This window comes from Waltera sp. (assembly GCF_046969025.1).
Lineage (GTDB): Bacteria > Bacillota > Clostridia > Lachnospirales > Lachnospiraceae > Acetatifactor > Acetatifactor acetigignens.
Genome location: NZ_JBKVQF010000002.1, coordinates 115,343 through 173,013, shown reverse-complemented (window position 1 = coordinate 173,013; position 57,671 = coordinate 115,343). Strand labels below are relative to the sequence as shown.

The 57,671-nt window shown below is 47.2% G+C and carries 44 protein-coding genes (2 of these 44 running past the window's edge); 40 read left to right on the top strand and 4 right to left on the bottom strand.

Annotation, left to right across the window (positions count from 1 at the left end):
- The 9 genes from mgtE to ACLTOH_RS01725 all read left to right on the top strand — a co-directional run.
- Positions 1–318, top strand: partial view of a magnesium transporter gene (mgtE, locus tag ACLTOH_RS01765; protein WP_227063287.1) — the 3' portion only. 1,032 nt of this gene lie to the left of the window's left edge; only the last 318 of its 1,350 coding nucleotides appear in the window; its start codon lies off the left edge, out of view; the stop codon is at positions 316–318.
- A gap of 214 nt (positions 319–532) precedes the next feature.
- Positions 533–1,201 (top strand): hypothetical protein, encoded by a 669-nt coding sequence (locus ACLTOH_RS01760; protein ID WP_227063289.1) that lies wholly within the window; start codon positions 533–535, stop codon positions 1,199–1,201.
- Between the two features lie 236 nt (positions 1,202–1,437).
- Positions 1,438–2,403 carry a hypothetical protein gene (locus tag ACLTOH_RS01755; RefSeq protein ID WP_227063291.1) on the top strand — a complete coding sequence of 322 codons (966 nt, stop codon included), beginning with the start codon at positions 1,438–1,440 and terminating at the stop codon, positions 2,401–2,403.
- Positions 2,404–2,598: 195 nt separating this feature from the next.
- Positions 2,599–4,212 carry an ABC transporter substrate binding protein gene (locus tag ACLTOH_RS01750; protein ID WP_412223204.1) on the top strand — a complete coding sequence of 538 codons (1,614 nt, stop codon included), beginning with the start codon at positions 2,599–2,601 and terminating at the stop codon, positions 4,210–4,212.
- 243 nt (positions 4,213–4,455) lie between these two features.
- The gene (gene yidC / locus ACLTOH_RS01745; RefSeq protein WP_412223203.1) at positions 4,456–6,552 is read left to right on the top strand and encodes a membrane protein insertase YidC; all 2,097 of its coding nucleotides are present in this window, start codon (positions 4,456–4,458) and stop codon (positions 6,550–6,552) included.
- Positions 6,553–6,592: 40 nt separating this feature from the next.
- Positions 6,593–6,874 (top strand): hypothetical protein, encoded by a 282-nt coding sequence (locus tag ACLTOH_RS01740; protein WP_022313335.1) that lies wholly within the window; start codon positions 6,593–6,595, stop codon positions 6,872–6,874.
- A gap of 6 nt (positions 6,875–6,880) precedes the next feature.
- Complete coding sequence (locus tag ACLTOH_RS01735; RefSeq protein ID WP_022313336.1) at positions 6,881–8,545, top strand: sulfatase-like hydrolase/transferase; 1,665 nt, start codon at positions 6,881–6,883, stop codon at positions 8,543–8,545.
- Between the two features lie 34 nt (positions 8,546–8,579).
- Positions 8,580–10,262, top strand: coding sequence for a sulfatase-like hydrolase/transferase (locus tag ACLTOH_RS01730; RefSeq protein ID WP_118668310.1), 1,683 nt, complete (start codon positions 8,580–8,582; stop codon positions 10,260–10,262).
- A gap of 34 nt (positions 10,263–10,296) precedes the next feature.
- Entirely contained in the window at positions 10,297–11,979 is a 1,683-nt protein-coding gene (locus tag ACLTOH_RS01725) for a hypothetical protein (RefSeq protein WP_337412967.1), read from the top strand.
- On the opposite strand, the gene lepB is transcribed toward ACLTOH_RS01725, so the two are convergent.
- On the bottom strand, positions 11,954–12,451 hold the full coding sequence (gene lepB, locus ACLTOH_RS01720; RefSeq protein WP_337412968.1) for a signal peptidase I: 498 nt from the start codon (positions 12,449–12,451) through the stop codon (positions 11,954–11,956). The genes ACLTOH_RS01725 and lepB overlap by 26 nt on opposite strands.
- 122 nt (positions 12,452–12,573) lie before the next feature.
- Here lepB and ACLTOH_RS01715 point away from each other — a divergent pair, with 122 nt between their 5' ends.
- The 14 genes from ACLTOH_RS01715 to ACLTOH_RS01650 all read left to right on the top strand — a co-directional run bounded on the left by ACLTOH_RS01715 (position 12,574) and on the right by ACLTOH_RS01650 (position 26,728).
- A complete protein-coding gene (locus tag ACLTOH_RS01715) occupies positions 12,574–13,194 on the top strand; it encodes a flavodoxin family protein (protein WP_022313339.1) in 621 nt (206 codons plus the stop codon).
- Between the two features lie 15 nt (positions 13,195–13,209).
- Positions 13,210–13,755 carry an RNase H family protein gene (locus tag ACLTOH_RS01710; RefSeq protein WP_022313340.1) on the top strand — a complete coding sequence of 182 codons (546 nt, stop codon included), beginning with the start codon at positions 13,210–13,212 and terminating at the stop codon, positions 13,753–13,755.
- Between the two features lie 69 nt (positions 13,756–13,824).
- On the top strand, positions 13,825–14,538 hold the full coding sequence (locus ACLTOH_RS01705; protein WP_337412969.1) for a pseudouridine synthase: 714 nt from the start codon (positions 13,825–13,827) through the stop codon (positions 14,536–14,538).
- Positions 14,539–14,561: 23 nt separating this feature from the next.
- Positions 14,562–16,535: an NAD-dependent DNA ligase LigA gene (gene ligA, locus ACLTOH_RS01700; protein ID WP_022313342.1), complete on the top strand. Its 1,974-nt coding sequence runs from the start codon at positions 14,562–14,564 to the stop codon at positions 16,533–16,535.
- 26 nt (positions 16,536–16,561) lie between these two features.
- Positions 16,562–17,479 carry a homoserine O-acetyltransferase MetA gene (gene metA, locus ACLTOH_RS01695; protein ID WP_117464916.1) on the top strand — a complete coding sequence of 306 codons (918 nt, stop codon included), beginning with the start codon at positions 16,562–16,564 and terminating at the stop codon, positions 17,477–17,479.
- 57 nt (positions 17,480–17,536) lie between these two features.
- The gene (locus ACLTOH_RS01690; RefSeq protein ID WP_118730478.1) at positions 17,537–18,433 is read left to right on the top strand and encodes a sugar phosphate nucleotidyltransferase; all 897 of its coding nucleotides are present in this window, start codon (positions 17,537–17,539) and stop codon (positions 18,431–18,433) included.
- Between the two features lie 202 nt (positions 18,434–18,635).
- Complete coding sequence (locus ACLTOH_RS01685) at positions 18,636–19,787, top strand: 2-aminoethylphosphonate aminotransferase (RefSeq protein ID WP_412223202.1); 1,152 nt, start codon at positions 18,636–18,638, stop codon at positions 19,785–19,787.
- A gap of 6 nt (positions 19,788–19,793) precedes the next feature.
- Complete coding sequence (gene aepX, locus ACLTOH_RS01680; RefSeq protein ID WP_412123474.1) at positions 19,794–21,089, top strand: phosphoenolpyruvate mutase; 1,296 nt, start codon at positions 19,794–19,796, stop codon at positions 21,087–21,089.
- 200 nt (positions 21,090–21,289) lie between these two features.
- Positions 21,290–22,414 (top strand): phosphonopyruvate decarboxylase, encoded by a 1,125-nt coding sequence (gene aepY / locus ACLTOH_RS01675; protein ID WP_022313347.1) that lies wholly within the window; start codon positions 21,290–21,292, stop codon positions 22,412–22,414.
- Between the two features lie 169 nt (positions 22,415–22,583).
- The gene (locus ACLTOH_RS01670; RefSeq protein WP_118503285.1) at positions 22,584–23,129 is read left to right on the top strand and encodes a GNAT family N-acetyltransferase; all 546 of its coding nucleotides are present in this window, start codon (positions 22,584–22,586) and stop codon (positions 23,127–23,129) included.
- Between the two features lie 12 nt (positions 23,130–23,141).
- Positions 23,142–23,522 (top strand): hypothetical protein, encoded by a 381-nt coding sequence (locus tag ACLTOH_RS01665; protein WP_337763306.1) that lies wholly within the window; start codon positions 23,142–23,144, stop codon positions 23,520–23,522.
- An 8-nt stretch (positions 23,523–23,530) separates the two neighbouring features.
- Positions 23,531–23,923: a protein-export chaperone SecB gene (locus ACLTOH_RS01660; RefSeq protein ID WP_337763305.1), complete on the top strand. Its 393-nt coding sequence runs from the start codon at positions 23,531–23,533 to the stop codon at positions 23,921–23,923.
- 146 nt (positions 23,924–24,069) lie between these two features.
- Positions 24,070–25,659 (top strand): flotillin family protein, encoded by a 1,590-nt coding sequence (locus ACLTOH_RS01655; RefSeq protein ID WP_337763304.1) that lies wholly within the window; start codon positions 24,070–24,072, stop codon positions 25,657–25,659.
- A gap of 94 nt (positions 25,660–25,753) precedes the next feature.
- Positions 25,754–26,728 carry a glycosyl hydrolase gene (locus tag ACLTOH_RS01650; RefSeq protein WP_412223201.1) on the top strand — a complete coding sequence of 325 codons (975 nt, stop codon included), beginning with the start codon at positions 25,754–25,756 and terminating at the stop codon, positions 26,726–26,728.
- Between the two features lie 5 nt (positions 26,729–26,733).
- Here ACLTOH_RS01650 and ACLTOH_RS01645 read toward each other — a convergent pair whose 3' ends face one another.
- On the bottom strand, positions 26,734–27,138 hold the full coding sequence (locus ACLTOH_RS01645) for a type II toxin-antitoxin system HicB family antitoxin (RefSeq protein WP_412223200.1): 405 nt from the start codon (positions 27,136–27,138) through the stop codon (positions 26,734–26,736).
- Positions 27,139–27,168: 30 nt separating this feature from the next.
- On the bottom strand, positions 27,169–27,351 hold the full coding sequence (locus ACLTOH_RS01640; protein ID WP_412123477.1) for a type II toxin-antitoxin system HicA family toxin: 183 nt from the start codon (positions 27,349–27,351) through the stop codon (positions 27,169–27,171).
- A gap of 315 nt (positions 27,352–27,666) precedes the next feature.
- On the opposite strand from ACLTOH_RS01640, the gene ACLTOH_RS01635 reads away from it, so the two are divergent.
- From ACLTOH_RS01635 to ACLTOH_RS01565, 15 genes are all read left to right on the top strand, one after another.
- Positions 27,667–29,358, top strand: a complete 1,692-nt coding sequence (locus tag ACLTOH_RS01635) for a GspE/PulE family protein (protein WP_412223199.1) — start codon at positions 27,667–27,669, stop codon at positions 29,356–29,358.
- A 142-nt stretch (positions 29,359–29,500) separates the two neighbouring features.
- Positions 29,501–30,715 carry a type II secretion system F family protein gene (locus ACLTOH_RS01630; protein ID WP_412223198.1) on the top strand — a complete coding sequence of 405 codons (1,215 nt, stop codon included), beginning with the start codon at positions 29,501–29,503 and terminating at the stop codon, positions 30,713–30,715.
- 104 nt (positions 30,716–30,819) lie between these two features.
- Positions 30,820–31,254, top strand: a complete 435-nt coding sequence (locus tag ACLTOH_RS01625) for a type II secretion system protein (protein WP_412223193.1) — start codon at positions 30,820–30,822, stop codon at positions 31,252–31,254.
- A gap of 24 nt (positions 31,255–31,278) precedes the next feature.
- Positions 31,279–32,034 carry a prepilin peptidase gene (locus ACLTOH_RS01620; RefSeq protein WP_412223191.1) on the top strand — a complete coding sequence of 252 codons (756 nt, stop codon included), beginning with the start codon at positions 31,279–31,281 and terminating at the stop codon, positions 32,032–32,034.
- Between the two features lie 106 nt (positions 32,035–32,140).
- Positions 32,141–33,838, top strand: coding sequence for a pilus assembly protein PilM (gene pilM, locus ACLTOH_RS01615; RefSeq protein ID WP_412223189.1), 1,698 nt, complete (start codon positions 32,141–32,143; stop codon positions 33,836–33,838).
- A 13-nt stretch (positions 33,839–33,851) separates the two neighbouring features.
- The gene (locus ACLTOH_RS01610; RefSeq protein ID WP_412195026.1) at positions 33,852–34,601 is read left to right on the top strand and encodes a hypothetical protein; all 750 of its coding nucleotides are present in this window, start codon (positions 33,852–33,854) and stop codon (positions 34,599–34,601) included.
- Positions 34,602–34,776: 175 nt separating this feature from the next.
- A complete protein-coding gene (locus ACLTOH_RS01605) occupies positions 34,777–36,132 on the top strand; it encodes a prepilin-type N-terminal cleavage/methylation domain-containing protein (RefSeq protein ID WP_412223186.1) in 1,356 nt (451 codons plus the stop codon).
- A gap of 128 nt (positions 36,133–36,260) precedes the next feature.
- Complete coding sequence (locus ACLTOH_RS01600; protein WP_412223185.1) at positions 36,261–38,693, top strand: hypothetical protein; 2,433 nt, start codon at positions 36,261–36,263, stop codon at positions 38,691–38,693.
- Positions 38,671–39,252, top strand: a complete 582-nt coding sequence (locus ACLTOH_RS01595) for a Tfp pilus assembly protein FimT/FimU (RefSeq protein ID WP_412223184.1) — start codon at positions 38,671–38,673, stop codon at positions 39,250–39,252. Before ACLTOH_RS01600 ends, ACLTOH_RS01595 begins: the two co-directional genes overlap by 23 nt.
- A gap of 11 nt (positions 39,253–39,263) precedes the next feature.
- On the top strand, positions 39,264–41,555 hold the full coding sequence (locus ACLTOH_RS01590) for a PilW family protein (protein WP_412223182.1): 2,292 nt from the start codon (positions 39,264–39,266) through the stop codon (positions 41,553–41,555).
- Positions 41,552–46,720: a DUF5057 domain-containing protein gene (locus ACLTOH_RS01585; protein ID WP_412223179.1), complete on the top strand. Its 5,169-nt coding sequence runs from the start codon at positions 41,552–41,554 to the stop codon at positions 46,718–46,720. The genes ACLTOH_RS01590 and ACLTOH_RS01585 overlap by 4 nt, the downstream gene beginning before the upstream one ends.
- Before the next feature lie 260 nt (positions 46,721–46,980).
- Positions 46,981–47,874, top strand: a complete 894-nt coding sequence (locus ACLTOH_RS01580; protein ID WP_412223178.1) for an Rpn family recombination-promoting nuclease/putative transposase — start codon at positions 46,981–46,983, stop codon at positions 47,872–47,874.
- A 119-nt stretch (positions 47,875–47,993) separates the two neighbouring features.
- Positions 47,994–49,133: a trans-sulfuration enzyme family protein gene (locus tag ACLTOH_RS01575; RefSeq protein WP_412223176.1), complete on the top strand. Its 1,140-nt coding sequence runs from the start codon at positions 47,994–47,996 to the stop codon at positions 49,131–49,133.
- A 225-nt stretch (positions 49,134–49,358) separates the two neighbouring features.
- Positions 49,359–50,561, top strand: coding sequence for a MalY/PatB family protein (locus ACLTOH_RS01570; protein WP_412223173.1), 1,203 nt, complete (start codon positions 49,359–49,361; stop codon positions 50,559–50,561).
- Between the two features lie 233 nt (positions 50,562–50,794).
- Positions 50,795–51,034 (top strand): hypothetical protein, encoded by a 240-nt coding sequence (locus tag ACLTOH_RS01565; protein ID WP_022313368.1) that lies wholly within the window; start codon positions 50,795–50,797, stop codon positions 51,032–51,034.
- A 577-nt stretch (positions 51,035–51,611) separates the two neighbouring features.
- Here the strand turns inward: ACLTOH_RS01565 and ACLTOH_RS01560 are convergent.
- Positions 51,612–55,868: an acyl-CoA dehydratase activase-related protein gene (locus ACLTOH_RS01560; protein ID WP_412223171.1), complete on the bottom strand. Its 4,257-nt coding sequence runs from the start codon at positions 55,866–55,868 to the stop codon at positions 51,612–51,614.
- A gap of 264 nt (positions 55,869–56,132) precedes the next feature.
- Between ACLTOH_RS01560 and ACLTOH_RS01555 the strand changes: the two genes are divergently transcribed.
- Together ACLTOH_RS01555 and ACLTOH_RS01550 are read left to right on the top strand one after the other, a co-directional pair.
- Positions 56,133–56,993, top strand: coding sequence for a hypothetical protein (locus ACLTOH_RS01555; protein ID WP_412223170.1), 861 nt, complete (start codon positions 56,133–56,135; stop codon positions 56,991–56,993).
- A 175-nt stretch (positions 56,994–57,168) separates the two neighbouring features.
- Positions 57,169–57,671 carry the 5' portion of a hypothetical protein gene (locus ACLTOH_RS01550; RefSeq protein ID WP_337535889.1) on the top strand. The gene runs 250 nt beyond the window's last position, so only the first 503 of its 753 coding nucleotides appear in the window; it begins with the start codon at positions 57,169–57,171; the stop codon falls past the right edge of the window.

The window sequence follows — 57,671 nt, the reverse complement described above, 5'->3', positions numbered from 1 at the left end:
ATCGAATACCGGGATGTGCCGAAGGTCGTATTCAAGGAGATCCGCGTGGCACTGATCTGCGGTATTACACTTTCCGCAGCGAACTTTGCAAAATTACTGTTATTGGATAAAGTAGGGGTGCTGGTGGCAGCATCCGTGTGCCTGACTCTGGTGGCGGCAGTAGTGATCGCTATGATTATCGGATGTCTTCTGCCGATCCTGGCGAAACGGCTGGGATTCGACCCTGCGGTCATGGCGAGTCCGTTCATAACGACCATCGTCGATGCAATGTCATTACTGGTATATTTCCGTGTGGCATCTGCAATTTTAGGGTTATGATAAGAGAATAAATGATAGGTAAAGCGTCTGCCTGAAAGCAGGCGCTTTTGACATTTTTTTGACAGGATGTTTTTTTTTAAGTACTTTTCAGCAAGCTCTTTGCAAGGATGTAATTTTTTGTTAGAATCAGGATAAATGTGAAATGTAACCGCTTTCGTTAATCTTTTTCTTAAGAGAATATTCGAGAACAGCAAAAGCAACGGAGGAATGAAATATGAGATATTTTTTTGAATCTAAAGTAGAGAAAAAGGATGCAGGATACACCATTCAGATTCCTTTTAATGTATGGGAAGTATGCCATCAGAGAGAAGTCATCAAGGGAGATATCGTTCTGGATAACAATATCATTCAGTGCGAGCTTCATCCCAAGGAGAAGGGCAATTACGAGATCGTGATCACCGATGAAGCTGCTGTAAAAGTAGAGCTGGGTGTGCCTCACAAGATCCTGTTACATATTAACGGTTCCCTGATCCGTATGGATCAGAACAGCCCTTACAGCTTTGAGAATCCAATCCGCAAGATCGACAGCATGAACGTGATCATCCAGCCCGAAGACGGTCTGTGCGGTCAGGCTTGTGTCGCAATGTTAGCCGGTGTTACTATCGCAGAGGTGATCAGTGTGATGGACTGCAGAGAGTGGCAGGCTACCATGGGTCGCGTGATCTCTGCACTGAACTATTACGGCATTGACCATACCGACATCATCGTATATACCGAGGGTAGACCCGCTGTACTGCCGAAGTGCTGTATCATGATGGAAAAGATGGGACGTTTCTGTCATTACCTGGTACACTATGATGGAAAATTCTATGATTCCAATCTGGGTGTGCTGGAAGAGTACGATATGAGCAAGCTGTTAGGTTACCTTGAAATCAAATGCTGATGGAATGCAAATCCGTATTTGCGTGATTTCGATTACCTTGTTCTATTTATAAGGAAGTTCAAAAACTGTAGGTTACACAGATGTGCCTACAGTTTTTTCATAGCAAATAGGTTAATCGGCTAAAAACCCCCTAATAGGGTTGCATGTTAACACGGTAAAGTGTAAAATGGAAAAGTGTGATTTTCGTAACGCTTTAGAGCGATTACTAATTTTTTATTACAAAGGATGGGAGAAAAATGAATCAGAAAAAGAAGATTGAAAATTATCAGCAGATTGCCATGGGAACCGGATTGCGTTATGATGAAGTGGGTGGCCTGTTTCATGGGGAACGGGATGGGTTTGACTTTATCGTCTATGCACCCGATGCAAGATATCCATATATGATGGTGCTGCATACGGCGGCAAAAAGCGCTGACGGGTCGACATTTGACAAGCAGGCAGTGAAAGGGTTTCAGAAAAGCAGCAAGAAGATCGCGAGTTTTGGTCAGAAGAATCTGGATATCAGAGTATCACTGAAGGCACAGTCCAATGCGGAAAAATGTAAGGATACATTGAACGAAGCACTTGCAGCTACAACGACATTCCTGCGTACAAACAGTTACAGCCCCTGCTGTGATCTGTGCGGTCAGAATGTAGAGACCGGAGCGTTCAGAATGGGCGGTGAATACTATCATTTATGTCCGGACTGCGAGACGAAGATGCGCAGTGACATCGCAATGAAGACACAGCAGAAGGCGCAGAAGAAAGAAAACATCGTAGGCGGTATTGTAGGTGCCCTGTTAGGATCCCTGTTGGGAATGCTCAGTGTTCTGATCTTAAGCCAGTTGGGATATGTAGCAGCATTATCCGGTGTGATCATGGCGGTGTGCGTTCTGAAGGGATATGAGATGCTGGGCGGAAAACTGACCAAAAAGGCTGTGGTCATCAGCGCTGTGATCATGATCCTTATGACGTATTTCGCAGATCGTGTGGACTGGGCGATCATTCTGTTCAATCAGGGCGGCGGTGCGGAAGCAGGTTATAGTCTGTTCGAGTGTTATCGACTGATCCCTGCGGCACTTTCCGCAGAAATTATTGATATGGGAAGCTACATAGGCAATCTGGTTCTACAGTATCTGTTTGTGGCGCTCGGAGCAATCCCTACCGTTATCGGAAAAATGAAAGAGAAAAAAGAAGAAGGTATTATCGTAAGATTAAATTAAGCTCTTTGCTTTCAGCAGACAATGTGGTACAATAGTACCAGTGATGTAATTCCTTATATCGTGGTATTGAGTTCAGACTTTTGACCCCGATAGCATAATGTTGGAATTAGGGGGAAACAGAATATGAGAAAGTGGAAAGCATGGCTGTTTGCATTGGCTGTTCTCATAGGCATTGGGACTATTGGGACGGTGTCAATGAAGGCAGAAGCACAGAATCTGAATCAAGGAAAGCGGGTTCTTTTTATCAGCTCCTATTCTTACGGATGGGATACGGTGCAGACACAGATCGAAGGAATCAAAGCCGGAGTGGATGAGAATACCACTATCGACTATGAATTTATGGACACGAAGCGTTTTCGGACAGATGAGTGGCTGAATATGTTTCATGATATGCTGAAATACCATCTGGAGAATACGGATCCCTATGATGTGGTGATCGTGGGAGATGATGCGGCGCTGCAGTTTGCCATGGAATACCGGGAAGAACTGTTCCCGGAGATACCGGTTGTCTTCGAAGGTGTGAACGATGAAGAATATGCCATGAAAGCGGCAGAGAATCCTCTTGTGACGGGAATTATTGAAAAACTGTCCGTAGAGAAGAACATAGACATGGCACTGAAGGTGAATCCGACAGCCGATAAAGTAGTGGCGATACTGGATGATTCAGTGACCGCAGATGCAGAACGGAAGAATTTTTACAGTGCTGAGGCAGAATATCCGGAGCTGGAATTTTCTGAGATCAATTCTTCCGAACTGACAACTGCGCAGCTGCAGCAGGCTATCAGCAAGGTGGATGATAAGACGATACTGATCTATATCGTTATGTCAAAGGACGGCAGTGGCAAACAATATACCAGTGACCAGGCGGTCCGTATGGTCGTGACTTATTCGAAGGTGCCGGTGTACCGCATGGTGGAGGCCGGGATCGGTGACGGATTGCTCGGTGGTAATGTGGTATCCATGTATAAGTCCGGAGAGATCGCAGCACAGATGGCCATGGATATCGCAAATGGTACCGACAGTGCAGAAATCAATGTGGTAAAGGACAGTCCCAACATTTATTGTGTAGATGAAGACGTCATGCGGAAGTTTGGGCTGGAGGCATCACAGTTTCCCAAAGATACCGAATTTGTAAATCATCGGGAGAGCTTTTTTGCCAGGAACCGTGAGGCTTTGATACCGGCACTTATACTTATCACTGCACTCAATGTTATTATCTGCTGGGTGTGCTTCGATAATTACCGCAGACGAAAGCTGCTGCAGGAACTGGAGCAGGCACGTGCAATTATGGAGGCGGCATCACAGCATGACTTCCTGACGGGACTTCCGAACCGCAGCAAATTCATGAAGGATCTGGAGCAGATGATCGATGCGAAGGTTCCCTGTACCGTCATGATGCTGGATATTGATAATTTCAAGAAGATCAACGATACTTACGGACATACGGCAGGAGACGAAGCGCTGCAGCAGGTGGCAAACCGCCTGAAAGAGATGCAGTCCCAGATACTGACATCATACCGTTTCGCCGGAGATGAATTTATTCTGATCCTGCGCAGCAGCCAGAATATGCTGGTGGAGAAGACAGCGTACCAGTGCAGACAGGTATTCACAAAGGATGTGGTGCTCTGCGGTACGAAGCGGAAGATCGGCGGCAGCATTGGTATTGCAAGTTATCCTAAGGATACGGATAATCTGGAACAGCTGATCGTGTGTGCGGATGATGCCATGTATCAGGTGAAGAAGAACGGCAAGAATGATTTCGCATTCTATAAAAAGCCGGAGGAAGAAGCAACGGACAATACGCAATAAAACGGAAATAGAACAAAGAATACAGAAAAATAGGGAAGCAGGCAGAAATTTGCTGTTACAATAACAGAGGTTTCTGCCTGTTTTTTGAACGGAAAAATTGCTTTCCATGTTGAAAAACCATACGATTATGTTATAATTAATACTATTGACTAAAAGGAGAACAGTGTGAAAATAAATTTCACACGCAAATTTGTGCCTGCGGCCCAAACTTTGCAGATTTTGAGAAAGGCATGGTTAATTAAAATGCGAATACTATCAGAAGCGCTGGGATATGTAATGTACTTTTGCTATTATCTGGCGCATAATTATGGCCTAGCGATCATCCTGTTCACATTGATCAGCAAGATCGTACTGCTGCCGGTATCCGTCTGGGTACAGAAGAATTCCATTAAAATGGTAAAGATGCAGCCTGAGATCAACCGGATCAAGGCAAAACATTTTGGGGATGCAGACCGGATCGCGGACGAACAGTCCAAGATCTTCAAGAGAGAGAAGTATAATCCGCTGGCATCCCTGATCCCGCTGGCAGTTCAGATCATTCTGCTGATGGGACTGGTAGAGGTTATCTATCACCCACTGGATTATCTGCTTCATCTGCCACAGGATGTGATCACGGCATTCAATGGACTGGCTGTCAGCCTGGCCGGAGCAAATCCGGAGAGCTCCTCTATTCAGCTGGCAGTAGTGGAGATGATCAAGAGTGGTAATTATGCAGAACAGTTCGCAGCATTGCAGTCAGGACTGGCAGGTGTGGACATTGCGTCTGTATTACAGCAGGTGCAGGGAATTTCCCTGAACTTCTGCGGCATGAATTTAAGTTGGGTACCTTCCGAAGTGGGGGGCATTGATATCATCGTCCCCATTGTAGCCGGTATTTCCGCATGGCTGTTGTGTGTGGCACAGAATGCAGCCAATGTCATTCAGGCAGAGCAGTCCAAGCTGAACAAATACGGTATGATGGCATTTTCGGTAGGCCTGTCCCTGTATCTGGGCTGGTTTGTTCCGGCAGGTGTGGCTTTGTACTGGATCGCCAGCAACCTGTTCGCAATTTTACAGCAGTATCTGCTGAACTGGGCCATCAATCCCAAGGATTATGTGGATTATGAGGAACTGGAGGCCAGCAAACAGGAACTGGAGGAATTGCAGTCCATTGGTGGCAAGAAGAAACTCTTCGAGAAAAATCCCTATGCCAAGAGAGAGAAGAAAGATTTCAAACGTTTCTTCTCTGTAGTGAACAAGCATCTGGTATTTTATTCCGAGAGCAGTGGCTTCTATAAATATTATCAGGGCATTATCGAATGGCTCCTGGCACATACCAATCTGACTATCCACTATATCACCAGTGATCCGGAAGATCAGATCTTTGCACTGGCGGAAAAAGAAGACAAGATCCGGGCATATTATATCGGAGAAAAACGTCTGATCACACTGATGATGAAGATGGATGCAGACGTAGTGGTCATGACTATGCCGGATATTGAGAACTTCCATATTAAGCGCAGCTATATAAGGAAGGATATTGAATATATCTATATTCCTCACTGTATGGACAGTCTGAATATGACCATGCGTACCGGTTCCATGGATCACTACGATACCGTATACTGCGTCGGTAAGCATCATACTGAGGAAATCCGCAAGACAGAGGAAGCTTACGGTCTGCCTCCCAAGAAGCTGATCGACTGGGGCTACTGCCTGCTGGATCGTATGATCGAAGATTACAGGAAAGCGGATAAGACGCCTCATGAGAAAAAGCATATTCTGATCGCTCCTTCCTGGCAGAAGGACAATATCGTGGACAGCTGTCTGGAAGGCATGCTGGATGATCTGGCAGGTAAGGGCTATGAAGTGGTAGTACGTCCTCATCCTCAACAGGTGCGTCTGCAGCAGGATAAGATGGATCGCCTGAAAGAGCGTTATGCCAAGAACCCGGATATTGACATTCAGACAGACTTCTCATCCAACAGCACGGTATTCGAGGCGGATCTGCTGGTGACTGACTGGTCCGGTATCGCTTATGAATATGCCTTTACGACCAAGAAGCCGGTTCTGTTCGTGGATACTCCCATGAAGGTCATGAATCCGGAATACCAGAAGATCGACACCGTACCTATCAATATCTGGATGAGGGATGTCATCGGAGACCGTCTGGATCCTACAAAGACAGAGGAGACCGAAAACAAGGTCAGAAATCTGCTGGAGCAGAAGGATGCTTACCATGACAGAATTGAAAAGTTCGTGGAAGAATATGTATACAATCTGGGCAACAGTGCCGAAGTAGGTGCAAAGTACATTGTACAGGCAGTCCAGGAACAGATTAAAAAAGCAAAAGAACAATAAAAATTGAAATACAAATAGAGTAAAAGAAAGAGGTAAAAACATGAAAAAATTAAGCAAGATCGCACAGGTAACATTTTTTGCAGCAGCATTCGCAGTACTGTTTTCCGGAACAGCAGATGCATATATTGATCCTTCCGTTATGAACTATGCTATTCAGGCAGTAGCCGGTGTAGTCATCGCTGTAGGCGCTGCAGCCGGAATCTACTGGAGAAAAGCCAAGAAGAAGATCGACAAGAGTCTGGGAATCGATGAGAACAGAAACAAAGAAGTAGAATCCGATGACATTATGCTGGATCAGGCAGAGGACAAGCAGGAGAAGTAATCTGACATGAAAAAGCGGGATAAAAAGCAACTGCTGCCGGGAATCGTGGTGGCGGCTGCCATCAGTTTCCTGGTGTTTTTATATGCACCGGTAGATTTGTATTGCAGTAATATATCCGAGTTCTGGTTTGATTTCGGAATTCTGATCAGGGCATCACTGGGCCTGTTTTTGATCAGCACCGTTGTGCTGCTTCTGATCTATATTGTCTTGTGGCTGATCCATCCGGTGCTGTACCGTATCGGACTGGCAGGTGGATTCTTAGGGCTGATCTGTACCTATATTCAGGGAAATTTTCTGATCAGGAATCTGCCGCCCCTGGATGGAACGACGATTCGATGGGAAGAATATACATTTCTGAGGACAGAGGATTTTATTCTCTGGGGCATCGGCTTTGTTGTTGTAGTGCTCATGTATATTTTCCTGAAAAGAGATCTTTTGTCCAAAACGGTAATGTATTTAAGCGGTGGACTGACATTGATGCTGCTGATCACAGCAGTCAGTGTTGTGTTTACCAGTGGGGCACTGCAGGAAAAAGTACATTATCAATATGGTGCGGACGAACAGTTTGTGATGTCCGAAGACCAGAATTTCGTGATCCTTCTGCTGGATACGGTGGATTCCAGAACGATCACGGAGCTGTTGGACGAGCATCCGGAATACAGTGAGGTATTTCGTGATTTCACCTATTTTGAAAATACGGTAGGAGCATACTCCTGCACAGAGAGATCCGTTCCCTATATTCTGTCCGGAGACTGGTATGAAAATGATGAACCCTTTGATGATTACGGCAAGAGGGTGTACCAGGAGTCCCCACTGTTTCAGACATTGCAGGAACGTGGCTACAATATGGAACTCTGTGATTCTGAATTGTATATGGATACCGAACTGATGCATATGTTCAGCAACATTCACGTAGTGGATTTCGAACTGAGTTCTTATACGAAATTTGCGAAACCACTGTTGAAGCTGATCGGTTTCCGGTATGCGCCTTTTGAACTGAAGAAAATGTGTACATTTAAAAAGGCTGCATTCGCAGAACTGCTCCAGGTAGAGAATACACCTGAGGAAACCAGCTGCAGTGAATCGGATCATGTATTTAAGAGTCAGCTGGATCTGCAGGGAATTACCGTGGAAGATTCCTCCAAAAAATTCAAATTTATTCATCTGAACGGAGCACATGTTCCTTATATCTATGATAAGGACATGAATATCATCAATGAACTGGACGGCACCTATGAACAGAGCGCACAGGCCACGATGGTCGGTGCAATGGATTATGTCGAACATCTGCGCAACAGTGAAGCCTACGACAATACAGTCCTCATTGTGATGTCGGATCATGGCTATAACGGAAGCCTGGGACAAAGCGGAGAGGCTACCTGGATGCGTCAGTGTGCATTACTTCTGATCAAGGGAAGAAATGAGCATCATGATACCATGCAGATCTCACAGGCACCCATAAGCTTTGAGGATCTCCAGGAGGCATATGTGCGTCTGCTGGACGGCAGGCGGAGTGATGAGGTCTTTGACTGGAAGGAAGGCGATGCAAGAGAACGCCGGTTCTTACGGTATTCTTTCCTGGATGACGATCATATGCAGGAGTATATACAGACGGGGTATGCTTCTGATATGGATACCATGATTCCTACCGGAAGAGAGTATAATCGTTAGAAAGAAATGCAACAATGTGACAGGGAGAATAAGTGTGAGTAAAAATACTGTGAGAAAAAAGATAACAGGCAGACAGCTGATGCCGGGGATTTTCATATCCCTGGCTATCAGCTTTTTGTTGTTTTTATATGCACCTGTCGATCTGTATTGCGCGAATGTTTCGGAATTCTGGTTTGATTTTTCCACGTTATTGATCACTGCACTGGGGATGTTCGCTGCCTGTTTTGCTGTACTGATGGTGTTATATCTGATTGCCATGCTGATTCATCCGTATGTGTACCGGATCGCACTGGCTGGAGGGCTGACACTTTTTATCTGTACCTATATCCAGGGGAATTTTATGATCGACAAGCTGCCTCCGCTGGATGGAACGACCATCAAATGGGAGAATTATACGATACTGCGGACAGAAGATCTGATCCTCTGGAGTGTTGCTTTGCTGATCGTCGTTCTTATGTACGTTTTTCTGAAAAAAGATCTGTTTTCCAGAACCGTAATGTATCTGAGCGGTGGACTTACCCTGATGCTGTTGATCACGGCAGTCAGCGTAGTATTTACCAGCGGGGCATTGCAGGAGAGAGCGCGTTATCAGCTTGGCGGAGATAACGAATTCGTAATGTCTGATGAACAGAATTTTATAATTCTGGTATTGGATACCGTGGACTCCAGAACTTTTGCAGAATTGCTGGAGACACATCCGGAATATGCAGCTGAGTTTCAGGATTTTACTTATTTTGAAAATACCGTAGGGGCGTATTCCTGTACCGAGAGAGCCGTACCCTATATTTTGTCAGGGGAATGGTACGAGAATGATGAACCGTTTGAAGATTATATGCGCCGGATGTACCGAGAATCTCCACTGTTCCGGACATTACAGGAACGGGGATACCGGATGGAGTTTTATGATGAAGAACTTTATCTGGATGACGAGATAGCCCAGATGTTCAGCAATGTATACCGGGTGGATTTTGAACTGAGTTCCTATGTCAGATTTGCAAAACCTTTGTTGAAACTGGTGGGATTCCGATATGCCCCTTTTGAACTGAAGAAGAAATGTATTTTCAAGATGGCGGCTATCGATGAACTGGTCAAAGTGGAAAATGCACAAGAAAAATACAGTTTCAGCCAGCAAGATCATATATTTAAGAGTCAACTGGACCAAAGAGGGATCAGTGAACAGGATACACAGGCAAAATTCCAGTTTATTCATTTGAATGGAGCCCATGTCCCCTTCATCTATGATGAAAATATGAATATTATTGATGAAGAGGAAGGAACTTATGAACAGACGATGCTGGCGGTGCTCTCCGGGGCTGGGAACTATGTGGAGAAGCTGCGCGGAAGTGGAGCTTATGACAATACGGTGCTGATCATTATGGCGGATCACGGATACAACGGAAGCCTAGATGAGAGCGGAGAGGAAGCCTGGATGCGTCAGTGTCCGCTGCTGTTGATAAAAGGCATGGGGGAAACCCATGATACCATGCAGATCTCACAGGCACCCATAAGCTTTGAAGATCTGCAGGAAGCATATACACGTCTGTTGGACGGAAAGCAGAGCACGGCCGCCTTCGACTGGAAGGAAGGCGATGTAAGGGAGCGCCGGTTCTTAAAATATTCTTTTCTGGATGAGGATCACATGCAGGAATATGTGCAGACGGGATATGCGTTTGACAGGAATACCATGAAGGCTACCGGAAGAGAGTATAATCGTTAGAAAGAAATGCAACAATGTGACAGGGAGAATAAGTGTGAGTAAAAATACTGTGAGAAAAAAGATAACAGGCAGACAGCTGATGCCGGGGATTTTCATATCCCTGGCTATCAGCTTTTTGTTGTTTTTATATGCACCTGTCGATCTGTACTGTGCGAATACAGCGGAATTCTGGTTTGATTTTTCCACGTTATTGATCACTGCACTGGGGATGTTTGCAGCCTGCTTCGCCGTACTGGCGGTGTTGTATCTGATTGCCATGCTGATTCATCCGTATGTGTACCGGATCACACTGGCCGGAGGAATTGCACTTTTTATCTGCACCTATATCCAGGGGAATTTTATGATCGACAGACTGCCGCCATTGGACGGAACTTCAATCTGGTGGGGCAAATACGATATTCTCCGGAAAGATACATTGCTTCTTTGGGTAGTAGTGCTGATCGTTGTAATTGCGGCAATGATCGTGCTGCGAAAGCAGAAATTTGTCCATGTGGTAATGTTCATCAGCGGATGCATGACCCTGATGCTTCTGGTTACCGCATGCAGCACCGTGATTACCAGCGGGGCACTGCATTCCAAACTGCATCTGCATGTCAGCGTGGAAGAAGAATTCGAGATGTCTGCGGACAACAATTTTGTGATCCTTGTGTTGGATACGGCAGATTCCAGAGAGTTTACCTCACTGTTAGAGGAACATCCGGAGTACCGGGAGATCTTTGGAGATTTTACTTATTTTGAGAATACCACGGGAGCTTACACCAGCACATTGAATGCTATTCCTTTTATTTTATCCGGTGAATGGTATGAGAATGAGGGATCTTTTCAGGACTATCTGGACAGAGTCTACAGAGAGGCACCGTTGTGGAAGGAACTGAAGAGCAGAAATTATCAGATCGATCTCTATGAGGATGATATCCGTGCACAGGATGCTTCCATCGTGGACAATTTTGACAATGTCTATTTTACTAAGGTCACCCCCGTTTCTTATCTGGAACTGGCAAAGCAGGAGCTGAAGCTCGTTGGATTCCGGTATGCACCGTATGATCTGAAAAGATACTGCGTGATCAAAGAAGTCTATTTTAATGAATTACGGGAATCTCATCCGGAAGGTTCGGATTCCAAGGCGTTTACTGCGGATAATACGGCTTTCAAGGAGGATCTGGCAGCCCAGGGTGTTGTGATGGATGAGACGGGAAACCGTTTCAAGTTCATCCATCTGAACGGGGCTCACGCACCTTTTATCTATGACAAGGATGCCAATGTCATCGGTGTGGAACAGGGATCTTACCGTCAGAGCATGGAAGCTTCCATTACATTGGCAGCAAATTATATTCAGGCATTGAAAGACAGTGGTGCCTATGACAACACCGCTCTGATCGTAATGGCAGATCACGGATACAACGGTATGGGAGAAAAGGAAGAGGACTTTCTGCGGCAGGCAGCGTTGCTTCTGATCAAAGGAAGAAATGAACAGCACGATACCATGCAGATCTCGGAAGCTCCTATCAGCTACGAAGACCTGCAGGAGGCGTATGTCCGACTGCTGGATGGCGCGCAGAGCGACGCGGTGTTTGACTGGAAAGAGGGAGATACCAGAGAGAGACGTTTCCTGGAATACGCTCCCGGCAGCGAGAAACACATGGTAGAATATCTCCAGAAAGGCCATGCACAGGATCTGACAACTATGGTGCCTACCGGAAGGGTGTTCGACCGGTAATAACTTTTCCTGCGATAGAAGCGGCGGGGATGATCCCGACTTCCGCAAAGCGGCTGTCAATGCTGTGGTTGCGGTTGTCACCCAGGACAAAATATTCTCCGGGTGCAAGCGTCAGGGGAGCGGCGGCATTGCCGGCATCCTCCATGAGAGAAAAACCATCGGGGGTCGGTTGGGGAACCCCATTGACATAGAGGATTCCCTCTGTGATCTGTACCGTATCTCCCGGCAGGGCCACGATCCGTTTGACGATATTGCGTCCCAGCGTCTCGTGGCGGATGACAACGACATCGTTATAGTCCAGACAGTCTGGCAGACCGAATTTCTGAAGGAGGACCGGCTGCCCGGAGGTGTAGGTCGGCTCCATGGAAGAACCGTTCACAAAATACAGCTGTACCACGAAATGGGACACCAGATAACAGATACAGCCGATAAGCAATACAAAAAGCAGATAAGAACGGGTGCGATGATTCATAAGGGATCCTTTCCGGTTTGTTAAAATGCTGATAAAGATATCAAAATCTATCAGATAGCATACCACATTTCGGGTGGCAATAACAGAGAAGAGAAACAATAAGAGAAAAAGAGGTAAATGCAATGAAAGTATTACTGGTAAACGGAAGCGGACATGCGAAGGGCTGTACCTACACAGCTCTGGAGGAAGTAGCGGGAGCACTGGAGAAAAACGGTATTGAGACGGAGATCATCCAGGTGGGTACACAGCCCATCGCCGGATGTATCGGCTGCAATGCCTGTCTGAAGAACGGAAAGTGTTTCCGGGAGGATGGCGTGAATGAATTTGTGGAAAAAGCGAAGACTGCAGACGGATTTGTCTTCGGATCTCCGGTGCATTATGCATCTGCTTCCGGTATGATCACTTCCTTCCTGGACAGAGCATTTTACGGCAAGAGCGCCCTGTTCCAGGGCAAGCCCGGTGCCTGCATCGTCAGCTGCAGACGCGGTGGGGCTTCCGCAGCCTTTGACCAGTTGAACAAATATTTTACCATCAACTGTATGCCGGTGGTATCCAGCCAGTATTGGAATCAGGTACACGGCAATACTCCCGAAGAGGTAAAACAGGATCTGGAAGGCATGCAGACCATGCGTACCCTGGGTAACAATATGGCATGGCTGCTCAAATGCATTGCCGCAGGAAAAGCTGCGGGCGTGGATTTCCCGGAGAGAGAACCGGCGCAGAAGACCAACTTTATTCGATAAGGAGACAGATGAATTATGGCAGAGTGGAATGGATTGGGAAGATATCCGGAGGATGCGGATGTGAATGATCGTCCGGAAGAGGGTACCTTACTGGCCTATGTGGACGGAAGCTATCAGGATGCACTGAAAAAATACGGTTTCGGCTGTATTTTTATTCTTCCCGACGGACGCATCTATACAGAATACGGTAATGGTGACAATCCGGACTCTCTGAAACAGCGGAATGTCTCCGGAGAGATGCTGGGAGCCATGTATGCGGTACGGTTTGCCTTAAACAGCGGCTTTACAGTCATCGAGATCCGCTACGACTATGAAGGAATCGAGAAATGGGTCACCGGTGCCTGGAAAAGTAAGAATGATCTGACGAAAAAATATGCACAGACCATGCTGGGCTGGGGACAGAAGATTCAGATCCGCTTTACCAAAGTACCGGCTCATTCGAAGGTAAAATACAACGAGCTGGCAGATGAGACCGCAAAGCTGGGTGTGGCAAACGGAAACGGTATTCCCAAAGTCAAAAGTCTCAGTGACTTCGAAGCGGCAGACGGTGTGGAAGCGTGAAAACATATACTTGCGGCCGTGTGTCTGTAGCCCGGAAGTTAAGGGCTTCGGAAAGGAATGAGGAATAGAATGCGTCTGAATAAATATCTGGCACAGTGCGGTGTATGTTCCCGAAGAGATGCGGATAAGCTGATCGAACAGGGAAAAGTACTGGTCAACGGTCAGGTGGCCGGAATGGGACAACAGGTGGAAGAAACGGACACCGTGCAGGTGGGTAAGAAGATTCTGCAGGGAAAACAGACACAGAAGGTACTGGCATTTTACAAGCCGGTGGGAGTGACCTGCACGGAGAGAGATCCTCATGCAGAGAAAAAGATCATGGATATGATCCGCTATCCGGAACGGCTGACCTATGCGGGACGTCTGGACAAAGATTCCGAAGGTCTGATCCTGCTCACCAATGATGGAGATCTGATCAATGCCATGATGCGGGGCGCCAACCGTCATGAAAAAGAATATATCGTAAAGACAGATAGGGAAATAACACCCGATTTTTTGGAAAAAATGGCGAAAGGTATTTATCTGAAAGATCTGGACATCACTACCAGAGAATGTGAGATTGAACAGATCGGAAAATTTACCTTCCGTATCGTTTTGACTCAGGGAGTCAACAGACAGATCCGGCGGATGTGTGAAGCCTGTGGATACCGGGTAAAAGCGCTGAAAAGAATCCGGATCATGAACATTCTGCTGGGGGATCTGAAGCCGGGAAAGTGGCGCGAGGTCACCGGAGAAGAGCTGGAACAGCTTCAAAGAGACACCGGAATGTTAAATCGCAATTAAATATATAAAGGCAGGAATACAAGATGCAGTCTTCCAAAATAGACCGGATCAAAGATCTGGTAGAACAACTGAATGCAGCTTCCGAAAGCTATTACGCCAAGGATCAGGAGATCATGAGCAACTACGAATACGACAAGCTCTATGATGAACTGGTGGAACTGGAAAAAGAGACAGGCGTTACCCTGGCCAACAGTCCTACGGTAAACGTAGGCTACGAAGCGGTGGATGAGCTTCCCAAGGAGCGCCATGAGAGTCCTATGCTGTCTCTGGGCAAGACGAAAAGCCGGGAAGAACTGCGGGACTGGCTGCAAGGCAATCCTGCAATTCTCAGCTGGAAACTGGACGGGCTGACCATTGTATTGACGTATCGTGAAGGAAAACTTGCAAAAGCGGTTACCCGTGGCAACGGCGAGATCGGTGAGGTCATTACAAATAACGCCCGTACTTTTAAGAATCTTCCGCTGAATATTTCCTATACCGGAGAACTGATCCTGCGGGGAGAAGCGGTGATCACCTACAGTGATTTTGAGAAGATCAACGGGGAGATCGCAGATGCAGAGGCAAAATACAAGAATCCCCGAAATCTGTGCAGCGGCTCTGTGAGGCAGCTCAACAATGAGATCACGGCCAGACGGAATGTCCGCTTTTTTGCTTTTACGCTGGTAAAGGCGGATGGTGTGGATTTTCATGATTCCAAGGAAGCCCAGTTTGCTTTTTTGCAGGAGCAGGGCTTTGCAGTGGTGGAACATGTGGCAGTAACGGAAGAGAACATTTTATCTGCCATTGAAGATTTTGAACACAAGATCGAGCACTACGATATTCCTTCCGACGGTCTGGTACTTACTTATGAAAGTATCAGCTACGGACAGTCCCTGGGCAGAACCGCGAAGTTCCCCAGAGATTCCATTGCTTTCAAATGGGCGGATGAACTGCGGGAGACTACATTAAAAGAGGTCGAGTGGAGCGCCAGCCGTACCGGTCTGATCAATCCGGTAGCTATTTTTGAGCCGGTGGAACTGGAAGGCACAACGGTGAGCCGCGCTTCCGTGCATAATATCAGTATCATGAGATCCCTCAGACTGGGAATCGGAGACCATATCACGGTCTATAAGGCCAACATGATCATTCCCCAGATCGCTGAGAATCTGACAGGCAGTGATAATGTGGAGATTCCAAAGGTGTGTCCGGTGTGCGGACAGCCCACGGAGATCCGACAGATGAATGAAGTACAGTCTCTGTACTGCACCAATGAGAAATGCCCGGCCAAGGAGATCAAATCCTACACTTTGTTCGTCAGCAGAGATGCGCTGAATATTGACGGACTCTCCGAGGCAACATTGGAGAAGCTGATCGATCAGGGCTTTATCCATGAATATGCGGATCTGTTCCGGCTGGACCGTTACAAGGAGGTCATTACCGGAATGGAAGGATTCGGAGAAAAATCCTATCAGAATATGATGGACAGTATCGAGACTGCAAGACATACCACGCTGCCCCGGTTGATCTATGGACTGGGGATCGCAGGAATCGGCGTGGCCAATGCCAAGGTGCTGTGCCGGTATTTTGATTACGATCTGGAACGAATGCAGGCAGCGGACGAAGAAACACTGAGTGCCATTCCCGGTGTGGGAGAGGTGCTGGCATCTACGTTTACGGATTATATGCGGGATGCGGAAAATCTGGAGAAAATAGCTCATCTGAAGGAAATCCTGACGATAGAGACACCACAGATCGATGAGAGTGCACAGACACTGGCAGGAATGTCCTTCGTGGTGACGGGAAGCCTGAACCATTATGCCAGCCGGAATGATCTGAAAGAGGTCATTGAGGAAAAAGGCGGCAAGGTGACCGGAAGTGTCACCGGCAAGACCACCTGCCTGATCAACAATGATATTACCTCTACATCATCGAAAAATAAAAAAGCAAAAGAATTACAGGTTCCCATTCTGACAGAAGAGGAATTTCTGAGAACCTATAATATTCCTTACGAGGAATAAGCAAGAAAGACCCGGAGGAAAATAAAATGCCTATCAAAACACAAAATGATCTGCCTGCCAAAGAGATACTGGAAAATGAAAATATATTCGTCATGGACGAATTTCGTGCGGTACATCAGGACATGCGTCCCCTGCAGGTACTGATCCTGAACAATATGCCGGTAAAGCAGGATACGGAGCTGCAGCTGCTGCGGGCGTTGTCCAATACACCGCTGCAGGTGGATGTCACTTTCATGAACACCAAGACCCACGTGTCACTGAATACCCCGGCCAGCCATCTGAACAAATTTTACACTACCTTTGATGAGATCAGGGATCGTAAATTCGATGGACTGATCGTTACCGGAGCACCGGTGGAGGATATTACCTTCGAGGAAGTGGATTACTGGGAGGAAACCTGTCAGATCCTGGACTGGGCGGAGACCCATGTGACCTCCACCTTACATATCTGCTGGGCGGCACAGGCCGGATTTTATCATTATTACGGAATCAACAAGAGACAATTGTCCCAGAAGCTGTTCGGCGTCTATGCACATAAAGTATCCAACCGGAAAGTTCCGTTGGTCCGGGGATTTGATGATATTTTCATGGCTCCGCACAGTCGTCATACCGAGACACCATCGGAGGCCATTCATGCCTGTAAGGATCTGACGATCCTGGCAGAATCGGAGAAGGCCGGCGTATTCCTGGCAATGGCGGAAGAGGGCAAAAAGATTTTTGTAGCGGGCCATCCCGAATATGACCGTTATACACTGAACAACGAATATCATAGAGATCTGGACAAAGGACTGCCCATTCAGATCCCCTATAATTATTACCCGGACGATGACCCGGAGCAGAGACCTCTGTTACAGTGGAGATCTCATTGTAACAACCTTTACAGCAACTGGCTCAATTATTATGTGTACCAGACAACACCATATGACTTAACGGAAATTCGATAATTTCGATAGAAACAGGACGATGGTCATGGAGAATGGAAAAAAGAAAGGAAGCAGAAGATGAATCAGACACTGACAAGAAAACAATTTGATATTTTATCGATACTGGCAGAGGAAAAAGGTACTTTATCCCAGAGACAGCTGGGAGAAAAGAGCGGACACTCTCTGGGAACGGTCAACCGTGTCATGCAGGAACTGACCGAATTACAGTATGTGACAGAGGGAGAGATCACAGGTGCCGGAATCTCCGCACTGGAGCCTTACCGTGCAAAGCGCGCCATCTTTATTGCAGCCGGATTCGGCAGCCGGCTGGTGCCCATTACCTTTAACACCCCGAAACCACTGGTACGTGTGCATGGACAGCGTATTATTGACGGACTGATCGATGCCTGTCTGGATGCCGGGATTAATGAAATCTATATTGTCCGGGGGTATCTGGCAGAGCAGTTTGATCAGCTGCTGTACAAATATCCCATGATCAGATTCCTGGAAAATCCGGTTTACAATGAAGCTAACAATATTTCCTCCGCCATGGTGGCAAGATATATGCTTTCCAATGCCTATGTATTTGAGGCGGATCTACTGATCTCCAATCCGCAGATCATTAAAAAATATCATTATACCTCCGATTTTCTGGCAATAAAAAAGGACAGAACCGATGACTGGTGCTTCACGGTAAAAGACGGAGTCATTGTAGAAGAGAAAGTCGGCGGCCTGGATTGCTGGCAGATGGTGGGAATCTCTTACTGGAACGAAGAAGACGGACATAAGCTGTCAGATGATATCAAGATGACCTACGAACAGCCCGGCGGCAAGGAGCGTTACTGGGAACAGGTACCCCTGGTATTCTGCCAGAAGCATTATAAGGTAGAAGTACGTGAATGCCGGGAAAATGACATTATCGAGATCGATACTTTCCGGGAGCTGAAAGCCATCGACAAGACGTATGATGTTTAAAGAAAAATAAGTATTGCTATTTTGTGCGAATGGTATTATTATATGTTCATATTTGACACAAAGTGTCTGCGAATGGAACGCAGACATTTTGTGTACTTATTTTAACCGAAAACCTATGAAAACCGTTCAAAGAATTGAAACATATCATACATTAATGAACGATTGGAAAAAGAACGTGAACAAAAAAAGGAGGAATCCCATAATGGAGCAGCTGCTGCAAACACCGGTCAAAAGAAATATTTTGTTGAATCCCGGACCATCCACCACCACAGATACCGTAAAATATGCACAGGTCGTGCCGGACATCTGTCCCAGAGAAAAAGAATTCGGCGGACTGATGAAGGGTCTCAGAGAAGACCTTGTAAAAATCGTGCATGGAGACTTGGAAAAGTATACGAGCGTCCTGTTCTGTGGATCCGGCACCATCAATATTGATGCATGCATCAGCTCCCTGCTGCCGGAGGGCGGCAAAGTACTGGTGGTGGATAACGGAGCCTACAGCACCAGAGCTGTGGAAGTATGCCAGTATTACGGACTTCCCTATATTGACCTGAAATTCCCGGTGGACGAACTGCCAGACTTAGAAAAAGTGGAGCAGACCCTGAGGGAGAACCCGGACATTGCCCTGGTACATACCACTCATAATGAGACCGGTACCGGAATCCTGAATCCCATCCGCGAGATCGGAGCCCTTGCTCATAAATATCATGCTACCTTTACCGTGGATACCACATCCACCTACGCCATGCGTCCCATTAACATCGAGCAGGATAACATCGACTTCTGCATGGCATCCGCACAGAAGGGTCTCATGGCCATGACGGGACTATCCTTTGTGGTAGGCAGCCGGGCAATTCTGGAGGCTTCGAAGGAATATCCGAAACGTTCCTATTACTGCAACCTGTATCAGCAGTATGATTTCTTCCAGAGGACCGGAGAAATGCATTTTACCCCGCCGGTACAGACCATCTATGCCACCATTCAGGCATTGAAGGAATACTGGGCAGAGGGAGAGGAAGCCAAGTGGGCGAGACACACCAGAGTCTTCGAAGCTATCCATGAGGGACTGGATGCACTGGGATTCCACGATGTGATCCGCAGAGAATGGCAGTCGGGACTGGTTGTGTCTGTGAAGTATCCCGATGATCCAAACTGGAATTTTGAAAAAGTACATGATTATTGCTATGAGCGGGGATTTACCATTTACCCCGGCAAAATCTCTACTACCAATACCTTCCGCCTGTGTGCACTGGGTGCGATTGACAGACCGGATATCGAAGCCTTTTTCAAAGTGTTCAGAGAAGCACTGGAAGTCAATAAAATTCAGATTCCGGCAAAATATAAGGAGGCATAGGATCAAATGAAGCGAGTATATACCTGTTTCTGTACGGATGTCATTCATGAGGGGCACCGCAATATCATCAGAGAAGCCGGAAAATACGGCGAGCTGACCATCGGTGTCTTAAGTGATGCGGCAATGATCCGTTTTAACCGTTTTCCCACCATCAGCTTCGAGGAGCGTATGCAGCTGGTAAAAGATATCCCGGAAGTCAGCAATGTGGTCGTGCAGGATGATGTAATGTATGATAAGGTCATTGAAGAATTGCGCCCTGACTACGTGATCCATGGGGATAACTGGCAGGAGGGGGCTTTGAAGGCTATCCGTGACAACGTGGAAGGACTGCTGAAGACATACGGCGGCGAGATCATAGATGTCCCTTATACATATAATGAAGAAGTAAAAAGAATTGATACGAGGATCAAGGAAAAGCTTGCCATGCCGGAATACCGCAGAAAGCGCCTGCGCCAGCTCATTGAGATCCGTCCCATTGTCAAAGCACTGGAGGTTCACAGCGGCCTGACCGGACTGATCGCAGAGAAGACCATCGTGGAGCATGATGGTGAGCTGGACCAGTTCGACGCCATGTGGATCAGCTCTCTGTGCGATTCCACGGCGAAGGGCAAGCCGGATATCGAGCTGGTGGACATGACTTCCCGTTTCCGTACCATTGATGACGTGACGGAAGTGACCACGAAGCCCATTATTTTTGACGGAGATACCGGCGGACTGACGGAGCATTTCGTATACACAGTGAGAACACTGGAAAAAATGGGTGTTTCCGCCATCATTATTGAGGACAAGACCGGACTTAAGAAAAATTCCCTCTTCGGCAACGATGTGGTGCAGACCCAGGACAGCATCGAGAACTTCAGTGCCAAGATCGCAGCCGGCAAAAAGGCACAGCTGACAGATGATTTCATGATCATTGCCAGAATCGAAAGCCTGATCCTGGAGCGAGGCATGGAAGATGCACTGAACCGTGCCAGAGCTTTCGTAGCAGCGGGAGCGGATGGCATCATGATCCACAGCCGTAAGAAATCCCCGGATGAGATTCTGGAATTCTGTGATAAATTCCGGGCGGAGGATCCGAAGACTCCCATCGTCGTGGTGCCGTCTTCCTTTAACAGCATTACAGAGAGTGAACTGGCGGCCCATGGTGTCAATATCGTGATCTATGCGAACCAGCTGACCAGAAGTGCCTTCCCCGCCATGCAGCAGACCGCCGAGGACATCCTGCGGTATCACAGGGCACAGGAAGTGGACAGCAGACTGATGCCGATCAAAGATATTATAACTTTAATAGACGAAATTTAACTGACAGGGGCATAATCCATAAGAGACGCGATGTGCTTGCACGAGTGTGGCTTTATGGATTTATGCTCCGCACCGCTATGAGCATAAAAGCGGAGCATGAGCTTCGCGATATGCGAATAGCGGGCAGGATTGCAGGAGCGCATGGCGCGGAGCAACCCGTAAGGAAGTTATAGGATGAAATGTAGGAAAGGAATACTTACATGAAAGCAGAAAACTTTGCGAAAATTTTAAATGCGGACTTTTATACCGGGGTGCCGGATTCCCAGCTGAAAGCCCTCTGCAATTACCTGATGCACACCTATGGCATTGACCCAAAGCATCACGTGATCGCAGCAAACGAGGGAAACTGCACAGCTCTTGCGGCAGGCTACCATCTGGCTACCGGCAAAGTCCCGGTAGTATACATGCAGAACAGCGGAGAAGGCAATATCATCAACCCCGTGGCATCCCTGCTGAATGATAAAGTCTATGCCATCCCCATGATCTTCGTCATCGGCTGGCGCGGTGAGCCGGGGATCCACGACGAACCACAGCATATCTATCAGGGAGAAGTGACCCTGAAATTGCTGGAGGATATGGGAATCCGCTATTTTGTCATCGGAAAAGACACAACGGAAGAGGAAGTAAGTGCTGCCATGCAGGAGTTCCGCAAGGAGCTGGATCGTGGTGAGGATGTAGCGTTCGTGATCCGGAAGGGTGCCCTCAGTTATGAGGAAAAGGTGGAGTACCGCAACGACAATCCCATGATCCGGGAAGAGATCATCCGTCACATCGTACAGGCCTCCGGCGAGGATCCTATCGTCAGCACCACAGGCAAGGCCAGCAGAGAACTGTTTGAGATCAGAGAACATAACGGACAGAGTCATAAATATGATTTCCTCACGGTCGGCTCCATGGGACACAGCAGCAGTATCGCTCTGGGTGTGGCAGTACAGAAGCCCGGTACGAAGGTATGGTGCGTGGACGGTGACGGCGCAGTGCTGATGCACATGGGTTCCATGGCGGTACTGGGCAGTACGGCACCTGAAAATATGGTACACATCGTCATCAATAATGGTGCCCATGAGACCGTGGGCGGTATGCCTACCGTGGCAGCCGATATTGATCTTGTCTCCATTGCAAAGGCCTGCGGCTATCCCCATGCAGTATCCGTTACCACCTATGAGGAACTGGACCGGGAACTGACCGCTGCAAAAGAGAGAGAGACCCTGACCTTTATCGAAGTAAAATGTGGTATCGGAGCAAGGGAAGATCTCGGAAGACCCACCACCACGGCACTGGAGAACAAGCAGAACTTCATGGAATATCTGAAAAATCTGGGTTAAATTTTGTTGACAGTAATAAAAAAGAAATGTAATATAACAGATATAGAAAAGTCATGTCGAATAATGCTCTAGGATGTAAGTTTCTCAGAAGATGAGTAGAACAAATTCCTGGGGCATTTTTTGCTAGTGAAAGTCAGATTGTGTATTGACACGATTAAAAGGGGCGAAAATGGGAAACTTACAATATCGGAAGGTCACGAGAGAAGTGGAAGATACTTCTTTTACATGTGGTATTCCATCCATAGATGAATATGTGAAAAATTCATATTATCCTACCATAGTACAGCATGCATATGGTTATAGTATAAGTGGCAGGGGGATTGTTCTTGGATATTATATGATAATGTTCCGAGAGATAGAATTAGATGATTTTCCGCCGGAGATAGCAGACTATGATCCGGAAATTAAGGACCGGAAAGTATCGGCTGTTCATATTCGCTATATAGCAATAGATGAAAAATATCAACATAATAGGATTGGTACGGCTGCAATTCAGACAATAATAAAAAGTGTGAAGATGTTGGCAGCTAACTGGCCAATTCGGGTAATTACGATAGATGCCAGAGAAGATCTGGTTACATGGTATGAAAAACTTGGCTTTCGTAAAATGGTTTATAATACACCGGGCCAGGATGGCATTACGGTTTCAATGTTTTTGGATTGTATGCAGAAAAAAGATGAATTTATGGAATACATAGACAGTATATATGAATAGGAGGGAAAATATATGAATGGTGAAAGAGTTGGAGACATTGTACTACATGGCAACGATGCCATTCGATTTGCGTATATGCTTTATCACCCGACGGAAGAGGAATTATTATACAACAGGAGCGTTCTGGAACGGATTGATAATAATATTACAATCACGGAAAGAGATAATGGGTATGATGCGGAAATTAAGGATCTGGATTTAAACTTTTTAGAAGAAAAGCCACAATGCAGTCTGGATAACATAGAGGTTACATGGACGATCAATATTCAAAAAGAAGAATTTTTCTATTCAAACAGCAGTAATGAAAATCAGGTGCAGATGGTAGTGGATACGCAGAAAACACCGATATATGAAAAAACAACAAGTGATGGAATGAGCTTGGTGGCTGCATAGGAGGAAATATGGAAAGTGCATTTCAGTTTAGTAATCCATCATTGACAAAAATGGAATTTTGTATCAACGAAGATTTTGAAAACAGCTGGGATAAAGAAGTAAAGATTGCAGTGAACATGGGAATTCAGATTGACAGAAGTTCAACTGATAACAATGCAAGAGTCAGTCTGACCCTGGAAATTGGAAAAAAGGATTCATCAGATCCGTTCTATGTGTGTGCAACAGAAATGGCGGAATTCAGATGGCCGGATAGTCTGAATTTGGAAATGGTAGAAAAATTGCTGAATCAAAATGCTCCTTCCTTGCTGCTAGGGTATTTAAGACCTATTATTTCGCAGATTACGGCAGCATCGCCGTATAATGCCTATAATTTACCATTTATAGATTTTTCAGAGAAATAAGATGATGTATCGTGCACTTTTTGCACAGTTATTTTTCATAAAAGAATGAAAATTTATCTATATAAAAGGCTGCCTGTATGGTAAAATACATACCATACAAGCAGCTTTTCATATATTACAAAAGCAGAAAGAATGAGGGAGTACATATGGAAATTAACATTGGTATTATCGCAATTATTGTATTGGCCATTGCTATCCTGGCCATCCTGGCATCCGGTTATGTGAAGGCGTCACCGAACAAAGCCTACATCATTTCCGGTATCAAGAGAGAACCTAAGGTTCTGATCGGTCGTGCAGGCATCAAGATTCCTTTTCTGGAGAAGAAGGATGAGCTGATCCTGAAGCAGATCAGTATCGACATCAAGACCAACGGTTATATCCCCACCAAGGATTTCATCGGTGTGGATATCGACGCTGTGGCTAAGGTCAGAGTCCTGACCCAGAGAGATGTCACCGTAAATGCGAAGGGTGAAGTCGTGGCAGGTGCGGATGCGAACAAGAGAATCACCACCGAGATGGCTAACGCAGCCATGAAGAACTTCCTGAACATGAACGAAGATCAGATCCGCGATGCACTGACCGATTCCTTACAGGGTAACATGCGTGAGATCATCGGTACCCAGTGCCTGAAGGAACTGTGTAATGACCGTAAGACTTTCGGTGATGAGGTACAGGCAAAGGCGCAGAAGGATATGAACGCTTTAGGTATCTGGATCGAGTCCTGTAACATTCAGAAGATCGAAGATGAGAACAACCTGATCACTGCTTTGGGACAGGATAATATGTCCCAGATCCAGAAGGACGCTTCCGTAGCAAAGGCACAGGCAGACAGAGATGTGGCCATCGCCAGAGCACAGGCACAGAAGGATGCCAATGATGCACAGGTCATCGCAGAGACCGAGATTGCCCAGAAGCAGACCGAACTGGCCATCAAGAAAGCAGAACTGAAGAAAGAGTCCGATATCAAGAAGGCAGAAGCTGACGCAGCATATAAGATCCAGGAAGAGGAACAGCGTAAGACCGTGGAGATCACCACAGCAAATGCGAACCTGGCCCGTCAGGAGAAGGAACTGGAATTAAAGGAGAGAGAAGTATCCATCAAGGAGAAAGCTCTGGAAGCTGAGGTCAAGAAGACCGCAGAAGCAAACAAATACGCAGCACAGCAGAAGGCAGATGCCGAGCAGTATGAGAGACAGAAGAGAGCGGAGGCCGAACTCTTCGAGATCCAGAGACAGGCAGAGGCAGAAAAGGCAAAATCCGAGGCAGAAAGATTTGCCAAGGAGCAGGCGGCAGAGGCAGTCAAGGCAGCAGGCCTGGCAGAGGCAGCAGCCGTAGCAGCCAAAGGTAAAGCGGAAGCAGAAGCTATCCAGGCGAAGGCAGAGGCAGAGGCAGCCGGTATCCTGAAAAAGGCAGAAGCTATGAAGCAGTACGGCGACGCTGCAAGACAGCAGATGGAGCTGGATACTCTGAAGGTATACTTCGAGCAACTGCCCAAGATCGCAGAGGCAGTGGCCAAGGGCTACACCAATGTAGAATCCATCAAGATGTTCGGTGGCGATTCCAGCAAGCTGGCAGGCGATATCATGACCACCGTGACCCAGGTTACCGATGGTATCAAGGAGTCTACCGGACTGGACATCAATGAGATGCTGGCTAAGGGATTTGCGAAGGAAACAAAGTCTGAAGAGACTGGTTCTACAGCAAATGCCGATTACCATGAGGTAAAGCCGGAATAATACTTGCGATAAGCGACAGAATGTCATAAACTGAGGGTACAGAGACAAAATAAAAGTCTCTGTACCCTCTTGCTTTTGCGGGCGGGGTATGAAGATGAAAATGGAAAAGGAAGAAAAGATGACAACAGCAGATCCGAAGGCAACAAAAGAAACAGTAGAATTATGGAATTATCTTCATACTGTAGCGGGAAAGCAGATCATCACCGGGCAGCATACCCAGACCATTCCCTGCGAGGAGATAGATTACATCAGGCAGGTCACCGGAAAGGAACCGAAGCTGCGGGGCTTTGAACTGCTGGCGTATTCTCCGAATATCAATTATGAAGATGCTTCCCCGGAATGCATCCAGGAAGTGGAAGAAAATAAGGGGACCGTGGAGACGGCATTGCAATGGGCCAGAAAACAGCGGGAAGCCGGAAATGGTGGTATTCTCACCTTTACCTTTCACTGGTTCTCGCCTCTGGAAGGCAAAGACAAGAGTTTCTATACCGAACACACGGATTTTGATGCAAGGGAAGTATTGAAAGAGGGAACCCCGGAGAGAGCGGCATTCTATCATGACATGGATGTGATTGCGGAGATCCTGCGGCGCTTTCAGGAAGAGCGGATTCCCATTCTCTGGCGCCCGTTCCATGAATCCTACGGTACCTGGTTCTGGTGGGGAGCGCAGGGCCCGGAAGTGGCGAGAAACCTGTATCACCTGATGTTCGATTACTACACAGGTGAGAAAGACCTGCATAACCTCCTATGGGTATGGAATAGCGACGTACCGGAAGCCTATCCCGGGGATTCTTACGTGGATGTGGTGTCCATGGATGTCTACCTCCCGGAATACCTGCCTACGGACTATGCGGAGACCTACAAAAAGCTGGTGACCGCAACCTCCCGGAACAAGATTACCGCACTGGCAGAGATCGGTTACCTCCCGAACATAGATCTTCTGCAAAAAAGTAGAATCCCCTGGGCTTACTACATGACCTGGTCCAAGGAATTCTGCATCGGCGAAAAATATAACAGCGTAGAAAATCTGAAGAAAATGTACGACAGTGAATACGCGGTGACTTTGTGATACGGTCACATTTGCACTTGTTGCAGTTTGGCAATGAGAGCGTCCTTTAGAACTTTGGAATAATTGATACCGCAATTATCACAGGCAGTGTTTAACCACGCCGGAATAGTCAGTGTCTTCTTAACAGCCCTGTCATCATAAGCACGGGCATAATTATCCAAATTCACACAGATTAGATTTATTAATGCAGTGGGATCATCTGATTTCACTGCATTAATTGCAGTAGGGGCGGGAAGAGCATCGCCGTCTCTCAGAGAAGTAAACAGATATTGTGCACATGCTTCCTGTGCCATGGCAAAGGCATCTGCAAGACTGTCACCATAGGTGGCGAGATCATTAAGATCGGGAAAAATGACAGAGTATTTCCCATTCGCTTCCGTGTAAAAAATAGCCGGATATATATAATTCATAAGATCACTCCTTTCAAAGGCTGTTCCATATTATTTTAGTCCAGCCTGTTTAAAAATAGAATTAACAACTCGCAAAGGAATATCGCCGCTGTGATTGGGAATGGTTACTTTCCCTGACTTTGAAGGATGTTTGTACTGATGATGAGAACCTCTGATATCAGACAAAACCCAGCCATCGTCAAGGATGATTCGCTCTAATTCGCGAAAACGCATGGATTATCTCTCCTTTCTTAAGGTAACACGTATAATACGTGAAGTCAATAAGTGTTGGGAAAATTCGCCGAAGAATTGGCGTATTTAGAAACTTTCAAAATAAAATGAAATAATTGTACTGTGTAACAGGAAAGAAAGTAACAAAAATGTTTTTCTCAGAAATTGGAACAAAAGTACTAAAAACAATTTACATAAATCTAAAATATGCTATAATATTTCCGTATTGAGACAAAATATTTGTGAGTTGTAGCCAAAAAATACTACAATTTCACACATATTTCCAATTATCGACAAAAGCAATGGGTGAGAGAGTTTATGGAAACAGGCAGAAAAAAAGTCCGTTTAGGTGAATTATTGGTAAACAGTGGGGTGATCACGGCAGAGCAGCTGCAGCAGGCACTGGACAACCCCAATCGTCAGGGCAAGAAGCTGGGAGAATTCCTGGTAGATGAAGGCATCGTATCGGAGGATGATCTGGCGAAGGCACTGAGCCGCCAGCTGGATCTGGATATGATCGATCTCCAGAGCGTCAATGTGGACAAGGAAGTACTGAATCTGGTACCGGTCAACGTCCTGAAGAAGAACAAGATCTTCCCCTTCGCCTACAAAGAAAATAACTTCAACGTTCTCATGGTCGCCATGGCGGATCCCCTGGATTACAATGCCATCGATGACATCAACATCATCACCAACTTCCAGGTAGAGCCCGTAGTAGCCACCACCCGCAGCATCATGCTGGCCATCGATAAATATTTCGGTCAGGAGGAAGTAACCGAGGCACTGGCAGCCTACGCCAAAGAGAAAAAGCTGGATGTGGTGGAAGACATCGCCACGGAGGAGAACATCAACAGCTCCCCCATCGTAATGCTGGTCAAGGACATGATCGAAAAAGCCGTCCGTCAGCGTGCATCCGATATCCATATCGAACCCATGGAAAATATCATCCGTGTCCGTTACCGTATCGACGGTGCATTGTATGAGAGAGCGAGATACGGTGTCAATGTATTGTCTGCCATCATCGCCCGTATCAAGATCATTGGCGGCATGGATATCTCCGAGAAGAGAAAGCCGCAGGACGGCCGTATCACCCAGGTGGTAGACCGTGTGGAATACGATATCCGTGTATCCATCCTGCCTACCGTATACGGAGAAAAAGTCGTAATGCGTCTTGCAGCGAAGAGTGCACTGAACCGCGACAAGAGTCAGTTAGGCTTCAAACCCTACGAATTAAAACAGTTTGACTACATTCTGAAAAATCCTCACGGTATCATCCTGGTAACCGGACCTACCGGAAGTGGTAAGTCCACCACCCTGTATACCGCACTGAGCGAACTGAATAAAGAAGACGTGAACATCATCACCGTCGAGGATCCTGTCGAGGCCAATATTGACGGTATCAACCAGGTACAGGTCAACACCAAGGCAGACCTGACCTTCGCATCGGCACTGCGTTCCATCCTGCGTCAGGACCCGGATATCATCATGATCGGTGAGATCCGTGACCAGGAGACCGCCAGCATCGCCGTACAGGCGTCCATCACCGGACACCTGGTGGTAAGTACCCTGCATACCAATTCCTCCGCCAGCACCATCACCCGTCTGGAGGATATGGGCATCGAATCCTACCTGATCGCAGATTCCGTCATCGGCGTTATCGCCCAGCGACTGGTACGCAGACTCTGTCCTTTCTGTAAAAAGCCGAAGCAGGCCACCAAGGATGAAAAAGAGTTCATGGGCATGAGGGAAGAGGAAGATGTAACCATCTACGAGCCCTGCGGCTGCAGCAAATGCGACAATACCGGCTTCAAAGGCCGTATCGGTGTCTATGAGATCATGCAGATCACTCCGAAACTGAAAACCATTATCAGCAAGCGGGAGGGTGCCGATATCTTAAAAGAAGAAGCATTAAAAGAAGGAATGCATACCCTGCGTATGAGTGCCACGGACTACGTACTGGACGGCACCATCTCCTTCTCCGAGATGGTAAAGGTATCATTTGACGTATAATTCTATAAAAACCGCAATATTTTATAGAAATTTATCAAAATTTATAAAAATTTTTCAAAAACCTGGACCTTTTCAGGACCGGGGCTCGTCTTACATGGTTAGGGAGAAAGTTAAAGATAGAGACGCATTGGAGGGAAGGCACATGGCGACCTATGGCTACAGAGCCATCACAAAGGCTGGAAAAGAAGTAAAGGGAAGTTTGGAAGCGGATAACAAAGATCTGGCAATGGCAGAACTGAGAAGGCAGGAGCTGACCGTTATCGATCTGGGAGAACAGAGCTTCCTGACGAAAGACATCGACATCCAGATCGGCGGATGGCCCAAGGCCAGGGATCTAAGCGTCATGTGCCGCCAGTTCGTCAGCATGACCAAAGCGGGCGTCAGCATCCTCGAATCCCTGAAAATGCTCTGCGAGCAGACAGAGAACAAGAGATTGCAGGATGCACTGAAGGAAGTCCGCATCAGCGTGGAAAAGGGTGAGACCCTGGCAGACTCCCTGGCAGAGCACCCGAAGGTATTCCCGGGGATCATGGTGAATATGGTGGCTGCCGGTGAAGCATCCGGTAGTCTGGAGATTGCATTAGAAAGAATTGCAGTACAGCTGGAAAAGTCCCATAAGACACAGGCAATGGTAAAAAAAGCAATGATTTATCCTATTGCAGTATGCATTGTTGCGATTATTGTTACGATTGTAATGTTAGTAAAGGTTATTCCGTCTTATGAAGACATGTTTTCTCAAATAGGCGGAGAACTCCCAGCAATTACTAAATTCTATGTAACATTGAGTCACGGCATTATTAATTATTGGTTTATTATTATACCAGTTGTTGCGGCTATAGTGTTTGGAATTAGAGCGTTTGCAGGTACGAATGCAGGAAAGCATTTTTTTGGAAAAATTGCTTTAAAAATTCCTATATTTAGTAAGTTAATTACAAAATCTGCGTCATCTATGATGGCGAGAACTTTAAGTACCCTGTTGGGTGCAGGAGTTCCACTGATTGAAGCAGTAGATATTGTATCGGGTGTCATGAGCAATGTTTACTTTAAAGAAGCATTACAGGATGCAAAAGAAGAAATCACTATTGGTATGCCACTGTCTAGACCATTGCAAGAAAGTGGAATGTTTCCTCCAATGGTATATCAGATGATTCGTATTGGTGAAGAATCTGGTAATACAGAGGAAATGCTAGATAAGCTGGCTGATTATTATGAAGAAGAAGTGGAAATGGCAGTACAGTCGGTTATGGCAGCGTTGGAACCTATGATTATTATTGTATTGGCGGTTGTAGTTGGTGGACTGATAGCTGCATGCATGATGCCTATGATGAATATGTATGAGGCACTGGATTCTATGTAAAAAAGAATTATCCGTTCTGTGTAGGGACAGAACGATAATTAATAAATGGGGCGGAAAACTTACTACCCTGAAATTAGAAAACACATAAAAAGGAGAATGTTATTATGAACAAGAAACAGAAGAGCTTAACAAACAAAGGTTTCTCCCTGGTAGAGCTGATCATCGTTATTGCTATTATGGCAGTATTAGTAGGCGTATTGGCACCACAGTACATCAAGTATGTTGAGAGATCCAGAGAATCAGCAGACATTGACAATGCACAGGCTGTTATTAGTGCAATTCAGGTTTATGCTACGGATGATACTGTTGCTACAGCTGATAGATTAGCAACAGGTACAGTTACTTTTGCAAGCACTGGTGCAACTATTACTGCTAATTGCAATATTGACAAAGCTTTGGCTGCAGCGTCTGTAGATATTACCGGAATTAAATTTAAGAGTACAAAATATACGAATGCAGATTTAGTAGTAACAGTAACTGATGGAGTACCTACATTTAGCAGTACTAATACTGATTTTGCAGCGGCACTTGGCTTATAATTATTATTTTGAAAGGCACCTGACATGCTTCCAACAATCCTTCTCTACATAGTCGTATTCCTTTATGGAATCGTGATCGGTAGCTTCATCAATGTGTTGATCTACCGTATCCCGAAAAAAGAGAATATTGTAACGACCAGGTCTCACTGCATGAACTGCGGTTACCAGCTGAAGTGGTACGACCTCGTACCACTGTTCAGCTACCTGGTACTGGGAGGCAAATGTAGGAAATGCAAGGCACATATCTCCGTTCAGTACCCCGTCATCGAGGCACTGAACGGAGTGCTGTACCTGATCGTATTCTGGAAATATGGGATGAGCGTGGATTCCCTAGTCTACTGCTTGTTGTTTAGTGCACTTCTTGCTTTAAGTGTGATTGATTTCAGAACATATGAGATCCCTGTGGGATTTAACTTATTTATACTGGCACTGGGGCTGATCCACGGAGCTTTCCACTATACACAGTGGTTGGACTTCCTGATCGGCTTCCTGTGTGTCAGTGTATTTTTGCTTCTATTGTATTATGTTACCGGAGGCAGAGCCATCGGTGGCGGAGATGTGAAGCTGATGGCAGTCTGCGGACTGTTGCTCGGCTGGAAATTGATTATTTTCGCATTTTTACTGGGATGTATCATCGGTTCCGTGATCCATCTGATCCGTATGAAAGTAAGCGGCGAAGGACATGTCCTCGCCATGGGACCGTATCTTTCTGCAGGGGTGGCAATCGCCGTCCTCTGGGGAAATGAATTCTTACAGTGGTATCTGCATTTTTACTTATAAAAGATATCCGCATTTCGAACATGATTTCAGAAAGTTCTTCAAAGATTCCGCGATGGCGGAAGGCTTTTGAAATACAATAAATATCGGGAAGAGGAAGGGTAGAAATATGGCAATGAACAATCGCGTATTGAGTATTGAGATCGGCAACTCTTTTACGAAGATCTGCGAGATGGACTATAAGGTGAAGAAGCCGAAGGTCTACAAGGTATTGACGGTGGAGACACCGGAAGGCATTGTGGTAGATGGTATGTTGCAGCCCACACAGGAGTACGCAGACCATCTGGTGAATGCACTGGGAACGAACGGCATCCGTACGAAGAAAGTGCTGTTTACCATTTCTTCTACCAGAGTGGCAAGCCGTGAGGTACAGATTCCCAATGTCAAGGCGAACAAGATCGAGGCACTGGTGAAGACCAATGCCAGTGACTATTTCCCGGTGGATCTGACCCAATATGAGATCGGACATTATCTGGCAGGCGGTCTGGCAGAGAATGGCAAGCTTCGTGTCATGGCTCTGGCCGTACCCAAGGCTCTTTTAAACAGCTATTATCAGTTGGCACAGATGTGCGGCTGGGAGATCGAGTGTTTCGACTACAGCAGCAACAGCTTATACCAGATTCTCCGCGATGAGAAGTCCGAAAAAGTTACTATGGTCATCAAAATCGATGAGAACAGCACCATTGTGACCGTGCTTTCCGCCGGTAAGGTGTTATTACAGAGAACGGTGGCTTACGGTGTGCAGGATGCTATTGATACTATGATCGCTTCCGGAGCCTATGCCGTGAACGATCCCATGAGTGCGGTAGAGCGTTTCCAGAAGAAGACCTGCCTGAACAGAGTACTGCATCAGGGAGATAAGGTCTGGGAAGAAAATGCCGGACGCTGGGAAGACGAGGATGCCGGTAATGTGGAAGTCACGGAAGCGAGACAGAAGATCACCGCTTCCCTGGAGCCTCTGATCGTGGGTGTGAGCCGTGTCATTGACTTCTATGATTCCAGGAACAGTGAAAATCCCATTGAAAAGTCCTATGTTACCGGTCTGGGCGGCAGCTTCAGCGGCATGAGCAAGCTGTTCACCAACTGTCTGGAGCGCAAGGTACATACCCTGTCCGAGATGGATGACAAGATCGGCATGAGCAAGGCCATCCGTTCCACCAGACCCGCAGCCTATATTTCCTGTCTGGGTGCGGTGCTCGCCCCTGTGGGACTGATTGACAAGAGCACCCAGAAATCCAAGGGACTGACCGTGGTCAGCGGCACGAATTATACCTTCGTCAGTGTGGCGGTACTGGTGTTGGGCGTGATCCTGTCCATCGCCATGGCAGCCACCTCTGTGACCAGATATCTGGGAAATGTGGCGCAGAATGTGTATCTGCAGAACCGGGTACAGGAGTTGCAGCCGGCACAGGCAGTATACAACGATTATCTGGCGGCAGAAGCCCAGTATGATAAATACACATATTTGTATGCTTATACCCAGACTCCCAATGAGAATCTGGTGGAGTTCATCAATGAACTGGAACAGATCCTGCCGGACAGCTTCTATACCAACAGCTTCAGCTCCGACCAGACCGGCATCAGCATGTCAGTGACGGTGGAAGGGAAAGCAGCGGCAGCCCGTACGATTCTGAATATCCGCAACATGCAGAGCATTGATGATGTAGAGATCAGCAATATTACGGACAGCAAGGATGAGACCGGCACGTCCATAGTGACTTTTTCCATTACCGGAAGCTATAAGGAGCTGACGGATGAGACCGAAGAGAGCGGTGAGGCACAGGCCGACACCCAGACAGCACAGTAGGAGGCAGCGGAAGATGAAGGTTAAAAAGAGTGAAATTCAGCTTTTGATCGCAGTGATCGGTGTTCTTATTGCTGTGTGTACTTATTTTCTGGTATATTCCAGTTTTAATGAAAAATCAGATGCCCTTGAGGCACAGAATGTAACGTTATCATCCCAGGTGGCAACGCTGGAGATATTAGATCAGCGTAAGGCGGACTACATTGAAGCAACCGGGAAGATGCAGTCCTATATCACGAATTTTGAGAACCGCTTCCCGGCAGATATCTTACCGGAAGACAGCATTATGATGGTAAAGACATTGGAAGATTATACTCGTACCGAGGTGGCAAATATTGCATTCGGTTCCGAAGCAGAGGTGGTGTATACTCCTGCAGCGGATGCGGCAACGACGACTGCGGATGCAACAGCTGCCACGGATACGACAACAACAGATGCTGCGGCAACAACTACAACGGCATCTACAAGTCCGGTATCTACGGACGGTACTGCTTATGCAGATACCCATATGTATGAGGTACCCCTGAGCATCAGCATTTCCTGCACCTATGACGATTTCAAGGGACTGGTAAGATACATTTACAATCAGCAGGAACGCGAGAGCATCCAGGGCGTCAGCATCAGCTACAACGAGACCGACGGAATGCTCACCGGCAACATGACCATGAACACCTATTATCTGCTGGGAACCGATAAGGTATACAGTTCACCTTACATCCCGGATATGCAGATGGGCGTAGACACTATTTTCGGAAACGTGGAATAATAGATTTGCAATCATAGCAGTATACGACTGCTTGCAGGCAGGATACTGCTATGATTAGCAAATCAAACAACCATGAGCAGGAAGGACGATAGTCCGGAGTGCGAATGGTTGTCCGGTTTCGGGAGCACGGAGTGCGGAGAAAACGGTATTAGTCAGAGCAGGGAGGATGCCTCACATGAAGGAGTACACGGAGAGAAGACAACTGAATAACGAAGGCTTTTCTCTGATTGAACTGCTGATTGCCATCGTGATCCTGGCGATCATCGTTGTGCCGCTTTTGCACAGCTTTGTGACTTCTGCCAGAACCAATGCCAAGTCCCGCAACACCATGCATGCCACGGCCATCGCAGAGGATGTCATGGAGCAGTTCGAGGCACATACACTGGAGGAGATGGCAGACACCTATGAGGCGGCAACCCCTACCGGCTTTACTAACAGCGTGCAGAAGGATGCTTCTCTGGATGTGGACGGAGACGGCGCAGCAGAAGATGGTATCTGGCAATATACCTTCCGGGATGAGAAGACGACTTCCGGCATCTATGATGTGGTAGTAACACTGGATCCTAACGGTTACACGGCACTGAATGAGAAGGATATTGTAAATATCCAGAACCTGGCAGGCAATCTGAATGCGGTATATTCCGAATCGGAAGATGCCGCACAGGAGGCTTACGGTTATTTTGAAGCGTATTCCGGCGGCAGAGACGTTATGGAGATTGCCAGGAATACTACCAAGACCATCGAAATCTCCATAGACAGCAGCCGCATTTTACTGGATCTGGGAGACGGAGAGAGTGTAGAGACAGATGTGTATCTGGTGACGGCCTCCACAGTCTATCATTGTAATTCCGCTATCCTTACGGGCATCAGCGGAGATTATCCCCAGAACGGCTCGGATTATGTGATCTTTTCCAATGAAGAGGCGGTAAGAGCCAAAGCAGCGGAGCTTAAGAAGGAGAAGGAGAGCGGGAACCCGGTGGACAGTGAGGAGATCATTTCCCAGCTGGCCAATATTATTGTGTGCTTGCAGCCCAGAGTGGAGGCTACCCAGAGCATAGTGACTTCTGCAGTCGATAAAGTGATCGTGAACAACCCGAAGAATGTACAGACGAATCTGTTCCTGGTGGAGCAGACTCCGTCAGCGGAGAGAATAGACAGTTTTGCGGATGAGAGTACCGGCTTTAACCCGTATTCCTCCTGGGACAACAATTACAAAGCGGCATTTGAACTGCGGGAGACCTGGCCGGGCTGGATGTCCTCTGCCGGAGCCAGCATTGATTCCGCCTGCAGACTGCGGACGAATCTGATAGACCGCAGCAATACGGAATACATTTTCAATGATCTCAGCGTGTCCGGTACGGCAGGAAATGCTACCGGAGATGTGGCGAAGGATATTATGGGTGCGGACGGCGGTCTGACACCGACGGAGCGACGCAACCGTATCTATGACATGCGGGTACAGGTGTACAGCAGGGATACGATCGGTGTACAGTCCCCTGTGCTTACCATGACGGGAACCGTGATCGAGTGATCCGTCAGGCACAGGACAGAGAAGATACCGGAAGGAAGACGAGAAAAATGAAGATATGCGGAAGAAATCCCAAAATATTTTCAAGGGTAAGACAATTCCACAGACGAACGGACAATAAGGGCTCAGCAATGGTCGTTGTGATCATTGCCATGGCCTTTATTGGCATTTTAGCCAGTGTTTTGATGTATATGTCACTGCTGAACTATCAGATGAAGGTGAACAATCTCAAGGCGAAGGACAACTTTTACTCCGCAGAGACTGTGCTGGATGAGATCCGGACGGCTATGGGAGAGCGGGTGTCCGCTTCTGTCGGAAGTGCCTATGAACTGGTCCTGAAAAATTATGAGGCAACCTCCGCAGAGGAGAAGCAGAACAAACTGAGATATTATTTCCTGAAGGATATGCAGGATTATTATGCAGTGACAGGAAGTATGAATATCAACAACTATGATCTGACCAAGCTGTTCAACAGCCTGTCTTCGGAGATAAAGAGGGGGACGGTGCTAGAGACATTGAATGACTCCGGGGAAGTAGTGTACCGGATGGCTCTGGACAGCAGCGGCAGTCTGAAGGTATATGTAATGACAACGGATCCGGTGACGGGCAACAAGGAGAGAGTGGAGACCACGGATATTCCTACCGGACGTTTTCAGTTGTACACCGACGGACTTTCCTTCTGCGGTCTGAAAGTGACTTATACGGATACCGATGGCTATGTGTCCGTGATCCAGACCGATATCCGGGTGAAGATGCCGGATATGGATTTTGCACAGGCAGTGACGCTGCCTTCTATTACGGGAATCTCCATGGTGGCACAGGAGAATATTCAGGCACTTCCTTCTGATTCCACGCTGATCAGTAAAAATGTCATTGGCGGCAGCTTTTATGCGGAACGTTTTATCGTGGGCAGCGAAGAGTCCGGCAAGGGCAACGGTGTGACGGTGGAATGGAAAGAGACCACCGGCAATGAAAACGAAGACAAGCGTATGGTGATGGCTTCCGACTTATATCTGGGAGAAGGAGCCACACTTACCACAGATCAGTACGGTGAAGTATGGGCCGGTTCCATTGCCATGAACGGAGGGATTCCGGGCAATACGGGAAGCAACGGAACGTTGAGCTTCCAGGGAAACAACGTATATGTGGCCGGAGACCTCAGGATGACCGGGGAACGGAATGTATTTACCGCCGGAGCACAGATCGACGGAGAATATGCCGGACAGTATATCGGCTTCGGTAATGGAAAGGGCGTGGACAGCAGCGCCATTCTGGTCAACGGCACGGATACGGAGATCTATCTGAATGAATTGAAGAATCTTACGCTGGCGGGAAATTCTTACATTTCTCTGACGAAAGCCAAGGATGGAATTACCAGTGAGGATGGTGTGAGCAACACCGGAGTACAGGATGTGATGATGGGACAGTCTATCGCTGTGAAGAGTGACCAGCTGGCTTACCTCGTTCCGGCGCAGTGTATCGGCGTGGATGCTTCCGGCAAGACCGTGTTAAACGGTGCCAGCAACCCGATCACGTTGGAGCAGTATAAGGACAAGATCAGGGACCAGGCGGATGTAACGGAAGTGGCATTGAATATTCCGTCCGCTACCCTGAATGGTTATACGCTGGCCGAGTACGGACTGACCCAGAACAATATCCAGAAGATTTTCAAGCGGATCAACAGCAAGATCACGCTGGTGTATTATTATGTAAGCTTTGACAGCACCTCTGATACCGCGAGAGCCAATGCCAACCGGTATTTTCAGGATTATTACGGTGCCAACCAGCAGACCATGGAAGCCTATACCGGTCTGTATACCAAAGCCATTCAGGTGCGTGGACAGCAGAACGGAGCGTACATCATGCATCTGGCAGGCAATGTGGCCATGTATGACAGCAGTGCGGCTGCGGGAAGTCAGGAGAAGCTGTTGGATGCCACACTGACCAGTGATGGTGCCAATGCAGGATATCAGGCATTGCTGGCATCGGATCAGTTGAAATTCCAGGCATTGTCCAAGAAGATGATCGATGTCTATGAGCAGCTGCTTCCTTCGGAGAAGACGGATGCAGCCAATGCTTATACTAATCTGGTAAATGAAGGGGAGATAACGACCTTCCATGCTGTATTAAACGGCAGTACCGGAAATAAGGTGGAGTCAAAATATTTCGGCAATACCACAGGAAGCCTTGCGGAGCAGGGATATAAGGCAGTTATTGTAAAGGGTGATTATACCTATCCGGAAGCCGGATTCGGCGAGTTCAGTGGACTGATCATTGCTACCGGAGATGTCAAAGTGACAAAGGAATTCCACGGAACGATCCTGTCCGGCGGAACGATCACACTGGATCAGAATGTCAATGTGGAACCTGACCGGGATGCGGTGCTTCATGCCCTGACCTATTCCAGAACGATCGTAGATGCTGCCGGTAAGACACAGGAATATCATGTGGTAGATTTTTTAAATGGCGGAGACGGTTACCTGAGCAGTAACGGTAAGTCCTATAAGAACAGTGATATAAATCTGGGAGATTTGATAGTTTATGAAAACTGGCAGAAAGAATAACAACAGTGGTTTTTCCCTGGTGGAGCTGATCATTGTCATTGCGATCATGGCGGTGCTGGTGGGTGTGATGGCCACATCCATTACATCCCTGACCGGCAGGAAAGTCCGGAAATGTGCGGACGAAATTGTGACAACACTGGAGCGGACCAGAGTACTGACACTGGGAAAAGAACAGAATCAGGTGGAGTGCGTTATCAGCTATAATGATACGACCAAGGAATATACGGCACAGATCCGGCAGGGAGATGTGGAGGTATCCAACAGGGTACTGGGAAAAGAACCTATTGATATAAAGGTATATTTTGAGGGAGATTCCACGGGATATTCCACGGGATATTCCCTGACGGAACTGAAGGGATCCGACAGCCTGTTACCTTATGTTTCATCTTCAAATGGGCTGCATCTGGTGTTTAACCGTGCATCCGGGGCCTTTGAGAAGAATACCTGTATCGCAGGCAGTGTATTGAAGGAGTACTGTCAGAAAATCGTCGTAAGCAACGGAACGAGAACCATAGAAATCACAACGGTCGGCAAGACCGGCAAGATCCTGACGAAGTAAGGAGGTTGACCATGGGTATAGGTAAGAAAGGATTTACTCTGGTAGAGATCATCGTATCTCTTGCTATCATGACCATAGTAGCTGGCGCGGTGGGCGCATTCGTGATCGCCGGCAACAATTCCTATATGCGGGGGAACAAGGAACTGACCCTGCAGGAAGAAGCCCAGCTGACCGCCAACCAGATGATCGATCTGATCATAGATGTGGAGAAGGGTATCAGCTTTTCCAATCTGACGGATCAGAAGGCTGTGGATATGGACGGCAATGTGGCGAAGGATGTCAACGGCTTGGAGGTAACCAATGCCAGCGTCAGCGAACTGCGTCTGATCAATAATGACAACAGCTATATGATCCGCTGGCAGGGGGGGGCCGGAGCGGATTACGCCGATGCCAATCAGGTGTATCTTTATGAGGTGATAAATAGCAAGGATGCCGAGGGCAAACTTGTGGTAGGAGATTTTGACGCGGCTAAGCCTGCACTGATGGCAGAGCATGTCAGCAGTTTCAGCGTGGATCTCAGTGAACTGGATAAGCGAAAAGTCGTTCTGAACATGACCTTTACCTATCAGGACAAGTCCTATGATATTTCCGAGACCATCAAGCTGAGAAATGATCTGAGCTCCGAGCCGTCCAGCATCTATTCCTGGATCAGCGGCATCCGCATCATTCCCGAGCACGCAGATCTGAAACAGGGACAGACTTTCGTCTTCGATTACGAGATCACCGGAGACGAGGAAGCCATTGCTCAGGGCGTGACCTGGGCCGTAAGTTATCAGGATGGCAGCGCATGTAAGAGCACCATCAGCGGTAACGGTAAACTGAGTGTGGCAGCGGATGAGACCATAGCAGAGAATATTCTGACAGTAACCTGTACCGCCGTAGCGGATCCTACTATAGCGGCAACGGCTACCGTAACGGTACAAAAGCATATGGTGGATTCTCTGGATATAGAACCAAAAGATGCTTCGGTGATTCAGGGGGACAGCCTGCAGTACTCTTATACTATGGAAGGAACAGAAGAGGCTAAAAATGCCGGGGTGACCTGGAGCGTGGCAAGAGTGGACGCAACTGGACTTAAGGCAGGAACCACGATAAATGGGAGCGGTCTTTTGACGGCTGACAGATATGAGCCGACCGGAACACTTGTGCTACAGGTAACCTGTACTTCCGTGGCGGATCCCGGAATGTCTGCATCCACAAAGGTATCGGTATTACCCTATACCAACATTGACGGAAAATATGATGCAACACTGATTGCCAGGAATCTGACCACATATGATTTTACCGAAGGAAGTACGGAAAAGATCGGTTATAAGGCATTGATTGAATGTCTGCCGTCCTGGGCGGATTACAGAAATGGTTATCCACAGATTGAGTGGAGTGTGGTAGATGATTATGCCAATAATTACAAAATAACCGGTTTGACAGATTCTGATGGTCGACAGTTCCAGGCAGAACTGGAATGTGGAAATATGACGGATACGGTAGTACGTGTACGTGCGGTGATAGCTTTATCAGTAGATATTAAGATTACCAGGGAAATCGATATTACAATCCCTCCCCTGAAGACGGTTGTAAACGCGAAGGAACCGTATATTTACTCCAGTCAGTTTGTATTAAACCGTAATGGAAAAATTAATTGCGAGATTCGAAATTATAAAGGGGAAGTAAATTGGAGATTTGCAGATATTCCCAGTGAGCTGAATAATGATTTCAAGGTATGGAACGGAATACAAAAATCATATCAGGTCGGTTTTGAAGTCTATGACGGAGCATATGATAATGTTCATCAGGAAGGCTATCTGACAACAGAAAATACGGGAGAATCTACAGAGATAAGAGCACTTAGCTATATTTCCTGGGATACCGAATATCGTCTGAAGCTTCAGGCATGGAGCCTGGATGATTCCACATTAGTGGCCGAAACGGTAATACTGGTGCCGGTAGTGGATATCTTATTTGCCAATGATCAGCATGTGATTACGGTGCTGAGACCTACCTGGACGAATCGTTATGATCTGCATGCGTATGGTTTTGAGTCTGGAAGAGAGAAAGGACATAGAGCAGCAAAACTGGCAGGATATTTCCAGGGAGAACTTCCGTTGGATTCCAACACGAAATTTGCAGAAATTGATAATATGCATCTTTCTTTTTCGCAGGTACAGTTTGATATTGGCGCACATGAAGAAAATGATTATTTAATTATGACCATTTATGATGAACGATATCCGGATCATAAGAGAAATCTTTTACTGGAAGTAGAGAAGAATCCGGAGTGGTGGGAATGGAAGGATAATAAATGACCATGAATTGGAAACGCAATTCAAAAAAGTATATAGCAGGAATCCTCACCATAGCTTTGGCCGTCGGAGTCGGTCAGAGCTATGGCTCTATGGAGGTCAGTGCGCAGGAAAGAACCCTTCCGGGTATTGAAAAACTGGTACAGGATACGGTAGCTTCTTCTGACGGTACTTTCCATATTCTGGAGATCGTTCCGTCGAAGGAAAATGCCACGATCGGCTATCTGGCAGGCGGCGAGGAGCCGGTATCTGAGGGCAGAAAGCTTTCCGAGATGCCGTCCGCCACAGAGCGTCAGACAGCTATGGACAGTCTGGATGCTGCAAAGTTTCCGACGACAGGTCCGGTTACTTTTTCTGCCTACAGCGAAAGCACCGGAGCTTCCAGAACCGAGGACGTAAGAGGACGCTTTGTATTCCGACAGGACGGATCCGGCAGATACAATTACCAACAGATCGATGCGATCTATCGTGAGATTGCCAATGGGGAGACGGTAGCAGCAGGAGAACGTTATAACCGATACAGTGCATTGGAGGCCGCTGGAGACAGTAACCGGGATGCCAAAAGCGTGACTCCGGTATTTTCCCATAGATCTACCGGAGGAAGCAACGGACTGGAGACTACGATTATCAATGGTTCAGACAGCGCCAGGGGATATGCGCAGGGCTTATATGCAATTTCGGAGACGGATCTGGCCGCTATTGATAAAACGAGTTTTCAGGCAAAAGATTATGTGGACAGGACAATCTATCAGAAGATAGGTACGGGTGAGACTGCCGTTTATACCTATCTCGGACAGATTGTATACGGTACCGATGCGGCACTGCCAGATGGATTAAAGACTACGTCCAGGGGGGTATCCGGAAATGATGCAGGTACTGTTGTGCAGGCACGCACGACATCCGGAGGAGATGCGATAGCAGCCTATTCTGCCGGAGATATTACCCAGAATCTCTACATCCTGGATCATGCACAGCCGGATAGCGCACAGCTTTTGGCAAAATGGGATGATGTTTCGAAGGCATATACATTTGAGACCATAGCCAGTGCCTATCTTGTGGATTTCACAGCAAATGATAACGGCGACTATTATGTATCTGCAATGACAGTAAGTGACAAAAACGGTGATTACCGTCTGATCGATACCTATCGTAAGGATGAGGCCGGCAGCTACACTATGGTGACACCGGGTTCCCTTCAGGTTACTTACAAGGGGGAAGCGGGCTTTGACACCGCCAACAGCTATGATTTTGTAGGGGATGACAGAGAGGATGCTACGGAGACTATTGCCTATAACGGCGGTTTCTACAACAAAGAATGGTTCAAGAAAAATGTCCTGAATCTGTCCGGTACCAGTCGTTATGAGAGTGGTACAGCCACCGGAGACGATATCGATACACTGAAGATCGAAGTGACAACACTTACCCTGCAGGAACTGGCTGATCTGGCAGATGCTTCCATTACAGCGGAGGATTCTTATTGTGGAATTGATCTGGCAGATGTGGATCTGTTCTATTTTTCCGGTCAGGGAAATTACGGGGCAGAGCCGTCCAATATGGTCTCTGCGGCAACCGTGATCGCAAAGCTGGCATTTGGCGTGGACGACAGCGGGATCAGAACCGCTGCAGCCAGAGTGCCGGTGATCATGGATTATAATTTTTATGCCAAGAACAGCACCCAGAGCAATGAAGTGTTGACGAAACTGGCATTGACTCTGCTGCAGGTGTCGGATGACAATGTGGCAAACGCAATCGCAAGTCAGGGAGATTCCTATTGGGAAAATGTAAGTGTCGATACGCTGAAAAGCGCGGCAGAGGGAAATATCAGATCCTATGCGTCTGCAATGCAGGCGGCAAATGCGGATACCCTGACGTTGGATACCTTGAAGGAATACCTGAACGAAAATGTATACCTGAACAACGACAGTTCCAAAGCTTATGCGGCAGAGGATTATCTGACGGATCTGAAGTCAGATACGACAAGAGCATGGATCTACACGGATGTCCTGAAAGAGATCCGCTACGAGAATTTTCTGATCACACAGGAAAATGCCACGGCGGTCACTTTGAATGAAGAGATCAGCAAAGCTTCCATCACCAGATATATTATGAACTGGTATCTGCACAGAAGCCAGGTAAAGGACAGCCTTGCGGTATTGGATCTGGAGCCCTGTTATGATTTCGGAACCGGAGCTTTATCTGCAGATTCCGTGAAAGGATTTCTGGGGCAGAGCAGTTACGGTGGAAGTATTTCCATTACCCAGATGGCTTCCGCAGAGTTCATTGGCAAGATAGAGGATCTCAACGATCGATATGATATGATCTATGTGGGTGCCCGCACCGGAACCATGAATGTGAAAAACAATCAGACCGTTTACAATGACAGGTCCATGAATGGGCTGATCTATACGCATATCGGGGATCTGTATGATTATAAGGATGAATCGGATGATAACAAGAACCGTCTGAAGGATGATTCTTTAAGTCACACTTCCAATCAGTATCGGGGACCCGGAAACGATATGAACTCCACCAGAGAAAAGGAGTTCGAGCAGTATATTTCCGCCGGGTATCCGGTAGTATTTGCGGATGCACTTCTGACGGGAATTGACGGTAAGGTGAGTGCCAATACGGCAACAGTGGACAAAAGTTCCTATTTTTACCAGTTGATACAGTTTGCCTTGTCCACGGATGAAAGCGGCAATTACAAATACTGGCAGGAGAATGTCTTTGCGGAGAGCCAGCTGACGACTGCAGCCCGGGAGACAACGGAGCAGAAGGCGGCCAGAGAAGAGAGACAGAGAAGCTTTGGCAACCATCTGAATCTGTCCAAACTGCAGATCGAATGGGTGAAAAATCTTGGGGAAGATTATATTCCTACAGAGCTGCATTACAACGGGGACGGTATCAACGATGCGTTCCTGAAGATGACGGACGGTAAGTTCTATCTGCAGTATATTTTTGCTCTGTCCAATGATGCGGCTGCCTCCCAGGTGAGCACGACGTATGATTGCAAGCTGTATATTGATAAGAACTCCGACGGTCGCTTTTCCGGTTCCGATGTGATCGGGCAGACACTTTCCTCCACGGAGGAGCTTTCCGGACTGAATCTGTATGTCAGATCCGGGCAGGAATGGAAGGAAGTGGCGAAGAATGACAGTGGCCATTACGAGCTGCGCACCGGATATACCTATAAGGTAGTCAGAGTGCTGCCGGATGATTATCAGGGAGTATTGCCCTGGAAGATGATCTTCTTTGATAATTCTGATGCACTGGTGAGAACCGCAGTGTCCGGTTATACGGCAGTGGACAGAGGTTCCAGAGTGGATATTCAGGTATTGCAGCTGATGTCCGACAGAAAAGCATCTAATGACAAGACACTGTGGGATCTGGAAAGTGACAGTGATGTAAAGTCACTGTTAAGCGGTATCCGGGAATTTAATGTATCTATTGATTCCGTGAAGACTTCAACTTTTATCAACGGATTGATTTCAGACGATCAGTTGAAAAAGCTTAAGACCGATGAACAGAAGTCTGAGGCTTATTACAATGCGGCATACAATACTTTCCAGCAGTACGATATGCTGATCCTGGGATTCGGAGACAACTATCAGTTCGGAAGCAAGGATCAGAGCCTGAAGAACATGGCAGTATCCGAAGCCATCCGTGATTATATCGAAGATGGTAAGAGTGTCCTGTTTACCCATGACAGCAGTTCTTATATCAACAGTAAGGCCGGTAGCGGTAAAGGCTGGTACTGGGGCTACGAGTTCAACAAGACCATGCGTGCGGCGGTAGGGCTGGATCGTTATGGTGCGTTGCTGGAATATTATGATGACCAGAGGAACAATTCCAGTTTATCCGATGCCCAGAGAAAGCGTTATGATGCTTATTACAATATTCTGGACACGCAGTACAATTACGATACGGCATGGAAGCCGGGAACGGACCGGAGCAGTGATCAGACGGTCGGAAATATCGAGGGCACGACCAAATATACGACAGTCCGTTATGTGCAGAATCGGATCAATGCGATCCTGCGGAAGGGAACGTCTTATACGAGTTTCTATTTTCCGATTCGCAATTCTCTGTTTTATCAGGGTATGGATAAGACGACGAACTCTCAGGGGCAGATCACGGTGTTGGGAGATTACAAGGAATTCGGAGACGGTGCCGGTCCTGATATGATCGTTACGCAGGTAAATCAGGGACAGATCACTAATTATCCTTATCAGATCACTACAGAAGAACAGCAGACTCTGACAGTGGCGGCAACACATTATCAGTGGCTGCAGCCGAACATGGAGCTGGATAAGGATGGAGACGGCAAAAATGATATTGTGGTATGGTATTGTCTGTCTGACCTGTCCGACAATGCCAAGATCAGAAAGACACAGACTGAGAGGAACAACGGACGGGGCAATGACAATGGTGTGAACCTGTATAATGTCAGCCCCAAAGATGTGGTAAATAACTATTATATTTACAGCATGGGCAATGTCACGTATTCCGGTGCGGGACATACGGAGCCTACAGGAATGGCGGAGAAGAAGCTGTTTGTGAACACCATGGTAGCAGCTTACAATGCCGGAACCAAGGCACCTTCCGTATTTTTCCGGGATGACAACGGCAACACCATTGACTCCGTATATATGATGTATGATGCTGCCAACAAGATGATCCTGGATCGCAGCAATAAGATTCAGGTGGATTTCAAGGCTACCGATTACAACATCCTGTCTTCGGCAACGGAGATCCGGGTAGAGTTCTTCAAGGAGTCCACGGATGCGGATGCTATGGAGATCGCATACGGCAAGGGCACACTGAAGGTGAAGCCTCTGACCGGACTTACAGTGACAAATTCTGCCAAAGCGGAAGTGGGAGCACATGTGATTGCCGGCGGAGACAATCACTTTACGGAAGGTGGAAAGGATTATTATGTCACAGGTACGTCGTATTATTCCGTGACCAGTGACGGTGTATACACGCTGGCATTCCCTGCATCGGAGATGGGGTTGTTCTCCGGCAGCGGCAAGATGACACTCAACGACCAGGATGCAGCCACCATCTATATCCGTGCTACGACCGTTTACGACAACGGATCCAAGCGGACCGAAGGTGCTGTTAAGAGCCTGACCGTCAGCGCAGCGGAACTGTTTGACCTGGATTAAAGAATTTGCACTCAAAACAGAAAAGACAAATTGCACAAAAAGCAGGGCTGTGGAAAATAACCAATTTCCGCAGCCTTGTTTTTGTGAGAGTTTTTGGGCGGGATTTTCTTGCAGAATCAATATATGTATGCTATAGTAATCACATCTTAAGAAAGTCTATATAGGCAATATTCTGAAAAAGTTTTAATGCGTAGATGCAGTCGATGGCGGATCGCCGCGAATTCATGGATTGACAGAACAATCGGACAGGGAGGAAACTATTGGAAACAAACGATATTGTGACGAAAAATTTTGAAAGCTATGCGGATGTGGCGGCGGACATAATTAATGTTCTGTTACATGAAGGGAGAAGAAAGGTTAAAGATTATGAAATGTTGTCGGCGGCTACTGAGAGTCTTTACTTGGATAAAGAAAATGGATTGCGAAATCAATTGGAAGATGTAGCAAAGTACCATGTGGTAAATGGGGTGCCTAAGGTATTGTATTTATTTGCCAATCAGACAAAGGTGGATAAGGGCATGGTATTGCGCAAGGCCGGGTATGCAGGTGGAGAATACCGCAGACAATATGAAAAACAAAATCCGAGCCTATATCCTGTGATAGAAATAGTGTTATACTGGGGAAAGAGCAGGTGGAAAGGGGTATGCAGTTTGCACCGGTTATTTGATGAAGAAGGGGCGACTGCAGATATTATATGGAAGTATGTAGATGATGTACAACTTCATGTTTGGGAAATGCGTCATTTACCCAGAGAAATACGAGAGCTTTTTCAAAGTGATATGAGAATCATCGTGGATTATCTTGCAGAGGGAGATGGCTATCGGTCGGACCGGAAAGTGATTCATAAAGAAGCAACAGTTAAGATGCTACGGGTATTATCCGGAGATACAAATGTTGATGATACCGGAGATGCATTAAAAGAAATGGGAATCAAAGAGGAGGATGAGATCAGGGTGTGTGAATTATTTGATCAGTATACAAGAAAAGGGATTGCACAGGGAATTTCGCAGGGGATTTCTCAGGGAGTTGCGCAAGGGATTATTATAATGTGCAAGGATTTTAATACCAGTTATGAAGAAACTTTACAAAAGGTGAGACTGAAACTGAATATCTCAGAGCAGGAAGCTGAGAAAGAAATGAAACTTTATTGGTAAATATGGAATAGAAACTTGACTTTTTCTATGTACTATGATAAATATATACTATACCTATTGGAACAGTAGGAAATATAAAGGGAATAATATAGTATACATAGACATAGGAGGATAAAAAGATGGCATTTGCAGCAGAGACCATATGTGTCCAGGGAAGTAATGAGAGAAAGGATCCGTTCGGCGCCATCAGCATGCCCATTTATCAGAATGCGGCGTATGCGCATCCGGGACTGGGGAAGAGTACGGGATATGATTATTCCCGCTGCAGCAACCCCACCAGAGACGAAGTGCAGAAGACGGTTGCTCTGTTGGAACAGGGAACAGAGGCACTGGCATTTTCTACGGGAATGGCGGCAATCACTGCAATGATGGAAATCTTTTCTCCCGGAGATCATCTGATCGCTACCGATGATCTGTACGGCGGTACGTTGAGACTGTGGAACACGATCAGCCATAAGAACGGAATATCGGTAGATTGTGTGGATACTTCAAATGTGGGGACCGTGAAAGCGGCGTTGCGCCCGGAGACAAAAGCTATCTATCTGGAGACACCGTCCAATCCGATGATGAAAGTAGCGGATATTCAGGCAATTGCAGATCTTGCGCATGAGAATGGATGCCTGTTGATCGTGGATAACACATTTCTGTCTCCTTATTTCCAGAAGCCGTTGACATTAGGAGCTGATATCGTGGTACACAGTGGAACCAAATATCTGGAAGGACATAATGATACTTTGTCCGGTTTTCTGGTGGTGAAGGATAATGCTCTGTATGACCAGCTCTATAATATCTACAAGACTACAGGAGCCTGTCTGTCTGCGATTGACAGCTGGTTGTTACTCCGCGGTATCAAGACACTGGCAGTCCGCATGGAACAGCACCAGAAGAATGCTCTGGCCATCGCACACTGGCTGGAACAGAGACCGGAAGTGGAAGAAGTCTATTATATCGGACTGGATTCCAGACCGGATAAGGAGCTGATTGACAGACAGTGCAGCGGCTATGGCGGAATGATTTCTTTCCGATTGAATTCTGCGGAGAAAGCTGTTAAAATTTTGGAGAGCGTAAAGCTGATTCGTTTTGCAGAAAGTCTGGGTGGCGTGGAAAGTCTTCTGACCTATCCCATGAAGCAGACCCATGCAGATGTACCCGTAGAGGTCAGAGAGACCCTTGGAGTGGACGAGAAGCTTCTGAGAATGTCCGTTGGTATTGAGAATATCGATGACCTGCTGGCAGACCTGGTGCAGGCTTTTGCCTGAGAGGGGTTGATTGGTATACATAGTAATTCAGCCAGCTACGTTGAAGGTTTCCACAGGATGACGCACCGGAAAGCATCGGGATAAGATGTGCAGGGTGCTTTCCAATGGAAGAAATGGTATGATGACTGATAAAAGGATTATGTAGTAAATTAACGTGGAATATGGTCTGTATGGGACGGAAGTGCCTGGAAATTTGCAGATTTTGAGAAAGGTATGGTTAGCTGTATGACTACATACAATTTTGATAAAATTATAAATCGTAAGGGAACAAACTGCCTGAAATATGATTTTGCTGTGGAGCGGGGAAAGCCAGCAGAGGTACTTCCCCTGTGGGTTGCGGATATGGATTTTCAGGTATCCGAAGAAATCACAAAGAGCCTTCACGCAGCAGTGGAGCATGGAATCTACGGCTATACGCAGCCCAAGGATCACTATTACAATGCTATCATGAATTGGATGAAGAAAAATCATCAATGGGAAACAAAGAGGGAGTGGATCGTGAAGACTCCCGGCGTGGTATTTGCTCTGGGCGCAGCGGTGAAAGCATTTACTGATCCGGGAGATGCTATATTGATTCAGAATCCGGTGTATTATCCGTTTACTAATATTATCCGTGACAATGACCGGAGAGTAGTAGACAATACATTAATCTATGAGAACACGGTCGGACAGAGTGGAGATAACGGATACCGGATTGATTTTGAAGATTTTGAGCGGAAGCTTGAGCAGGAACATATAAAACTGTTTATTCTGTGCAACCCTCATAACCCGGTGGGCAGAGTATGGACCAGAGAGGAACTGCAGCAGCTGGGAGAGATCTGCCTGCGCCATCATGTGATCGTAGTCAGTGATGAAATTCACAATGATTTTGTATATCCCGGATTTGAGCATACGGTGTTTGCCAATGTGGATCCCCGTTTTACGGAGTTCACCGTGACCTGCACCGCACCCAGTAAGACCTTCAATCTGGCAGGCTTACAGATTTCCAATATTTTTATCTCAAATGAGACATTGCGGGAAGCATTCCAGAAGGAAATCGACAAGACCGGATACGATGAGCCGAATGCGTTGGGAGCGGTAGCCTGCGAGGCTGCATATCGTGGCGGACAGGAGTGGCTGGATCAGTTGAGAGCTTATTTGCTTGAGAATCTGAATTTCCTGCGAGCATATCTGCAGGAGAAGCTTCCGCAGATTCATCTGGTAGAGCCGGAAGGTACTTATCTGGTATGGCTGGATTGCAGTGAACTTGGGATTTCCGGCAAGGAACTGGATCAGTTTATCGTAGAGAAAGCGGGACTCTGGCTGGATGGCGGAGCAATGTTCGGACCCAGTGGAGCAGACTTCCAGCGAGTGAATATTGCCTGCCCCAGAGCAACTCTAGAGCTTGCACTGGACAAGCTGAAGGCGGCAGTAGACAACCTGGGCTAGGTCCGACAGATTTGATGTGAGCAAAGAAAAATATCTGTGGACGCTTGTTCCGATAGGACAAAAATTATAGCGGTATAATATTAACAGACATATGGTATATTTTTACAATGTTGTCCATATACTGTAACATATCAGGCCATTCATGACTGATCACGGCAGCTTATGCTACGCTTGTGATCCCTGGTGAATGGCCTTTTCGATAGTATTGCCATAAGGAAAGGAGCACACAGTATATGCCAAGAGGACAGAGAAAATCCCTGGAGGAAAAGATCCAGGCAAAACAGGAGTTGATCAATGCGCTGAATATCCGCATTGAATCCGAGGAACGGGAACTGGAAGAATTATATGAGCAGAAGAGGCGCAAAGAACTGGAGGCAGTAAGTGACCTGATCGAGGATGCCGGCCTGGCACCGGAGGAAGTCACCGAAGTCTTGCAACAATACATTGAGAACCGCAGCGCAAATGCATCGTGAGATTGCAGGTGAAAGAGAGCTTGCTCACCTTAAAGAACCGGAGCTGTACCGCCCAAAAGTTAGAAACAGAATCAATCTAATGACTGGAGGCCGATACACGCCCGGTCTTTTTTTGTGCCCGTTTGGTTATCGCCAATCATGTAATTTATTAAGGCGAGTGTCTAAATTCTGAATCATAAAAAACTCCTTTCAAAATGGTTTGGTGTAAATAGGATAAAATACCAGAAAAAAATACAAAAAAGTCTAATTTTCAAGTGGAAAAAGGGATGATTGTATCAAAATAAAGAAAAAGGGTAAAATAGATACAAAAAAAGAAAAAATATGAGAAATTTTGTACTAAAATAGCCGGAAAACAGCTTTAGCGAAAATGGAGATAAATGAACATTGTGGGACATGCAGATAAGCAATAGAGCGGGCACTTTTGAAGGCACAAGCATATCTGAGTGCATTATAACATGACAGGGGAGATTCTGAAAAGATGTTTGTTTGGGAAAAGAGATCTGAATACAAAACACCCACGGCATGGAATTCCAATGGAATCCCTTGCCGCGGGCAGTGGTTTCAGACTATAAATGTTTTATTCCGCGCTTCCTTCGCCCTTCTTCAGATTCTTCTGGGCGGTGGAGAGCATGAGTTTGATTCGGTTGAGCTGGTTGACTTCGCTGGCACCGGGATCGTAGTCGATGGCTACGATGTTGGAGGAAGGATATGCCTTCCGCAGGGCCTTGATAACGCCCTTGCCTACGACGTGGTTCGGCAGGCAGCCGAAGGGCTGGGTACATACGATGTTCGGTACGCCTTCCTTGATCAGTTCCACCATCTCACCGGTTAAAAACCACCCCTCACCGGTCTGGTTGCCGATGGATACGATCGGTTCCGCATAGGAGACGATCTTGTAAATGCTGGTAGGCGGATCAAAATACTTACTTTCTTCAAAAGCCTTCACGGCAGAACCACGCAGGATATGTTCGATGGCCCAGATGCCCAGTGCGGAGATCTTCGCGGTCTTTTTGCTGGTGCCTAAGTGCTCTGCTTTGTAGATCTGGTTGTAGAAGCAGTACAGCATGAAGTCTAGCAGGTCGGGAACTACAGCTTCCGCACCCTCACTCTCTAACAGCTCCACCAGGTGATTGTTGCCGGCAGGAGAGAATTTCACCAGAATCTCACCGACCACGCCGACACGGGGCTTCTTGATATCCAGTACCGGAATCGCATCGAAATCACGGATGATCTGCACACACATCTTGCGGAACTTCGGAATGCTGATATGCTTCGCGGAGACAAATTTCTGTACCTTCGCAAGCCATTCTTTGTGCAGGGCATCCACGGAACCCGGAGTTGCTTCATAAGGACGCATCCGGTAGACACAACGCATGAAGATGTCACCAAATTCTGCACCCACAGCGGCACGTAACAGCAGATCCGCATTCAGATGGAAGCCGGGATTGCTCTCGATACCTGCCAGGTTCAGGGAGATAACGGGAATCTGCTCCATGTCTGCTTTCTTCAAGGCACGACGGATGAAGCCGATATAGTTCGTCGCACGGCATCCGCCACCGGTCTGGCTCATGATGATGGCTGTCTTGTTCAGGTCATATTTACCGGACAGCAGAGCTTCCATGATCTGACCTACTACCAGCAGGGAAGGATAGCAGGCATCATTGTTAACATATTTCAGACCAACATCCACAGAGTGCTTGTTATCGTTGTCCAATACCACGAAATTGTAACCGCAAGCATTGAACGCAGGCTGCAAGATCTCAAAGTGGATCGGGGACATCTGCGGACAGATGATGGTATAGTCCTTACGCATCTCTTCGGTAAACGGTACCTTCTCGATAGCGGAAGAACGGATGTTGCGGTGCTTGCCCATCTTTTCACGGACACGGATTGCAGACAACAGGGAACGGATACGGATACGGGCCGCACCCAGGTTGTTGACTTCATCGATCTTCAGGCAGGTGTAGATCTTGTCGGAGCCAGAGAGGATATCGTTCACCTGATCGGTGGTAACGGCATCCAGACCGCAGCCGAAGGAATTCAACTGGATCAGATCGAGATTCTCCACCGTCTTTACATAGCTTGCGGCAGCGTAAAGTCTGGAATGGTACATCCACTGGTCGGATACAATCAAAGGACGTTCCGGTTTTGCCAGATGGGAGATGGAATCCTCTGTCAGTACTGCCATATCGTAGGAGGTGATCAACTCGGGAATACCGTGGTTGATCTCCGGGTCTACATGATAGGGACGGCCTGCCAGCACGATACCGCGCTTGCCGGTCTTGCGTAAGTATTCCAGAGTTTCTTCGCCCTTTTTCTCCATATCGTGACGGGCATTTGCCAGTTCCTTCCAGCCCTTTTCGCAGGCTGCGGCGATCTCTGCGGCGGGAATCTCGGTGAATTCCTTCGTCAGCGCATCCGTCACGGTACCAAGATCTCTAAAGGACATGAACGGATTGCGGAAAGTGATCTCACCGCCGGCGATTTCCTCTACGTTATTCTTGATATTCTCAGAATAAGAAGTAACGATAGGGCAGTTGTAATGGTTGTTGGCATCCTCGAACTCGTTGCGCTCATAGAATAGCGCAGGGTAGAAGATGAACTTGATTCCCTGACGGATCAGCCAGGTCACATGGCCGTGAGCCAGTTTCGCCGGATAACACTCGGATTCACTGGGGATGGATTCAATGCCAAGCTCGTAGATCTTGCGGTTGGAGCTGGGAGAGAGCACAACGCGGTAGCCCAGTTCGGTGAAGAAGGTGAACCAGAACGGATAGTCCTCGTACATATTCAGCACTCTGGGGATACCAACTACACCTCTGGGAGCCTTGTCAGCGTCCAGAGATTCATAAGAGAACAGTCTATGTAATTTGTATTCGTATAAATTCGGTACATTGTGGGCATTCTTCTGACCGCCGATACCACGTTCACAGCGGTTGCCGGAGATGAACTGACGGCCGCCGGAGAATTTGTTGATGGTCAGACGACAGTTGTTGGTACAACCCTTACATTTCGCCATGCTGGTCTCGAACTGCAGGTCGCATATCTTCTGATAATCCAGCATGGTGGTCACATAACCGTCCTCGTAATGCTCTCTGGCGATCAGTGCCGCACCGAAAGCACCCATGATACCGGCGATGTCGGGACGGATGGCCTGGCAGTTGGCAATTTTCTCAAAGCTGCGCAGAACGGCATCGTTGTAGAAGGTACCGCCCTGTACTACGATATTTTTACCAAGCTCAGAAGCATCGGAGACTTTGATCACCTTAAACAAAGCATTCTTGATAACGGAGTAAGCAAGTCCTGCGGAGATGTCGGCTACGGAAGCGCCTTCCTTCTGTGCCTGCTTTACCTTGGAGTTCATGAATACGGTACAACGGGTACCCAGATCGATAGGATGCTCTGCAAACAGGGCAGCCTGAGCAAAATCCTGCACGGTATAATTCAGGGATTTGGCAAAGGTCTCAATAAAGGAGCCACAGCCGGAGGAACATGCTTCGTTCAGCTGTACGCTGTCTACGGTCTGGTTTTTAATCTTGATGCACTTCATATCCTGACCGCCGATGTCTAAGATACAGTCTACGCTGGGGTCAAAGAAAGCAGCGGCATAGTAATGGGCCACGGTCTCTACCTCGCCGTCATCCAGCAGAAAAGCAGCTTTCATCAACGCTTCGCCGTAACCAGTGGAACAGGAGCGTACGATCTCCACGCCTTCGGGCAGGAGAGAGTAGATCTCCTTCAGGGAACGGATCGCTGTCTTCAAGGGGCTTCCGTCGTTACTGGAATAGAAAGAGTACAGCAGGGATCCATCTTCACCTACCAGAGCGATCTTCGTGGTGGTGGAACCGGCATCGATACCCAGGAAAGCCTTGCCCTGATAGGACTGTAAGTCTCCGGTGGTCACGTGATGCTTGCTGTGACGCTCCACGAATTCCTGATAAGCAGCCTTGTCCGCAAACAGAGGCTCCATACGTTCTACTTCGAACTCCATCTTGATGTCGGAGGACAGCTTTTTCACCATGTCAGACAGACTGATGCAGACTTCCTCCTTCGCATTTAGTGCGGAACCGATGGCTGCGAACAGATGGGAGTTGTCCACGTCAATGATGTGCTCGTCATCCAGATTTAAGGTACGGATAAAGGCAGCTTTCAGTTCAGACAGGAAATGTAACGGCCCGCCCAGGAAAGCTACGTGACCGCGGATCGGCTTACCACAGGCCAGACCGGAAATTGTCTGGTTCACCACTGCCTGGAAAATAGAAGCAGACAGGTCTTCCTTGGTAGCACCTTCGTTGATCAGGGGCTGGATATCGGTTTTGGCAAATACACCACAGCGGGCAGCGATGGTGTAGAGGGATTTATAATTTTTCGCATATTCGTTTAAGCCCGAAGCGTCCGTCTGGATCAGACTGGCCATCTGGTCGATGAAGGAACCGGTACCGCCGGCACAGATACCGTTCATACGCTGCTCCACGTTACCGCCTTCAAAATAGATGATCTTCGCATCCTCACCGCCCAGCTCGATGGCAACATCGGTCTTTGGAGCCAGTTCCTGCAGGGAAGTAGCCACGGCTACGACCTCCTGCGTAAAGGGAACGCCGAGGTGGTTGGCCAGTGTCAGACCGCCGGAACCGGTGATCATAGGGTGCAGCTGCAATTCTCCCAGCTGGTCATAAGCTTTCTTAAGGAGCTCAGACAGTGTTTCCCGGATATTGGCGAAGTGACGCTCATAATCGGAAAATAAAATATTGTGTTCTTCGTCCAAAATAGCAATCTTGACAGTGGTGGAACCGATATCTATGCCGAGAGTTGCGTATTTTTCCTGTGAATTCATGTGATACATCCTTCCTGAAATAAAAATAAATCTACTTATTTAATGCATTTTTTTCATCAACAAAACATTCTCATTATACGACAAAAAACACCACAATGCAACGAATAATGGGGGAGTTTAGTTGTTAAAGTTTTGTAAAATGTAACTTAAATTTTTCGGGAAAACTCTGAAAAAAGAGAACGTGCAGTTTACTTATTCTCTTCCGGATGTTACAATCTCGATAGAGAAAAATCAAAATATAACTATTTATGGAGACATTGTTTTATGAGCAAATTCGAAAAAAAGTTTGGAAAATATGCGATCCATAACCTGACCATGGTATTGATCATGTGTTATGTGGCGGGCTATGTGATCGAACTGATGGGCAGCGCGGCCGGAAATAATCTGCTGGGATTTCTGACACTGGATCCTTACCGGATCCTGCACGGACAGATCTGGAGACTGGTGACCTGGGTGATCGTGCCACCTGACAGTCTGGACATTTTTACGATCATTATGTTGTTTTTCTATTACAGTCTGGGGTCTACACTGGAGCGCACCTGGGGAACCTACCGTTACAATGTCTATATTTTTTCCGGTATGCTGTTCACGATTGCCGGCAGCTTCCTGTGCATGGGAGTTCTTTACCTGCTCACCGGAGGTATGGCAACGGAGACCGCATCCGTGGTATTTTACGGCGGGTCCTATGCGTTCAGCACCTACTATATCAACCTGTCCATCTTTCTGGCGTTTGCCGCAACGTATCCGGATATGCAGGTACTGTTGATGTTCGTGATCCCTGTGAAGGTAAAATGGATGGGAATTCTGGATGCCATTTTGATGGTCTATACGGTAATTGCCGGAAATCTGTTCACCAAGTTTGCGGTAGTGGCATCACTTTTGAATTTTGTGTTATACTTTTACAGACTGCATCGCAGTCGTATCTCGCCGAAACAGATGCACCGCAAGGCGCAGTTCGAACGAAAATCCAATGCCGGACGGGCGAAAGTCACAAGACACAAATGTGCCGTCTGCGGACGGACAGAAGAGGACGATCCGAATCTGGAGTTCCGTTTCTGCTCCAAATGTAACGGCAACTACGAATATTGCCAGTATCATTTATTTACCCATGAGCACGTAAAATGATAATAAGATTTGCAATATCCGTTACGGCATGACTGCTTGCAGGCAATGCCGTGCGGATATTAGCAAATCGAACAGACATGAGCAAGAAGGACGATAGTCCGGATTGCGAATGGCTGTACACTTTCGGGAGTGCGAAGCACGGAGAAAGTGTATTATTTAAAAGGAGAATTTTTATATGAACAAAGAAGTATTATTTGCCAAGACCTTAGAGCAGGTCCGCAAGACCGCCAAGGAGCAGGGCAACTGCATCAGCGAAGAACAGGTAAAGGAAGCATTCGCCGAGCTGGATCTGAGCAATGAACAGCTGCAGATGGTATTTGACTATCTGTTAAAACATAAAATCGGTATCGGACAGCCTATGGATCCCGATGAATTCCTGACGGAGGAAGAAAAGGATTACTTACAGGAATATCTGGATGAAGTAGCGGCATTACCGACCTACAGTGACGGTGAAAAACTGGCATTTTCCATCGCGGCCATGGCGGGAGAGACGGATGCGCAGCAGCGCCTGATCGAATTGCATCTGGCGGATGTGGCGGAGATCGCAAAACTCTATGCCGGACAGGGTGTCCTGTTGGAAGATCTGGTGGGAGAAGGCAATCTGGCGCTCTCCTTCGGTGTGACCATGCTGGGCAGTCTGGAGAAGCCGGACGAAGTCGAGGGAATGCTCGGCAAAAT

What these genes read in the sequence shown, in the direction of transcription:
- ACLTOH_RS01760 (WP_227063289.1), top strand. Translation starts at nt 533, where the DNA reads ATGAGATATTTTTTTGAATCTAAAGTAGAGAAAAAGGATGCAGGATAC.
- ACLTOH_RS01755 (WP_227063291.1), top strand. Translation starts at nt 1,438, where the DNA reads ATGAATCAGAAAAAGAAGATTGAAAATTATCAGCAGATTGCCATGGGA.
- ACLTOH_RS01750 (WP_412223204.1), top strand. Translation starts at nt 2,599, where the DNA reads ATGAAGGCAGAAGCACAGAATCTGAATCAAGGAAAGCGGGTTCTTTTT.
- yidC (WP_412223203.1), top strand. Translation starts at nt 4,456, where the DNA reads ATGCGAATACTATCAGAAGCGCTGGGATATGTAATGTACTTTTGCTAT.
- ACLTOH_RS01740 (WP_022313335.1), top strand. Translation starts at nt 6,593, where the DNA reads ATGAAAAAATTAAGCAAGATCGCACAGGTAACATTTTTTGCAGCAGCA.
- ACLTOH_RS01735 (WP_022313336.1), top strand. Translation starts at nt 6,881, where the DNA reads ATGAAAAAGCGGGATAAAAAGCAACTGCTGCCGGGAATCGTGGTGGCG.
- lepB (WP_337412968.1), bottom strand. Translation starts at nt 12,451, where the DNA reads ATGAATCATCGCACCCGTTCTTATCTGCTTTTTGTATTGCTTATCGGC.
- ACLTOH_RS01715 (WP_022313339.1), top strand. Translation starts at nt 12,574, where the DNA reads ATGAAAGTATTACTGGTAAACGGAAGCGGACATGCGAAGGGCTGTACC.
- ACLTOH_RS01710 (WP_022313340.1), top strand. Translation starts at nt 13,210, where the DNA reads ATGGCAGAGTGGAATGGATTGGGAAGATATCCGGAGGATGCGGATGTG.
- ACLTOH_RS01705 (WP_337412969.1), top strand. Translation starts at nt 13,825, where the DNA reads ATGCGTCTGAATAAATATCTGGCACAGTGCGGTGTATGTTCCCGAAGA.
- ligA (WP_022313342.1), top strand. Translation starts at nt 14,562, where the DNA reads ATGCAGTCTTCCAAAATAGACCGGATCAAAGATCTGGTAGAACAACTG.
- metA (WP_117464916.1), top strand. Translation starts at nt 16,562, where the DNA reads ATGCCTATCAAAACACAAAATGATCTGCCTGCCAAAGAGATACTGGAA.
- ACLTOH_RS01690 (WP_118730478.1), top strand. Translation starts at nt 17,537, where the DNA reads ATGAATCAGACACTGACAAGAAAACAATTTGATATTTTATCGATACTG.
- ACLTOH_RS01685 (WP_412223202.1), top strand. Translation starts at nt 18,636, where the DNA reads ATGGAGCAGCTGCTGCAAACACCGGTCAAAAGAAATATTTTGTTGAAT.
- aepX (WP_412123474.1), top strand. Translation starts at nt 19,794, where the DNA reads ATGAAGCGAGTATATACCTGTTTCTGTACGGATGTCATTCATGAGGGG.
- aepY (WP_022313347.1), top strand. Translation starts at nt 21,290, where the DNA reads ATGAAAGCAGAAAACTTTGCGAAAATTTTAAATGCGGACTTTTATACC.
- ACLTOH_RS01670 (WP_118503285.1), top strand. Translation starts at nt 22,584, where the DNA reads ATGGGAAACTTACAATATCGGAAGGTCACGAGAGAAGTGGAAGATACT.
- ACLTOH_RS01665 (WP_337763306.1), top strand. Translation starts at nt 23,142, where the DNA reads ATGAATGGTGAAAGAGTTGGAGACATTGTACTACATGGCAACGATGCC.
- ACLTOH_RS01660 (WP_337763305.1), top strand. Translation starts at nt 23,531, where the DNA reads ATGGAAAGTGCATTTCAGTTTAGTAATCCATCATTGACAAAAATGGAA.
- ACLTOH_RS01655 (WP_337763304.1), top strand. Translation starts at nt 24,070, where the DNA reads ATGGAAATTAACATTGGTATTATCGCAATTATTGTATTGGCCATTGCT.
- ACLTOH_RS01650 (WP_412223201.1), top strand. Translation starts at nt 25,754, where the DNA reads ATGAAAATGGAAAAGGAAGAAAAGATGACAACAGCAGATCCGAAGGCA.
- ACLTOH_RS01645 (WP_412223200.1), bottom strand. Translation starts at nt 27,138, where the DNA reads ATGAATTATATATATCCGGCTATTTTTTACACGGAAGCGAATGGGAAA.
- ACLTOH_RS01640 (WP_412123477.1), bottom strand. Translation starts at nt 27,351, where the DNA reads ATGCGTTTTCGCGAATTAGAGCGAATCATCCTTGACGATGGCTGGGTT.
- ACLTOH_RS01635 (WP_412223199.1), top strand. Translation starts at nt 27,667, where the DNA reads ATGGAAACAGGCAGAAAAAAAGTCCGTTTAGGTGAATTATTGGTAAAC.
- ACLTOH_RS01630 (WP_412223198.1), top strand. Translation starts at nt 29,501, where the DNA reads ATGGCGACCTATGGCTACAGAGCCATCACAAAGGCTGGAAAAGAAGTA.
- ACLTOH_RS01625 (WP_412223193.1), top strand. Translation starts at nt 30,820, where the DNA reads ATGAACAAGAAACAGAAGAGCTTAACAAACAAAGGTTTCTCCCTGGTA.
- ACLTOH_RS01620 (WP_412223191.1), top strand. Translation starts at nt 31,279, where the DNA reads ATGCTTCCAACAATCCTTCTCTACATAGTCGTATTCCTTTATGGAATC.
- pilM (WP_412223189.1), top strand. Translation starts at nt 32,141, where the DNA reads ATGGCAATGAACAATCGCGTATTGAGTATTGAGATCGGCAACTCTTTT.
- ACLTOH_RS01610 (WP_412195026.1), top strand. Translation starts at nt 33,852, where the DNA reads ATGAAGGTTAAAAAGAGTGAAATTCAGCTTTTGATCGCAGTGATCGGT.
- ACLTOH_RS01605 (WP_412223186.1), top strand. Translation starts at nt 34,777, where the DNA reads ATGAAGGAGTACACGGAGAGAAGACAACTGAATAACGAAGGCTTTTCT.
- ACLTOH_RS01600 (WP_412223185.1), top strand. Translation starts at nt 36,261, where the DNA reads ATGGTCGTTGTGATCATTGCCATGGCCTTTATTGGCATTTTAGCCAGT.
- ACLTOH_RS01595 (WP_412223184.1), top strand. Translation starts at nt 38,671, where the DNA reads ATGAAAACTGGCAGAAAGAATAACAACAGTGGTTTTTCCCTGGTGGAG.
- ACLTOH_RS01590 (WP_412223182.1), top strand. Translation starts at nt 39,264, where the DNA reads ATGGGTATAGGTAAGAAAGGATTTACTCTGGTAGAGATCATCGTATCT.
- ACLTOH_RS01585 (WP_412223179.1), top strand. Translation starts at nt 41,552, where the DNA reads ATGACCATGAATTGGAAACGCAATTCAAAAAAGTATATAGCAGGAATC.
- ACLTOH_RS01575 (WP_412223176.1), top strand. Translation starts at nt 47,994, where the DNA reads ATGGCATTTGCAGCAGAGACCATATGTGTCCAGGGAAGTAATGAGAGA.
- ACLTOH_RS01570 (WP_412223173.1), top strand. Translation starts at nt 49,359, where the DNA reads ATGACTACATACAATTTTGATAAAATTATAAATCGTAAGGGAACAAAC.
- ACLTOH_RS01565 (WP_022313368.1), top strand. Translation starts at nt 50,795, where the DNA reads ATGCCAAGAGGACAGAGAAAATCCCTGGAGGAAAAGATCCAGGCAAAA.
- ACLTOH_RS01560 (WP_412223171.1), bottom strand. Translation starts at nt 55,868, where the DNA reads ATGAATTCACAGGAAAAATACGCAACTCTCGGCATAGATATCGGTTCC.
- ACLTOH_RS01555 (WP_412223170.1), top strand. Translation starts at nt 56,133, where the DNA reads ATGAGCAAATTCGAAAAAAAGTTTGGAAAATATGCGATCCATAACCTG.